At 66.1% G+C, this 43,138-nt stretch carries 43 protein-coding genes; 16 read left to right on the forward strand and 27 right to left on the reverse strand.

Annotation, left to right across the window (positions count from 1 at the left end):
- Positions 1-5: 5 nt before the first annotated feature.
- Together NP3_RS39350 and NP3_RS39355 are read right to left on the reverse strand one after the other, a co-directional pair.
- Positions 6-1,805 (reverse strand): P-loop NTPase family protein, encoded by a 1,800-nt coding sequence (locus NP3_RS39350; protein WP_063046795.1) that lies wholly within the window; start codon positions 1,803-1,805, stop codon positions 6-8.
- Positions 1,806-1,890: 85 nt separating this feature from the next.
- Positions 1,891-4,116 carry a hypothetical protein gene (locus NP3_RS39355; protein WP_063046796.1) on the reverse strand — a complete coding sequence of 742 codons (2,226 nt, stop codon included), beginning with the start codon at positions 4,114-4,116 and terminating at the stop codon, positions 1,891-1,893.
- Between the two features lie 417 nt (positions 4,117-4,533).
- Here NP3_RS39355 and NP3_RS39360 point away from each other — a divergent pair, with 417 nt between their 5' ends.
- From NP3_RS39360 to NP3_RS47360, 3 genes are all read left to right on the forward strand, one after another.
- Positions 4,534-4,911 carry a hypothetical protein gene (locus tag NP3_RS39360; RefSeq protein ID WP_157124852.1) on the forward strand — a complete coding sequence of 126 codons (378 nt, stop codon included), beginning with the start codon at positions 4,534-4,536 and terminating at the stop codon, positions 4,909-4,911.
- 26 nt (positions 4,912-4,937) lie between these two features.
- Positions 4,938-5,633, forward strand: a complete 696-nt coding sequence (locus tag NP3_RS39365) for a response regulator transcription factor (RefSeq protein WP_063046798.1) — start codon at positions 4,938-4,940, stop codon at positions 5,631-5,633.
- A 138-nt stretch (positions 5,634-5,771) separates the two neighbouring features.
- Positions 5,772-7,466, forward strand: coding sequence for a sensor histidine kinase (locus tag NP3_RS47360; RefSeq protein WP_157124853.1), 1,695 nt, complete (start codon positions 5,772-5,774; stop codon positions 7,464-7,466).
- Between the two features lie 2 nt (positions 7,467-7,468).
- On the opposite strand, the gene NP3_RS39375 is transcribed toward NP3_RS47360, so the two are convergent.
- The 3 genes from NP3_RS39375 to NP3_RS39385 form a co-directional block, all read right to left on the reverse strand.
- Complete coding sequence (locus NP3_RS39375) at positions 7,469-8,053, reverse strand: Uma2 family endonuclease (protein WP_063046800.1); 585 nt, start codon at positions 8,051-8,053, stop codon at positions 7,469-7,471.
- A 108-nt stretch (positions 8,054-8,161) separates the two neighbouring features.
- On the reverse strand, positions 8,162-10,048 hold the full coding sequence (gene lepA, locus NP3_RS39380; protein WP_373864817.1) for a translation elongation factor 4: 1,887 nt from the start codon (positions 10,046-10,048) through the stop codon (positions 8,162-8,164).
- A gap of 62 nt (positions 10,049-10,110) precedes the next feature.
- Positions 10,111-10,764, reverse strand: a complete 654-nt coding sequence (locus tag NP3_RS39385) for a DUF6304 family protein (RefSeq protein ID WP_063046801.1) — start codon at positions 10,762-10,764, stop codon at positions 10,111-10,113.
- 65 nt (positions 10,765-10,829) lie between these two features.
- Between NP3_RS39385 and NP3_RS39390 the strand changes: the two genes are divergently transcribed.
- From NP3_RS39390 to NP3_RS39400, 3 genes are all read left to right on the forward strand, one after another.
- Complete coding sequence (locus NP3_RS39390; protein ID WP_063046802.1) at positions 10,830-11,558, forward strand: EthD domain-containing protein; 729 nt, start codon at positions 10,830-10,832, stop codon at positions 11,556-11,558.
- A gap of 72 nt (positions 11,559-11,630) precedes the next feature.
- On the forward strand, positions 11,631-12,209 hold the full coding sequence (locus NP3_RS39395) for a type II toxin-antitoxin system PemK/MazF family toxin (RefSeq protein ID WP_063046803.1): 579 nt from the start codon (positions 11,631-11,633) through the stop codon (positions 12,207-12,209).
- A gap of 19 nt (positions 12,210-12,228) precedes the next feature.
- The gene (locus NP3_RS39400) at positions 12,229-12,636 is read left to right on the forward strand and encodes a DUF5360 family protein (protein WP_218025023.1); all 408 of its coding nucleotides are present in this window, start codon (positions 12,229-12,231) and stop codon (positions 12,634-12,636) included.
- A gap of 27 nt (positions 12,637-12,663) precedes the next feature.
- Here the strand turns inward: NP3_RS39400 and NP3_RS39405 are convergent, their stop codons facing one another.
- From NP3_RS39405 to NP3_RS39420, 4 genes are all read right to left on the reverse strand, one after another.
- A complete protein-coding gene (locus NP3_RS39405; protein ID WP_063046804.1) occupies positions 12,664-13,452 on the reverse strand; it encodes an aquaporin in 789 nt (262 codons plus the stop codon).
- Between the two features lie 165 nt (positions 13,453-13,617).
- Complete coding sequence (locus tag NP3_RS39410) at positions 13,618-14,460, reverse strand: transglutaminase family protein (protein ID WP_084509558.1); 843 nt, start codon at positions 14,458-14,460, stop codon at positions 13,618-13,620.
- Complete coding sequence (locus tag NP3_RS39415; RefSeq protein WP_063046805.1) at positions 14,457-15,431, reverse strand: alpha-E domain-containing protein; 975 nt, start codon at positions 15,429-15,431, stop codon at positions 14,457-14,459. The genes NP3_RS39410 and NP3_RS39415 overlap by 4 nt, the downstream gene beginning before the upstream one ends.
- Positions 15,431-17,017 (reverse strand): circularly permuted type 2 ATP-grasp protein, encoded by a 1,587-nt coding sequence (locus NP3_RS39420; protein ID WP_063046827.1) that lies wholly within the window; start codon positions 17,015-17,017, stop codon positions 15,431-15,433. The genes NP3_RS39415 and NP3_RS39420 overlap by 1 nt, the downstream gene beginning before the upstream one ends.
- 432 nt (positions 17,018-17,449) lie before the next feature.
- Here NP3_RS39420 and rpsT point away from each other — a divergent pair, with 432 nt between their 5' ends.
- Both rpsT and NP3_RS39430 read left to right on the forward strand, forming a co-directional pair.
- Positions 17,450-17,710 carry a 30S ribosomal protein S20 gene (rpsT, locus tag NP3_RS39425; RefSeq protein WP_040687883.1) on the forward strand — a complete coding sequence of 87 codons (261 nt, stop codon included), beginning with the start codon at positions 17,450-17,452 and terminating at the stop codon, positions 17,708-17,710.
- A gap of 362 nt (positions 17,711-18,072) precedes the next feature.
- A complete protein-coding gene (locus NP3_RS39430; protein ID WP_040687907.1) occupies positions 18,073-18,318 on the forward strand; it encodes a hypothetical protein in 246 nt (81 codons plus the stop codon).
- 49 nt (positions 18,319-18,367) lie between these two features.
- On the opposite strand, the gene NP3_RS39435 is transcribed toward NP3_RS39430, so the two are convergent.
- Positions 18,368-19,279, reverse strand: coding sequence for a helix-turn-helix domain-containing protein (locus tag NP3_RS39435; protein ID WP_084509559.1), 912 nt, complete (start codon positions 19,277-19,279; stop codon positions 18,368-18,370).
- A gap of 123 nt (positions 19,280-19,402) precedes the next feature.
- Here NP3_RS39435 and NP3_RS39440 point away from each other — a divergent pair, with 123 nt between their 5' ends.
- Complete coding sequence (locus NP3_RS39440; RefSeq protein WP_063046829.1) at positions 19,403-20,473, forward strand: aldo/keto reductase; 1,071 nt, start codon at positions 19,403-19,405, stop codon at positions 20,471-20,473.
- A gap of 104 nt (positions 20,474-20,577) precedes the next feature.
- Here NP3_RS39440 and holA read toward each other — a convergent pair whose 3' ends face one another.
- The 4 genes from holA to NP3_RS39460 all read right to left on the reverse strand — a co-directional run bounded on the left by holA (position 20,578) and on the right by NP3_RS39460 (position 26,445).
- Positions 20,578-21,549 (reverse strand): DNA polymerase III subunit delta, encoded by a 972-nt coding sequence (holA, locus tag NP3_RS39445; protein WP_063046806.1) that lies wholly within the window; start codon positions 21,547-21,549, stop codon positions 20,578-20,580.
- Between the two features lie 314 nt (positions 21,550-21,863).
- Complete coding sequence (locus NP3_RS39450) at positions 21,864-24,440, reverse strand: ComEC/Rec2 family competence protein (RefSeq protein WP_218025024.1); 2,577 nt, start codon at positions 24,438-24,440, stop codon at positions 21,864-21,866.
- A complete protein-coding gene (locus NP3_RS48585) occupies positions 24,437-25,525 on the reverse strand; it encodes a ComEA family DNA-binding protein (RefSeq protein ID WP_157124854.1) in 1,089 nt (362 codons plus the stop codon). The genes NP3_RS39450 and NP3_RS48585 overlap by 4 nt, the downstream gene beginning before the upstream one ends.
- Before the next feature lie 104 nt (positions 25,526-25,629).
- Complete coding sequence (locus tag NP3_RS39460; protein WP_063046807.1) at positions 25,630-26,445, reverse strand: class I SAM-dependent methyltransferase; 816 nt, start codon at positions 26,443-26,445, stop codon at positions 25,630-25,632.
- Positions 26,446-26,507: 62 nt separating this feature from the next.
- Here NP3_RS39460 and NP3_RS39465 point away from each other — a divergent pair, with 62 nt between their 5' ends.
- Complete coding sequence (locus tag NP3_RS39465; RefSeq protein WP_063046808.1) at positions 26,508-27,095, forward strand: TetR/AcrR family transcriptional regulator; 588 nt, start codon at positions 26,508-26,510, stop codon at positions 27,093-27,095.
- Here NP3_RS39465 and NP3_RS39470 read toward each other — a convergent pair.
- Positions 27,088-27,714: a histidine phosphatase family protein gene (locus NP3_RS39470; protein WP_063046832.1), complete on the reverse strand. Its 627-nt coding sequence runs from the start codon at positions 27,712-27,714 to the stop codon at positions 27,088-27,090. The genes NP3_RS39465 and NP3_RS39470 overlap by 8 nt on opposite strands.
- Positions 27,715-27,829: 115 nt before the next feature.
- On the opposite strand from NP3_RS39470, the gene ligD reads away from it, so the two are divergent.
- From ligD to NP3_RS39485, 3 genes are all read left to right on the forward strand, one after another.
- A complete protein-coding gene (ligD, locus tag NP3_RS39475; protein WP_245721296.1) occupies positions 27,830-28,780 on the forward strand; it encodes a non-homologous end-joining DNA ligase in 951 nt (316 codons plus the stop codon).
- 64 nt (positions 28,781-28,844) lie between these two features.
- Positions 28,845-29,162 (forward strand): ArsR/SmtB family transcription factor, encoded by a 318-nt coding sequence (locus NP3_RS39480; protein ID WP_063046810.1) that lies wholly within the window; start codon positions 28,845-28,847, stop codon positions 29,160-29,162.
- Positions 29,159-29,668, forward strand: coding sequence for an SRPBCC domain-containing protein (locus tag NP3_RS39485; RefSeq protein ID WP_063046811.1), 510 nt, complete (start codon positions 29,159-29,161; stop codon positions 29,666-29,668). The genes NP3_RS39480 and NP3_RS39485 overlap by 4 nt, the downstream gene beginning before the upstream one ends.
- Before the next feature lie 149 nt (positions 29,669-29,817).
- Here NP3_RS39485 and NP3_RS39490 read toward each other — a convergent pair whose 3' ends face one another.
- Together NP3_RS39490 and lexA are read right to left on the reverse strand one after the other, a co-directional pair.
- Complete coding sequence (locus tag NP3_RS39490; RefSeq protein WP_063046812.1) at positions 29,818-30,309, reverse strand: FBP domain-containing protein; 492 nt, start codon at positions 30,307-30,309, stop codon at positions 29,818-29,820.
- 86 nt (positions 30,310-30,395) lie between these two features.
- Positions 30,396-31,055, reverse strand: coding sequence for a transcriptional repressor LexA (lexA, locus tag NP3_RS39495; protein ID WP_063046813.1), 660 nt, complete (start codon positions 31,053-31,055; stop codon positions 30,396-30,398).
- 106 nt (positions 31,056-31,161) lie between these two features.
- On the opposite strand from lexA, the gene NP3_RS39500 reads away from it, so the two are divergent.
- Both NP3_RS39500 and thrS read left to right on the forward strand, forming a co-directional pair.
- Positions 31,162-31,917, forward strand: a complete 756-nt coding sequence (locus NP3_RS39500; protein WP_245721297.1) for an SDR family oxidoreductase — start codon at positions 31,162-31,164, stop codon at positions 31,915-31,917.
- Positions 31,862-33,322 (forward strand): threonine--tRNA ligase, encoded by a 1,461-nt coding sequence (gene thrS / locus NP3_RS39505; protein ID WP_307680402.1) that lies wholly within the window; start codon positions 31,862-31,864, stop codon positions 33,320-33,322. The genes NP3_RS39500 and thrS overlap by 56 nt, the downstream gene beginning before the upstream one ends.
- Positions 33,323-33,325: 3 nt before the next feature.
- Here the strand turns inward: thrS and NP3_RS39510 are convergent, their stop codons facing one another.
- The 8 genes from NP3_RS39510 to NP3_RS47365 all read right to left on the reverse strand — a co-directional run bounded on the left by NP3_RS39510 (position 33,326) and on the right by NP3_RS47365 (position 39,187).
- Positions 33,326-33,826, reverse strand: a complete 501-nt coding sequence (locus tag NP3_RS39510; protein ID WP_218025025.1) for an HIT domain-containing protein — start codon at positions 33,824-33,826, stop codon at positions 33,326-33,328.
- Between the two features lie 256 nt (positions 33,827-34,082).
- Positions 34,083-34,925: a DegV family protein gene (locus NP3_RS39515; RefSeq protein WP_063046816.1), complete on the reverse strand. Its 843-nt coding sequence runs from the start codon at positions 34,923-34,925 to the stop codon at positions 34,083-34,085.
- A 3-nt stretch (positions 34,926-34,928) separates the two neighbouring features.
- A complete protein-coding gene (octT, locus tag NP3_RS39520) occupies positions 34,929-35,624 on the reverse strand; it encodes a diglucosylglycerate octanoyltransferase (RefSeq protein WP_063046834.1) in 696 nt (231 codons plus the stop codon).
- 496 nt (positions 35,625-36,120) lie between these two features.
- A complete protein-coding gene (locus NP3_RS39525; protein ID WP_063046817.1) occupies positions 36,121-36,780 on the reverse strand; it encodes a histidine phosphatase family protein in 660 nt (219 codons plus the stop codon).
- Positions 36,777-37,214 (reverse strand): ribosome silencing factor, encoded by a 438-nt coding sequence (gene rsfS / locus NP3_RS39530; RefSeq protein WP_063046818.1) that lies wholly within the window; start codon positions 37,212-37,214, stop codon positions 36,777-36,779. The genes NP3_RS39525 and rsfS overlap by 4 nt, the downstream gene beginning before the upstream one ends.
- On the reverse strand, positions 37,215-37,856 hold the full coding sequence (gene nadD / locus NP3_RS39535) for a nicotinate-nucleotide adenylyltransferase (protein WP_063046819.1): 642 nt from the start codon (positions 37,854-37,856) through the stop codon (positions 37,215-37,217). It lies immediately after the preceding gene.
- Positions 37,857-37,904: 48 nt separating this feature from the next.
- Positions 37,905-38,585, reverse strand: coding sequence for an RsiV family protein (locus NP3_RS39540; RefSeq protein WP_063046820.1), 681 nt, complete (start codon positions 38,583-38,585; stop codon positions 37,905-37,907).
- Positions 38,586-38,650: 65 nt separating this feature from the next.
- A complete protein-coding gene (locus NP3_RS47365) occupies positions 38,651-39,187 on the reverse strand; it encodes an RsiV family protein (RefSeq protein WP_157124855.1) in 537 nt (178 codons plus the stop codon).
- 43 nt (positions 39,188-39,230) lie between these two features.
- Here NP3_RS47365 and NP3_RS48590 point away from each other — a divergent pair, with 43 nt between their 5' ends.
- On the forward strand, positions 39,231-39,533 hold the full coding sequence (locus NP3_RS48590; RefSeq protein ID WP_063046822.1) for a hypothetical protein: 303 nt from the start codon (positions 39,231-39,233) through the stop codon (positions 39,531-39,533).
- Between the two features lie 179 nt (positions 39,534-39,712).
- Here NP3_RS48590 and NP3_RS39555 read toward each other — a convergent pair whose 3' ends face one another.
- The gene (locus NP3_RS39555; RefSeq protein ID WP_063046823.1) at positions 39,713-41,662 is read right to left on the reverse strand and encodes a hypothetical protein; all 1,950 of its coding nucleotides are present in this window, start codon (positions 41,660-41,662) and stop codon (positions 39,713-39,715) included.
- Between the two features lies 1 nt (position 41,663).
- A partial coding sequence (locus NP3_RS39560) for an HSP90 family protein (RefSeq protein WP_063046835.1) occupies positions 41,664-43,138 on the reverse strand: 1,475 nt, incomplete at its 5' end.

The following is a 43,138-nucleotide window of genomic DNA, read 5'->3' on the forward strand; positions in this document are numbered from 1 at the left end:
CTTGCTTACGCGGCCGCGCTGATCCCATCTGCCTCGGCGCGCAACCCGCGCAACCGGCCGAGTTGCACGTCCAGGTCGGCGATGCGTTCCTCGCGATGATCGCCGTATTTGCCGTAAGCCACCTCCGCGACGCGCAGGCGTTCGTCGGCGGCGCGGAGTACATCGGTGGCGATATCGGTGAAGTGGTCACGCAGTGTGCGCTGCATGGCGCGCAACCGATTTCGCGATTCCTTACCGACCTGGAAGATCACGTCGTCCATCAGTCTGGCCACCGAAACCTTGGCCTCGGCCTGACGGCGCTGCTTGCGCGCCTTGCGGTCGTCCCACAGCGCATTGGCGCCCAGCAGCAGCGCGGCGGCGGCCGAATACCAGTTCACCAGTGGCATTTTCAGCAGGCTGGTGAGCACACCGACCATGAGCAGACCACCGTAGGACCCGCGCATGACGGTCAGGAATTGGCCGAGCACACCGGCCTTCCCGCTGGTCAGCGGATCCAGCGGCGCGACAAGGTCGAGCACTTCACCGGGATTTTCCAGGCGTAGGTCCGGTAGCGGCGGGGTGCGGTGATCGGCGGGGAATTTGGCGGCCACCTGTTCGGACAGTTCCACCGCCCGGTAGTGCGCTACCACGAAATTCTCTTCGACGGCCTCGCAGATGCGCGCATCCAGATCCGCGCCGAAATCCTGCCAGCGGCGGGCTGGATCGGTGTTGAGGATCTCGGCCTCGGCATCGCGTACCAGACTGCGCAGCCGATGCCGCAGGTCGTGTTCGATATCGGCCATCAGCTCGGTACTGCCGTCACCGAGGGTGACCTGCCAATTGGCCGAGCGCTGCCGCAGCTGGTCGGCCTGGTCGCGGGCGGCGACGAGTTGTTCGGTGATCTCCACCCGGCGGCGCGGATCGCGCAGCGCCTCGGCCTCGGTCCGCAGGGTCACAGCCAGGTGGTCGGTGACTAGGCGGATGTCGTTGGCCGCGGCTTCCAGCACCAGGCTGTCGGCCCTCGCCAGCACATAGTCGCGCAGGTGGTCGACCAGTTGGGGCACACCGGATTCGATATCACGCTGGTAATTGCCCGCCTGCAGGTGCAGCAGCGCGGAAACCGGCGCCACCGCGAAACCGAGACCGGCCGCGTCCAATCGCTCGCGATTGCGCTGCTGGGTGTGCTGCCAGTGCGGGTGCAGATCGATCTTGTTCAACGCGCAGATGACCGTCGGACAGAGCTGCTGGATGCGCTCGAGGTAGCCGATCTGTTCCGTGCTGAACTCGGATCCGGCGTCACCGACGTAGAGCACGGCATCCGCGGCGGCGATCATCGACCAGGTGGTGTGATCGTCGCCGTTGCCGCCCGGTGCGTCCATCAGGACGAGGCCCTCGGCGAGCAGCGGGCTCGGCTCGGTGAATTCGGCGCGGATCACCCCGTCGGCGGCCAGCGCGGGCCCCGGGTCGAGCGGATCGACGGGCTGGCGTTCGATCCGGCCCGCACCCAGCGATTTCACCAGCACGGCGGTCGGCTCCGGTCCGAACTCCGCGATCACCGGCACGCTCAGCGCACTCTCGGTGGCGCTCACCCGCGCCCCGATCAGGCCGTTGACCAGGGTGCTCATACCGTTCTTCGCGGCGCCGACGACCACGAGGCGCAGCCGTGTGTCACCGACCCTGGCCCGGACCATACTCAGTCGGCCACCCAGGTCTTGTCGGCCCGCGGAGCGGGTCATCTCCTGCAGTTGATCGAGAATTCCGATCACTGGCGCCATCGCCGCCGGATGTTTCACCGTGGCGGCCTCCAGCCCAGCTGCGGCAGACAACCGCTCCTCCTAACTGTCGTACGAATATCGCGTTCGACGATGACATGCGTCGGCGCGACGGATGCGCGCGACCCCCGTGCGGCTCCTAGAACAGGTTGATATCCAGGCCCGCCACGACGTGGTGGCCGTCGTCCACACCCGGATCGGGCAGCAACGGGGTGGACAGCCCGGCGGCCATGAGGGTCAGTGCCGTGTGATCGGGCTCGTATACCGGGTGCGCGAAATCGGCCGGGTCGCCGAGGTCGGCGGCGATCGGGTGTGCAGGCGGCTTCATCGGGGTGACCGGTGCGGGCATCGTCGGCGCGGGCACGTGCGGCTGCTGAGTCGGGATCGGCGCCGGGGAATTCGCGGTCGGGATATCGATATCAGGGGTTGGCGCGACCGTCGGCGCGGAGTGGGTCATCGTCGGCACTGAGACGGTCGGGACGTCCACGGTCGGGTCGTCGATATCCGGCTGGGTGGTGTGGGTATTCGGGATCGAGTTGCCGCCGTTGACGGTGCTCGGAATGGTGCCGCCGTTGTGACCGGTGCTGGTTCCGCCACTATTGCCGGTGCTCGGGATCGTCACATCGTCGTCGTCCGGAATCGTCGGCGTCGCCGTGTGGGTCGGCGTGTGCGTGGTGGGAGCCTGTGTGGTCGGCGCGTGGGTCGCGGTCGGGATCTTCGTCGTCCCGGTGGCATCCGTGTCCGGAACAGTGGGGTGGCCGGGCTTGGTACTGCCCGTATCGGGAGTCTTGGTCGGATGCCCGGTGGTGTTGTCGGCGGGGATCGGCACCGTCTTGGTGACGGTGGTCGGAATGTTCGTCAGCGGCGTCGTGGTCGAAGGCGAATCGTCGACCACGACCGGATGCTTCGCCGGAACGGGCCTCGGCTCGAACAGCGCGGGCACCGTGGCGGCGGGCGCGGTCAGCGGCGACGGACCCGCCGGAGCGACCAGGACATTGGCGACCGGGGTGCTCGCCACATCCGGCTGAATCGTGGTCTGCAGCGGGGTGGCCGCAACCGGCGCTGCGACCGCAGCGGGCGCGACGACCGCGGGGGCCACCGCTGCGGGCGCGACGGCCGCGACCGGAGCGGGCAGCGGCGCCGCGAACGGCTGCACGGGCTGCACCGCGACGGGCTGCACGGCCGAGTACTGCGGGACGGATCCACCCACGGGCTGAGTGCCGACCGGGTTGACCGTGCCGTTCGTGCCTGCATTATCGAGGCCGGTACGTCCGGTGGTGCCGGGGGTTTGGCCGAGCCAATCGGAGTACCTGTCGATATTGTCGCCGACCCGGCCCGCGCCGACCTCGACCTTCAGCGCGCCCTCGACCTCGATCTTGGACTGCGTGGCGAGGTACACCCCGTTCGGACCGGCACTGAAGTCCACTTGGAGTTCGGTGTGCACGCTGAAACCGGCTTCGGCATTGATGAATACGCCGAACGCATCAGGGCTGCCGACACCGTGGTACATGTCGGCGCCGTGGAATGCGTCGCCACCGTGGAACACGTCGTTGCCATGGAACAGCTCACCACTGCCCCCGGTCGCGCCGCTGTGAAACATGTTGCCGCCGTAGAACGGAACGTTGCTCGCGACCGCATCGCCGTCGTCGGCGCTTTCGGCATCGCTGCTCACCGACTCGCTGATGGCCGTCCCCGACGTCGGAACACGGGGCAGGGTAAAGGGATTCGAACCCGGAGCGAGGAAGCCGTTCGGGCTGGGGAGGTTCGGGCTGGGGAGGTTGAAGCCGTGGCCGCCCTGACCGAGGTCGAGTCCGGGCACGTTACCGAGGCCGGGCACGTGTCCGGTACCGAGATCGAGGCCGGACTGCGGTGAGTCGCTGTGCAGATCGAGGCCGGACCGTTCACTCTCGGTTCCGAGCGCGAGGCCGGGCTGATAGCTGCCGTACCCGGTGTTCTGCCACGGCTGCGGTGAATGCTGCTGCGGCACAGGCCCGATGTACACGCCCGAATTGGGCACATTCGGAATGGTGAACGGCGCGTTGACGCTCACATCGCGCGGGGTCGGCGTCGACGAATGCAGCGGCGCGGGCGGTGTCGAATTCGGGTCCGGATCCGGGAAGGTGACCACGGGGCTCGGCGCGTCCGCATCGGGGTCGCGGGTGTAGGCCGAAGTCCAGCTGTCGAGCCGTTGCCCGCCGGGATGTACGGGTGCGGTACCGCCATTGGCGGCGACCAGCGCGCCGCCGGTCACGTACGCGCCCGCCCTCGCTACCCGCGCGACGCCGGTGGCAACGCGATAGGCGGTGTCGCCCGCACGGTCGTCAGCGTCGGTGGCATCGCTGTCGAAGGGCAGGTCACTCGTCATGCAAGCTCCACTCTCAGGTTTCCAGCATCCTCACCACGCCGGGCAGACCGAGTGAAGATCACCTAACGATATTCCGGAAAACCCAACTGTCACATTCTGCAGGTCCGCAGAGCATACGACTGTGACGAGCAACATAACCTTGCCATTGCAGAAACCAGAACGGAAGCCCTGTTTCTGCGGGCATCCGAATCGGGGGCCGGTGTTGCCATCGGACCTGCTCGAGCGCTCCGAGCCCGCGCCACGCGGCGGCCCCGAAAGCGTGTCGACGAGACTAACTCGTCGGCGGCCATGCGTACAGCCCGAAGTTCGATGCGCCGCAAGAGGTTTCTAATGATTGCCCAAGAGATGGTGAAGTTCGGCTCCCTAGCGTCGGTCTCGCCGGGACGAATCCGGCACCGACACGAAGGAGATCGCACCATGATCGCAACCCTCGGACGCGGCCGAGCCCGCATTGTCACCATCGCCACGGGTACCGCATTCGCCGCCACCGCGGCCGTGCTGGTCGCGGGAGTCGCCTCGGCCCAGCCACCGCTGCCGGGCGATGGGGACGTGACGGTGACGTGCGTGGTGCAGGGCCCCGGCGAACCCCACGTGGTGATCATGGAGCGGCCGGGTCGGATGCCCGGCGCTCCGGCCGCACCGCTACCGCCGGACTTCGCATTGCCGGGCTGCCCGGATATCGATCCGTCCGGACCGGTCATCGTGGCGCCTGGCCGACCCGGCGGACCTGTTGGGCCCGGCGTCTTGCATGTCCAACCCGCACGTCCGGCGCCGACCGGCAGCAGCGGCAGCTGACCGAGGTCCGGCTCTATGGTGGCCCCATGACCGGACAACGCATCTTGGTCGTGGACGACGAGGTTCGAGTTCTCGCGTCGCTGCGGCGCGGGCTCGAACTCTCGGACTTCGAAGTGGTCACCGCGGGAGACGGCGCCGAGGCGCTGTCGATGGTCCACAGCGCCGAACCGGACGCCATGGTGCTCGATGTGAATATGCCGAATCTCGATGGGGCGGGCGTGGTTACGGCATTGCGCGCGATGGGCAACGACATTCCTATCTGCGTGCTGAGCGCCCGAACCGCGGTCAGCGATCGCATCGCGGCCCTGGAGCGCGGCGCCGATGACTACCTGACCAAACCCTTCGACCTCGGCGAACTCGTCGCCCGCCTGCATGCGTTGCTGCGCCGTCGGCCCGCGCTGATCCGGCCGTCCGGCGATGACCAACGTCAGGTCGGACAGGTGCGCATCGATCGGGCCGGACATCGGGTGTTCGCGAGCGGACACCAGGTGGAACTGACCAAACGGGAATTCGAGGTGCTCGCACTGCTCGCCGAGAACATCGGAATCGTGCTCAGTCGCGAGCAGATCCTTTCCGCGGTCTGGGGTTACGACTTCACCACCGACACCAATGTGGTGGATGTGTTCGTCTCCTACCTGCGGCGGAAGTTGGAGGCGCACGGTGCATCTCGGGTGATCCACACCGTGCGCGGGGTGGGATTCGTACTGCGGGAGGAAGCATGAGCGCTACGGAGGAATCGTGAGCGAGCAGAGGAATCGCGAGCGAGCATCGGCATCGGCATCGGCATCGGCATCGGCATCGGCATCGGCATCGGTTCCAGCACAACGACCCGAGCGCCGACGAGTCGGTGGAGCCGGGCAGTGAAGTCTCCGAAAGGCAGAGTGTCCCTGTCGTTGCGCGCTCGTGTGGCGCTGGTGTCGGGCGTGGTCGCGGCGCTGGTCGCGGTCACGCTCGGCATCGCATACACGGCACTGCTCGACGCCACCGGTTCCCGTCAGTTCGACGAGACGGTCTCGACCATGGGCGTCGCCATCGCACCGCCGCTGGATACGCCACCGCACGTAGTGATTCGGACGCTCCCCGATCCACCGCCCTTGCCCGCCCCCCAACTGAATCCCGTCCCCGAACCAAAGCCCCTCCCCACCCGGCAACCCGATCCCACAATCCCTGTCCCAAGACCAGGCCCCGCAATCCCCACCCCGCAATCGGATCCCGCGATCCCCGGCCCGCAACCCGGCCCCGCAGTCACCACCCCACAACCCGCCCCCGCAATCACCACCCCGCAACTGGGCCTCGACATCCCCCTCCCCTACCTAGATCCCTCCCTACCTGGGCGGGTCATCGTGGGCCCCGGGGATGTCCGCACCGCTGTCGCAGGCGCGCCCGGTTTAGTAGTGCGGCTCGAACCCGATCGCGCACTGGTGGATTCGGCCATCCGCCGCAGCCAGCTGATCGGCGTCGGGATCGGCATCGCGGGCGTGCTGCTCGCCGCGGTGCTCGGCTGGTTCCTGGCCGGTTATGCGGCGCGGCCACTGCGCAGACTGGCCACCGCGACGCACGGCATCGACACCCTCGAACAGCTCCCGCCGCTGAGCGGCCGCGGAGCCCGTGAGGCGGAAGAACTCTCCGACGCCATCACCCGCATGCTCACCCGGCTAGAGGCGGCGCACGGCGCCACCAATCGCGCGCTCGCCAGTGCCAGGGACTTCGCCGCGGTCTGCGCCCATGAACTCCGCACACCACTCACCGCGATGCGCACCGACCTGGAAGTCTTGGCCACCAAGGACTTACCCGCCGAGCAGCAGCGCGCGGTCCTCGCCGACGTCCTGCTGGCCGAGCGCCAGATCGAGAACACCCTGACCGATCTGGAGCAACTCGCCGTCGGCGAACTCACCGAATCCGACGCCTTCGAACCCTTCGAACTCTGTGAAACCCTCGACCGCGCAGTACAAGACGCCCGCCGCAGACACCCCGAGGTCAGCATCGCCCTGACCGAATGTCCCGCGACCACGGTGACCGGCCTGCCGGGCGGCCTCATGCTCATCGTCACCAACGCGGTCGCCAACGCCGTACAGCACGGTCACGCACGCACCATCACGATCGCCGCCCATCACCGCGATCCGAGCATCGCCACCGCGAGTTTTGTGGATCCAAGCCTGGCTGGCGCGAACCCCGCCGATCCGGGCAATCCCGCTCCAAGCGTTGTCGGCGGACCCGCCGATCCAGCCACGGCTGGCGTGTACCCCGCCGATCCGAAGGCTGCGACCCCGAACGGCGACGTGCGCCAGGCCGATCCGAATGCCTTCCGACGCAACGCCTGCAACGCGGCGACCGCTGTCGAGATCATCATCGACGACGACGGCACCGGCATCCCCGAATCCATCCGCCCCACCGCTTTCGACCGCTTCATCAAAGGCCCCGGCTCCCCCGGCTCCGGCCTAGGCCTCGCTCTTGTCCGCCAACAAGCCGAACTCCACTCCGGCACAGCCGAACTCATTCCCCGACCAGACGGTGGCACCCGTCTGGTCGTGCGCATCCCCAAACGTACAGGCTGAGCTCAGCTGATCCAGTCCCGCAGCGGTGCTGTGTCCAGCGTGACACCTACCGGGAGCGGTAGCGTCACCTCGAGCCCGATGGCATACCGGTGCACGTCCAGGTATTGGCCGTTTTCCGGCTTGCTGTACACCACAACCTCGGCTGTGTCCCGGTCGATGAGTAGATAGATCGGGATTCCGGTCTCAGCGAAGGCCGTGGGCTTGTCCACGCGGTCACGTTGGTTGGTATCCGAGTCCCACGACGTGACCTCGACGGCCATCAGCGCGGCATGAGCCGACGCCCACTCTCCTTGTCCCAAGAACGCGTCGATTGGTGCGAGTACGGCATCTGGGCGTGCGCGCCCTTTGCGGTAGGTGCCCACCTCCAAGCCCTGCCCTGCAAGATGTAGAAACAGACGAGGACTCAACGGCATAAGCGCGAGAAGCAACCAGTGCAAGATCCGGTTGCGCTCAGCATCGGGCACAGGTTTGACCCCCAGTCGTCCGCCGATCAGTTCGACACGCATACCTTCGGTCTCGCGCTCGACCGCACGGGCGATCGCCTCGAACTCGGACGTGAGGATTGGATCCTCATGCACTGCCGTCACCGCCCACCTCCCCGGTTTCTGCCGACCCGACATGAATCCTGCCTCATAGTCATCCCCTGTGAGGCATTATCTCCCAGTTTTCCGATCGACGCCCCGAGCGGCTGCCCCCTACTTCTGCCCCTTCGGTTTATCGGAGGCAGCATCAGACGACAGGGCGGCTACGAACGCTTCCTGGGGGACGTCCACGCGGCCGATGGTCTTCATGCGCTTCTTGCCCTCCTTCTGCTTCTCGAGCAGTTTGCGCTTACGGCTGATGTCACCGCCGTAGCACTTGGCGAGCACGTCCTTGCGGATGGCGCGAATGTTCTCGCGGGCAATGATTTTCGAGCCGATGGCGGCCTGGATGGGCACCTCGAACTGCTGGCGTGGAATGAGTTCGCGCAGTTTGGTGGTCATCTTGTGGCCGTAGGCCTGGGCGGCGTCGCGGTGCACGATCGCGCTGAACGCGTCCACCGCTTCGCCCTGCAGCAGAATATCCACCTTGACCAGCGCCGATTCCTGCACACCCGACTCCTCGTAGTCGAGGCTGGCGTAACCGCGGGTGCGCGACTTCAGCGAATCGAAGAAGTCGAAGATGATCTCGGCCATCGGCATGGTGTAGCGCAGCTCGACTCGGGTCTCGGACAGATAGTCCATGCCGCCGAGTTCACCGCGCCGCGCCTGGCACAGCTCCATGATCGAGCCGATGAATTCACTGGGCGAGATGATCGTGCACTTGACCACCGGTTCGTACACATGCCGAACCTTGCCCTCGGGCCAGTACGACGGATTGGTGACGACGTGCTCGGCGCCGTCCTCCATCTCCACCTTGTAGACCACGTTCGGCGCGGTCGAGATCAGGTCCAGATCGAATTCGCGCTGCAGGCGCTCGCGGGTGATCTCCATATGCAGCAGGCCGAGGAAGCCGCAGCGGAATCCGAAGCCGAGCGCCACCGAGGTCTCCGGCTCATAGGTCAGCGCGGCGTCGTTGAGCTGGAGCTTGTCGAGCGCGTCGCGCAAATCCGGATAGTCCGAGCCGTCGACCGGGTAGAGACCGGAGTACACCATCGGGCGCGGCTCGCGATAGCCGGTGAGCGGTTCGCTCGCACCGCCGCGCGCGGAGGTCACGGTATCGCCGACCTTGGACTGGCGCACATCCTTCACGCCGGTGATCAGATAGCCGACCTCGCCGACGCCGAGGCCCTGGGTGGGCTTGGGCTCCGGGGAGACGATGCCGACCTCGAGCAACTCGTGTGTCGCGCCGGTGGACATCATCTTGATCTTCTCGCGCGGAATGATCTTGCCGTCCACCACGCGGACGTAGGTGACCACGCCGCGATAGGTGTCGTAGACCGAGTCGAAGATCATGGCGCGCGCGGGCGCGTCCGGATCGCCGACCGGCGCAGGCACCTGCTTGATGACCTCGTTCAGCAGCTCCGTGACCCCGACACCGGTCTTACCGGAGACCCGCAGCACGTCATCGGGTTCGCAGCCGACGATATGCGCGATCTCGGCGGCGTAGCGGTCCGGATCGGCGGCAGGCAGGTCGATCTTGTTCAGCACCGGGATGATCGTCAGATCCTTGTCCAGCGCCAGGTACAGATTCGCCAGCGTCTGCGCTTCGATGCCCTGCGCCGCGTCGACCAGCAGCACCGCGCCCTCACACGCCTCGAGCGCGCGCGACACCTCGTAGGTGAAGTCGACGTGGCCGGGCGTATCGATCAGGTGCAGCACGTAGTCGGTGCCGTCGACCTGCCAGGGCAGCCGCACATTCTGGGCCTTGATGGTGATGCCGCGCTCGCGCTCGATGTCCATCCGGTCCAGGTACTGGGCGCGCATCGCCCGCTCCTCGACCACACCGGTGAGCTGCAGCATGCGGTCGGCCAGCGTCGACTTGCCGTGGTCGATGTGCGCGATGATGCAGAAGTTCCGGATCCGGGCGGGATCGGTGAACGTCGTGTCGGCGAAGCTGGCGGGCACTCCACTCCTCATGGGTATCGGCAAACTGCCATCCATCGTCCCATGCGCGAGGTAGCGGCACTGTCAGCGGTTCACCGTTCCGCGTTCTGTACCACTTTTCAGCCGCGGTAGCCGGTGCCGGGGATGCGGAGCGTGTAGTCGGCGCACAGGTAGGTCTCGGGTACCTGCTCGGTCACCGGCACCTCGAAATAATCGTCCCTGGTCCGTACCGCGAGGTACTGGTCCTTGGCATCGCGATGACACCACATGCCGGTGAGGCCGTGGCCGTACGGCGAGTAGTCGGAGAACAGGCAGGTAATGCAGGAGAGCAGGCGGATGTCGTCCGGGAACTGTTGCCCGAGCCGGAACAGCGCGTCCTCGAAGTATCGGTCGGTGCCCTGGTAGGTCTTCCCGTCGATCTCGATGGCGAGTTCGAGTGACTCCCCCGCCCCGCCGGGCGGCAGTGTCAGCCGGAAGTGCATCACACCGGGTCGGCGCTGGTCGCGCAGTTGCACCGAGCAGGGCAGCTCGCCGGAGAATGCGCAGCCCGAGAGGACATCCCACTGGTCGACGGGCAGCCCGACCCGAAGCGCGGCGCCCTTGTCATAGGGGCCGAGCGCGTCGAAGTCCGGGCCCGCCACCGGAACGCCACGGATAACCGTCCGGATATCGAACCGGTTCGCACCCCAGTGCCGAGATGGCCCGACCCGCCACATGATGGGCTCGGTACCGTGCCCGTCGGTGTAGGTTCCCGGAAAAACCTGCGGCTGCACAGCTCGATCCTTCTTCCACGACGAATTGCCCGACTCTAACGGAGAATTCGCCGTATTTTCGGCGGGTGGAGAAGTTGGTTTTCGTCCTGCGCCGATCCGATGCCGAGGCGACCGAGTCGTGGTGCGAATCGTTGCGCACCACCGTGGCCGCGCGACTGGTCGACCTCGGGGTTGCGGGTGTCACCGTCTATGTCCGTGATGCGGCAGTCCAGGCCGCGCTGATGCGAATGGTGACGCTCGACCCGCCGATCGCCGCGGCGGTCACGGTCTGGGTCGAGCAGAGCTACGGTCCCGCGGCCACGGCCGCGGCGGATATCCTCGCCGAATTCGCGACCGCGGCACACGGCTACCTGGTGACCGAGTCGGTGCCGCTGCGGCTCGACGATTCGGTCCCGACCCGCACCGAGGGGTTCGGCAACCTCGCCTTCCTGCGCAAGCCCGCCGAACTCACGCGGGCGCAATGGCTGAGTGACTGGCAGGGACGGCACACCGCCGTGGCCATCGAGACGCAGTCGACGTTCGGCTACACGCAGAACGTGGTGGTCCGGGCGATCACCCCGGACGCGCCCGCCATCGATGCCATTGTCGAGGAACAGTTTCCGGCCGCAGCGCTCACCGACCCGCTGGTCTGGTACGGCGCGCGCGACGCGGCCGAGTTCCAGGACCGGGTGCGGCGCATGCTGGACTCGGTCGCGCGGATCGGCGCCGATCGCAACCTCGATACCGTCTCCGCCAGCAGATATTCGGTGCTGCAACCGTTTTCGACACGGACAACGCAGCGGACCGGCGCATGATGCGCGAACTCGCCCTACCGGGCGGTAAGCAGTGCTGATGAGAACGCGAGATCGCGCCGTTACCATCCAAGGATGGCCCGAACTTGGAACACGATCGGCAAGCAGCTAGGCCTCATCGCGAAGGAGCAGGGTCCCAAGATCGTCAAGCAGCAGGGACCGAAGCTGGTGGACAAGCTCCAGCGCTCATCACTGCTCGAGCGCGCGGTCGGGTCGCTGGCGACACGTAAGGCACCCGCTGTCGCGATCCGGCCGACCGCCTCGACCCCGGTACCGACCGGCGAGCGGGCCAGGCAGATCGTCTACTGCCCGCAGCTGGACGGCAGGGCCGATCCGGGCGAGATCGTGTGGACCTGGGTGCCCTATGAGGAGGATCCGAATAACGGCAAGGACCGTCCGGTGCTCGTCGTCGGACGCGACCGACGGACCCTGCTCGGGCTGATGCTGTCGTCGAATCCGGAGCGCGCGCACGACCGCGACTGGGTCGGAATCGGCAGTGGCAGTTGGGATCACGAGGGCAGGCCGAGCTGGGTCCGCCTCGATCGAGTACTCGACGTCCCGGAGGACGGCATCCGTCGCGAAGGCGCGATCCTCGCCCGCAAGACCTTCGACCTGATCGCCCACCGACTTTGTGCAGAATACGCTTGGCACTGATAGGGAATCGGGTGCTGTGGTGAATCGGGTTCTCGGGCCGACGAAAATCGCAATGCTGATCACCGACGTCGGCTTCCTGCTCTACTGGACGATCGCGTTCGCGCACGTCATCCCGCCCGAATGGGCCTATAAGGACTACACCGATCCGATACTCAGCGATTGGAACAACTCGTTCGTGCTGCTCGATCTGGCCGCCAGCGGCACCGGGCTGGCCAGCCTGTGTCGCGCACCCGGTTGGCGCACGCTGATGACGGTCTCGCTGACCTTGACCAGCGTGGCCGGACTGCAAGCCATCGCGTTCTGGACGTTGCGTGCGGATTTCAGCGCGCTCTGGTGGGTGCCCAACCTGTTCCTGCTGCTGTTCCCGCTGCCCGCACTGATCGCCCTGACCTGTGCCGCTGGATCCGAAAAGCGCCCGGCGGCATAGGGATTCAGCGCGCCGGGTGGATCGGCATCAAGACACCATTTCGCGGGAACGGCCGAAGAGCAGCCCGTAGACCAGCGCGCCCAGTACGCCACCGATGAGCGGGAACACCACGAAGACCCAGACCTGGGGTCCCGCACCGTTCTGGTAGAAGGCGACAGCGAGGCTGCGGGCCGGATTCACCGAGGTGTTGTCCACCGGGATCGAGATCAGGTGGATGACCGCGAGCGTGACGCCGATCGACAGACCGGCCAGCGGAATATCGGAGATCTGGTCGGTGGAGGCCAGCACCACGAATACCAGCAGCGCGGTCAGCATGACCTCGATGATGATCGTCGCGGACAGGCCGTATCCGTTCTCGATCACCACCTGTCCGAGCGGACCGCGCACCGCGGACGGACTGTGCTTACCCCAGCCGTTCGCCCCGAGCCCGTCGACCGCACGATCGTAGGACGGCAGATTCTTCGCGATCGCGAACAGCACGATTCCGGCCAGGAATCCACCGATCAGCTGCGCGATCACATAGCCGACCGCGGAGATCACCGAAAGCCTGCCGAGCAGCAGCTGCCCGAGGGTCACGGCCGGATTCACATGGCAGCCGGAGATCGGGCCGATCGCGTAGACCAGGAACAGCAGAGACAGGCCGAAGGCCAGTGCCACACCCAGCGGCCCGACGCGCTGACCGGCCAGCACCGCGGTGCCGACACCGCTCATGACCAGAACGAATGTGCCGAGTGCCTCGGCGGCCCACTTCTTGGCCTCCGGCGTCGGCTCCAGTTCGGTGACTTCCTCGACGACTTCCTGAGCAGTGGGAGACATACGCGCCACCTTCCGAGAGGATCTTCCCCGTATGCACGGAGTTTTGCCTTGGACCTGCTACGAAAATCACGGCTGATGTGAAACTGGACGTTACGCGAGACGGGTGAGCACTACAACGCTGACCCTTTCGAGCGGACCGCAAGCGATCGCTACGGCCGGGCTCGGCTAGGCGAGCCTGGTTATCTCCACCACAACCTCCAAATCGGTCGAACCGCCGCCGGAGAAAATGCCCTTCAGCGGCGGCACATCCGCATAGTCACGGCCGACGCCGACGGATATGTGCTGTTCGTTGATGGCGATATTGTTGGTCGGGTCGTAGCCCCACCACGCACCGGTCCAGGCCTCGATCCAGGCGTGCGACTGTCCCGCCACCGTCGTATTGATCTCGGCGGCGGGATTGGGATGCAGATATCCGGAGACGTAGCGGCTCGGAATCCCCATGCTGCGCAATAGCACCAGGGTCAGATGCGCGTAATCCTGGCATACGCCTTGACGTTCGGCGAAGGCCTGCACGGCCGAGGTGTGCACCGAGGTGGTACCCGCGATGTAATTCATTTCGCCGTGCACCCATTCGGCCGCGCGCACAACGGCTTTCGCGGGCGGGACGCCGCGCGCGAGCTGTTTCGCGATCGCCGCCAGCTTCTTGTCCTGTGGAACATAGGCGGTCGGCGAGAGCATTTCGTCGAAACGGTCACCGATGTGTTCGTAGTGCAACTCCTCCCAGGACAGCTCTTCGGCCGGACCGGCGAACGGTTCGGTCTCCACCACCGATGATCCGGTGACCTCCAATTCGGTATGCGGCGCGTGCAGATCGAAGGAGGTGACCGCGGTACCCCAGTAGTCGGTGTAGCGATAGGACCGGGTGGATGGCACCGTCTCGACCCGATTCAGGATGACGTTCTGCCTGCTGTCCGCGCGCGGAGTGAGCCGAGCCTCGTTGAACGACCGGGTGACCGGGGAGTCGTAAACATACCCGGTGGTGTGCACCACCCTGATCCGCCAGCTCACAGCTCTCCCTCCACCTGCGCATGGTTATCGTGACTGCTGCGCAGATCGGTCCAGGCCACCCACGGCGCGGCGTGGAAGTACTGCAGCGCGATCGCCTCGCTGACCTCGCGACAGGTCTTCTGCAGCGAGAGCAGACGATTCTGCAGATCCTCCAGCAGCGCACCGGGCGGCAGGAATTCGAGTTCGCTGCGGGCCCTGCCGAGCAGCCGCTGCGCCTCGTGGCGCGCGCCGACCCGGCTGCTCGGGCGCTGATCGAGTTCGGCGAGGCAGGCCTCGGCCACCCGCACCGAATGAAACACCGAACGCGGGAAAAGCCGGTCCAGCAGGATGAATTCGGCGACCAGATTGGCGTCGAGCGCGCCGCGATGGGTGCGCAGATAGGTGTCGTGCGCGCCCGCCGAGCGCAAAACGGTCACCCAAGCCGGTGACGAGGTGCGGTCGCCTGCGCGCGAAAGCAGCAGGCGCACAGTCATATCCACCCGTTCGATGGAGCGACCGAGCAGCAGGAAGCGATAGCCGTCGTCGCGGCTGAGGGTGGAATCGGAGAGACCGGCGAACATCGCCGCCCGATCCTTGATGTAGTGGAAGAACTCGTGCGGGCCGAGACCGCGGGCGGCCTTCTCGGTGGCCGTGAGCCCGATATAGGTGGCGTTCAGGCACTCCCACATCTCGCTGGACGTGACTTCGCGTGCACCCCTGGCATTTTCGCGGGCATTGGCGATCGAGTCGACGATGGAGTTGCCGTGGTCGTGACTGAATGCGACGAGGTCGGTGACCGACCAGACATCGAGTTCGACGTCTGGCGGTTCGATACCGAGCACTCGCAACAGCACTCGCGAGGTTCGGTCCGGGTCCACCGTGGCGTCCTCGAGCAACTGATGCACCGCGACGTCGAGGATGCGGGCAGTGTCGTCTGCGCGTTCGACGTATCGTCCGATCCAGTACAGGGATTCAGCGTTGCGGGCCAGCATCAGCGCGTCACCCCGCTCTGCTGCTGACCCCGACCTAGTCGCTGAATCTGTCGCATCGATCCCAGCCGCTGCTCCTGTTGTTGCTGCTGCTGTTGCTGATTCGACTGCGCCGCGGTCAATTCCCGGCCCAGCTCACGCTGATCGGATTGCGGCGGGTCGCTCACCAGTTCCTCGCCCGCGAGCTCGCGGTCGGCGGGTGAGGCGCGCCCGGCCAGCACCCAGGTGTCCTTACTGCCGCCGCCCTGACTCGAATTGACGACCAGCGACCCCTCCGGCAATGCCACCCGCGTCAAACCACCCGGCAGCACCCAGATGTCTTCGCCGTCATTGACCGCGAAGGGCCGCAGGTCGACATGACGCGGCACCAGCTCGTTGCCGATCTTGGTCGGCACAGTGGACAGCTGCACGACCGGCTGGGCGATCCAACCCCGCGGATCCGACTTGATCTTGCGCCGGATCGTCTCCAGTTCCCGTGGCGTGGCCACCGGACCGATGACGATGCCGTAACCGCCGGACCCCTCGACCGGTTTTATCACCAGTTCGGCGATGCGGTCGAGCACCTCCTCGCGCTCGTCGTCGAGCCAGCAGCGATAGGTATCGACATTGGGCAGCACCGGTTTTTCGGCGAGGTAATACTCGATGATCGTCGGCACATACGCGTAGGTCAGCTTGTCGTCGCCGACGCCGTTGCCGATCGCGCTGGAGATGACCACATTGCCCGCCCGCGCGGCATTCACCAGTCCGGCGACGCCGAGCACGGAATCGGGCCGGAAGTGCATGGGGTCGAGGAAGGTGTCATCGATGCGGCGATAGATCACGTCGACCTGGCGCTCCCCCGCCGTGGTCCGCATGTAGACGACATTGTCTCGGCAGAACAGGTCGCGCCCTTCGACCAGTTCCACCCCCATCTGCCTGGCCAGCAGCGAATGTTCGAAATAGGCCGAGTTGTAGACGCCGGGCGTGAGCACGACGACCGTCGGATCGGCCTCGTTCGGCGCGGCCGACGCGCGCAGCGCGGCCAGCAGATGCGTCGGATAGTCGCCGACCGCACGCACCCGGTGCGAGGAGAACAGATCCGGGAAGACCCGCGCCATGGTGCGCCGGTTCTCCATCACATAGGAAACCCCGGACGGTGAGCGCAGATTGTCCTCGAGCACCCGGAAGTCGCCGCGCTCGTCGCGGATGAGATCGATTCCCGCCACGTGGATGCGCACCCCGTTGGGCGGCACCAGTCCGGCGGCCTCGCGGTGGAAGTGCTGACATGAGGTGACCAGCCGCTTAGGGATGACCTCGTCGCGCAGGATGTTCTGCTCGCCGTAGACATCGGCGAGGAACAGCTCCAGCGCCGTCACCCGCTGCTTGATCCCGCGCTCCAGCTTGGCCCATTCAGCGGCCGCGATCACCCGGGGCACCAGATCGAGTGGGAAGGGCCGCTCCTGTCCGGAGAGCGAGAAGGTGATGCCCTGATCGATGAAGGCGCGGTCGAGTGCGTCCGAGCGGGCCGCGAGATCGGCCACGTCGATCGGCGCGAGCGCCGAGAAGATTCCCCTATATGGCTGACGCACCCGGCCCTGTCCGTCGAACATCTCGTCGAAGGCGTCCGCGTACCGGCCGGGACGGTAGCCCTCGAATAGTCCTGATGTGGTTGCTCTGCCGTTGCCGTTCGCATGCCCGTTCGACCGGACACGGGTCGGCGCAGGTGATCGCGCCGAACGTGGCGGCGAGGCGGGAGTCATGCAAAAATCGTGCTACACGCAGCGTCGATGCCGTGTGAGACACAGGTAAATTTCTTGCATCACTCCAGGTTTACGCCCCCTTACAGCGGTCGGTAGCGTTGCTGGTCGAGCCGTTCGCGCGGTGGCGATTTCGCGTGCCGCAGTGGCAGTGATTTCGTGTGCGACGCGGCGGCTGGTACCCTCGACCTTCGGCGTCGCGTTACCTGATTACTCCGGTTGTCAACGCGCGCTCGCGAACTTTTCAGCACAGTCCACCAGCGACAGGAACACGAGGAAACAGGCGTGGCCAACATCAAGTCCCAGATGAAGCGGATCCGTACCAACGAGGCGGCGCGCCAGCGCAACCAGTCGGTCAAGTCCGAGCTGCGCACCGAGATCCGCAAGGTCCGCGAGGCCTTCGCGGCCGGCGACAAGGCGAAGGCCACCGATCTGGTCGTCAGTGCCAGCCGCAAGCTGGACAAGGCCGCCTCGAAGGGCGTCATCCACGCCAACCAGGCGGCCAACAAGAAGTCGGCCCTCGCGCTGGCGCTGAACAAGCTCTGATCGCACCGGTACCGCCCGCGGTACCACCCATACGTTGACGCAGCCGCCGTGGCCTCGATGACCACGGCGGCTTTTGTCGTCGCTGATCGACTATTGCGAGGATCACTTTTTCGGTCCGGCAGCCTGAATTCAGGTATTTCTTCAGCAATGATTCAGCAATCTCTCGATTCGGCACTGATGCGGCCCCCTGGGCGTTGAGCGGAACCGTCCCGGGAGGTGCCATCTCATCGAGACTGCCCTGGGCAAATCGGCAGGAAAGTGGCGTGCCCGCCAACATCCCCAGGTCATCCGCCGCATCCCATTCCTCGAGCCGAATTCTGATCGGGCACCACATGTCGGAGGTTCCCGCTACGATTCGGCGCATGGTTACCGTGTACGCCAATCAGACGCCGGTTCGCTCCGAAGATCTGCCGGACATCATCCGCGCAGCCGAGGTCCTAGGCATCGGACTGAAGATCGAGAACGTCATGGTCCCCGATGAGGAAGGCGGCTACTCGCTGGAGTGGATCGTCACCCGGGACGAGGAAATTCCGGTCTACGAGGAGTGGGAGGGCCGGTACGAGGAGTCCGAAGAGGACATCGAACTGGTTCTCAGCTCGGTCGAATAGATCCCTGCGAATCCGCACCCGCACCGAGCGGGTGCGGATCTCTGAGTGCTCAATCCGGGTCGGCGTTCAAACGATCCAGCGCGGCCTGGGAGTCCGCATCAGCCGCGCGATAGATGATGATGCGCTGGTCTGGGTCCTGTAGCGGCATGAGCACTTCGAAATTGACCACCAGGGGCCCGACCTCCGGGTGGCGCAGCGGCTTCCTGCCGCGCCCCTGCACCCGAACGTCGTGCCTGGCCCACCCCTGCGCGAACTCCTCGCTTCGTGCGGTGAACTCGGCGACCAGGTCGGCCAGTTCCTGATCGTCCGGATGGGCCGCCCACGCTGCGCGCAGATCTGCGATGCCCGCGCGAATGATCCGGTCCCGATCGCAGTAGAAGTCGCGCATGGCGGGATCCAATAGGCACAGCCACATGGAGTTGCGCTGCCGCGGTGGTAGCGCGCCGAAGTCGACGACCAACCGCGCCATTTCCGGATTCCACGCCAGGATGTCGTAGCGGTGGTTGATCAGCATCGCGGGCAATGGCGATAGATCGTGCACCAGCAGCTCCAGCGCGGGCGCGGGGACAGTGCTCGGTTTCCCGGCATTCGGCTGGCGCTGCTGGGCCAGATCGAAGAGGTAGGCGCGCTCGTCGGTATCGAGTCGCAGCGCGCGTGCGAGCGCCTCCAGGACGTCCGCGGATGGGCGCAGGCCGCGCCCCTGCTCCAGCCGCACGATGTAGTCGGTGCTCACACCCGCCAGCTCGGCGACTTCCTCACGGCGCAGACCAGGGGTGCGCCGAGCCTGTTTGCGTGGGGGCAGCCCTAAGTCGCCGGGATTCAATCGCTCGCGCCGAGCGCGCAGAAAGGCCGCGAGTGCTTGTGCCCAATTCGCGGAGCTGCCCGGCCCTCCGTGGTCACGAAAGCTACCGTCTCCGGGCCTGAGCTCGCTCCGCTGTGTCGCATTCACCGTGCTCGTCATCGCCCTCGATCTTACGGCTGGCTAGGACTGGCTTTCCCAGGAAAAACCTTCCCTTACCCACGCTCTCGCGCCGTTCCAGACTCGATGACACCGGAAACGAAGTACGAACGACAGGAGCACGACATGTCCGGAGCCCGCACCCTCGATACCTACCGGTTGCTCGGCCGCTCGGGTCTTCGGGTGTCTCCGCTGTCCCTCGGGACCATGACGTTCGGCGCCGATTGGGGTTGGGGCGCCGATAAGGACGAGGCCCGCAAGATCTTCGACACCTACGTCGAGCGCGGCGGCAACTTCGTCGATACCGCGAGCCAGTACACCAACGGCACCTCCGAGCAGCTGCTCGGCGAGTTCAGCGCCGCCAATCGCGAAAGTCTGGTGCTGGCAACGAAATACACGATGCTGCGACGGCCGACCGATCCCAACTCCGGCGGCAATCACCGCAAGAGCATGGTCGGTTCGGTGGAAGCCAGCCTGCGTCGGCTGAACACCGATTACATCGACCTGCTGTACTTGCACGCCTGGGACTTCCTGACCCCGGTCGAGGAGATCCTGCGCGCCATGGACGATCTGGTCCGCGCCGGGAAGGTGCTCTATGTCGGCATCTCCGACGCACCGGCCTGGCAGGTCGCACGCATGCAGACCATCGCCGACCTGCGCGGCTGGTCCCCGCTGATCGCGCTGCAGATCGAGTACAGCCTGATCGAGCGGACCGTCGAACGCGATCTCATTCCGATGGCGCAAGAACTCGGCCTCGGTGTGGTGCCGTGGTCGCCGCTGGCCAGCGGGGTGCTCACCGGCAAGTACAGCCGCGCCGATTTGGCGCACGATTCGGACAGCTCACCCGAGGGCACCCGCAAGAACGTAGCGGCCGCCAACGGGTCGCTCACCGAACGCGGCCTGGTGATCGCCGACGTGGTGAAAGATGTTGCGGCACAACTGGGTAAGACGCCCTCACAGGTAGCGCTCGCCTGGACGCTGCAGAATCCGGGCGTCACGGCACCGATCATCGGTGCACGCACGGCCGCGCAGTTGGAGGACAACCTCGGAGCGCTCGAGGTCGAATTCGACACCGCGCAGCTGGACCGGCTGCAGCAGGCCAGCGCGATCGAGTTGGGTTTCCCCCACGACATGCTCGCCCGCCCGATGACCCGCGGCGTGACCTTCGGCGACCTGAAAATCGAAGGCCGCGACTGAGTTTCACCTGATGGGGTGGTGCGAGCCGGGCTCGCACCACCCCATCAGCGCGTCAGGTACCGATCAGCCGGAATCCGCCGCGGTATTGCATGCGCGGCACCCACTCAGCTTGCGGAGTGCAGGTCCAGGATCTGCGTGAGTGCGTGTTCCAAGGCGTAGTTGGCGTCGGCGGCGCCGCCTTTTACGTCGGCATTCAGCGTGGCGACGACTTGCAGGGCCGTACCGATGCTGGCCTGATTCCAGCCTCGCGCTTGGGCCTGGGCCTTCTTCACCTTCCAGGGCGGCATGCCCAATTGCTGGGCCAGCTTGAACGGGTCGCCGCGGCCCGCGGAACCGACGCGGGCAATGGTGTGGACGGAGTCGGCGAGTGCGTCGGCGAGCAGTACATGCGGTACGCCGCGGTCATTGGCCCAGCGCAACGCCTCCATAGCACCGGGTCGATCCCCGGCCACCGCGAGTTCCGCGACATCGAAACCGGAGATCTCGGCCTTGCCGGAGTAGTAGCGGCGTACCGCGGCGATATCGATCTTGCCGCCGGTATCGGCGGCCAATTGCGAACAGGCGGCGGACAATTCCCGCAGATCCGAGCCGACCGCCTCCAGCATCACCTGCACGACCTCGCTCGAAACCCGCACCCCGGCATTGCGGAATTCGCCGCGCACGAACTCCACCCGCTCGGCCGCCTTCGTCAACTTGGCGCAATCGTGCACCTGCGCACCCGACTTCTGCAGCGCAGGGGCCAGCGCCTTGGCCCGGCCGCCCCCGGAGTGCAGCACCACGAGCACCACACCTTCGGGCGGATCCGCGGCGGCGTCGGTGATCACCGCGACCGCCTCCTTACCCGCCTCCGCCGCCGACTCGAGCACGATCACCCGATCCTCGGCGAACAGCGAAGGGCTCAACAACTCCGCCAGCTCCGCGGTGCTGGCATCCCCGGCCCGCAGTCGATCAACGGGTACCGCGTCGGGGTCCGGCGCATCGGCCCGCACCTGCGCCGTAATCCCCGTGATGGCCCGTTCGACCAGCAGCTCTTCATCACCGAGCACCAGGTGCACTGCCGCAGTCCGTTCGGTCATGACTGCACCTCGCTGGCCGTGGGCTCCGTCGTGCCCGACGGTGCTGTGTCTTTGGTTCGCTCGCTGCGCTCGCTCACGCGAGCATCCTACGGTCCGTCACCGACACGTCCGCACACCTCACAGGCACCTCCGATTTGTCACCGTACGTGTTCGAACTCGGACCTCCCGGTCGTCTGGATTTCCTTCCTTCATCAACAACCACGCGCTGTAGTCGGCAGACAGCTGTCCCGACTTCGGCCGGACGCGGGCCAACCAAGACCTGCGCTCGGAAGCTGCTCCGAGGTCGATCAGCTTTGTCCAGATCGGCGCGCGAACTATCGGGACGGCGATCTGGCTCGTCGAGCCGTCAGGGTTCGCAGCTGACGACCCTCGCCTAGAACCACGACGTCGCCTTGTTGATCGGTCCGGGCAACAGTGACGCCCAGCCCGGCCAGATCCGCGAGCACACCGGGGTGCGGATGGCCGAAGGTGTTGTCGGCGCCGACGCTGACCAAGGCGAGTCGAGGGTGGACGGTGGCGATGAATTCCTTTGTGGTCGTTCGGGAGCCGTGGTGCGGCAGCTTCAGCACGTCGGCCTGAACGGGAGCACCCGAGTGGAGCAGTCGTTGTTGCGCCGGTGCCTCGATATCGCCGGTGAACAGAATTCGGCCCGCGGGAGTGGTGGCGGCGATGACAATCGAGCGGTCGTTGGCGTCATCGGCGCTCGGCGGGCCGGGCGGGCGGTGCGCGAGTGGGGCCGGGGCCAGTACGTTCAGTTCGATAGTGCCGAAACGCAATACCTGTCCCGAGGACAGCTCGAGCACTGGGATGTGAGCCTGTGCCGCGAGACCGGCGACTTGCTCCGGACCGCTGACCGATGCACGCCGATCTCGTGGGGAACGCGGTGCGTTGGACGTGCCCGTCGACTCACCTGAATCCGCCTCGGATCTGGTCGAATTCGATATTCCCACCTCGTCGGCGCTTGCGGATTCGACGTCGACCGTTGTTCCGGATAGCTCGCCAGGCCCGACACCCAGGGCATCGACCGTCCGGCCTTGTAAGGCACCGGCCAGACCGGCGATGTGGTCGGCGTGCGGATGGGTCAGCACGAGCAGCGAGATTCGGTTGATGCGCATGCGATTCAGACAGGTGCGCATGATGCGCGGGTCCGGACCGACATCGATGACCACGGCCGTGTGATTACCGACAGACAATGCGAGTCCGTCACCCTGTCCGACATCACAGACGGCCAATACCCAGCCATCGGGTGGCCAGCCCGGATGCCAGACCCGCACCGGAATCAGCACGACCGCGACGCCGAGTAGAACGGCAGCGGCAAGACGACGCATTACCGCCGACCGCAATGCCAGCACAACGAGAACTACTGCCGCACAGGCGATCGCCCCGCCGGTGAGCCCACCGCGCACGGAGATCTCCGCGCCGGGCACATTCGCCGCGTGTTCGGCGACGAACAGCAGCCACCACAGTGGCGGTTGCGCGCAACGCAGTATCAGTTCGGCAAGCGTAGGCCAGGCCGCGGCGAGCGCGGCGCCGATAGCCCCGAGCACCGTGATCGGTGCGATTACCGGTTCGACCAGGATATTCGCGAGGATCGCAACCAAACTGAGCCGTCCGGTCACCGCGATCACCAGCGGTGTCGTCACCACGAACGCGGCGGCCGATACCGCGACGATCTCGGCTGGCACCCGCCACCAGCCGCGGGCGCGCAACCAGTCCGCCCAACTCGGCGCCAATAGGATCAGTCCGGCGGTTGCCAGCACCGACAGTCCGAATCCGGCACGCACCGCCAGTTCCGGCCACAGCGCGAGCAGACCGATGACCGCCGTGCAGAGCGCGGGCAATGCCTGCTTGCGGCGTCCGGTTACCAAGGCGAGCAAGGTAATCGCACCCATTGCCCCCGCCCGCAGCACACTCGGGTCCGGACGTGCCACCACAATGAACATCAGCAGTGCCGCCGCCGCGACCGCTGCACCGACGCGCGGGCCCAGGGTGAGCAGCCGCACCGCACCGAGTACAACCGCCAACAAGATCGTGAAATTGGCCCCGCTGACCACGCAGATATGTTCCAGCCCAGCGATTTCGAACTCCTCACGGACTTCGTCGGACAGCGCTGACGTGTCGCCCACCACCAGCGCGGGCAGCAGCCCGGCCTGCTGTTCGGGTAGTACACGTGCGGCCGACGCGAGGTCGGTGCGCACTGCCGCGGCGACCCGTTGCCACCAGGGCAACGCGCCGACCACCACCGGCGGTCCCTGTGCCCGCAACGTGGCGACGGTGAGGTCTCGGTGCCATGGCAGCTCAGGTTTGGCCCGAAACTCCACCGCCCGTCCGGGCAGCAGCCCGTCCCAGTCCGCACCGGACCCGAGAACCACCACGGTGCCGCCCGCCCGCACCGTCGAACCGCCTTGGCGGTAATCGCGCAAATGCGCCCGCACCGTCCACCGCTGCTCACCCCCGAATGCGCTGGACCGCACCGGTTTCGGATCATCGATGGGTGTGACGACCACACGCACCGAAGCCGCTGTGTTACGCAATGGATGCGTCACCACCCGGTGCTCGCGCCACGCCCCGGCCACCGCGAACCCGGCACCCAACAGCAGCGCTGCAAGTGCGGCAACGGCGACCACCCGCCATCGCTCACTGGGATGGGCCACCGCGCGCAACAGCACCATCCAGAGCCCGATCGCCAGCAGCACCAGTACCGACGCCAGCACCAGACCGGCCACCCATCCCACCGTCAGCGCGACAACCGTTGCACCCCAACAACTCAGCGCCGCAGGCAGCAACCGTGCGTCGAGCACCGGTACCGCCTCCATCGACGGCTCGCCGTCCTCGGCAGCCCGGCGGTCGATATCGCCCTGTCCGTCCGACACACCTTCGATTGCGGTCATACCGTCACCAGATCGCGCAGACGGGCGAGGCGGGCCGGGCCGATGCCGTCGACCTCACCGAGTTGGGCGACATCGGCGAATCGTCCATTCGTGGTGCGCCATGTGACGATTGCGCGGGCGGTGACCGGGCCGATGCCGGGCAGAGCGTCGAGTTCGGCTTCGGTTGCGGTATTGAGGTCGACTTTGCTCGCCGGGCGTTGTGCCGCAGCGGAATTCGGAGCCGAGCCGCCTGGCGGTCGTCCGCCTGCACTGATCGTGGTGCTGCCGAGTTGCGACCCCGGGTTCGGGCCACTTGAACCAACGAGAACCTGGTCGCCGTCCTGGAGACGCTGTGCGAGGTTGAGTCCGCTCAGATCCGCGCCGTCCTTGGCACCGCCAGCGGCGGCGAGTGCGTCGGCGACCCGTGCCCCGGCGGGCAATCGCACCAGGCCGCCGCGATGTACGAGGCCGACCACACTGATCACCAATTCCGTTGTGGGACTGGTGGTTACCGGCACGGCTGATGGTCCCGATCCGGATGCCGCCATGCTGACACTGGACAGCTCAGCCGGTACCGTGCCCGTGCTGATGCGCACCGCCGACGGCAGCGGCACCGCCTGCGCGACCGGTCGCTCACGCAACACCACGACGGCCGCGACGACCACCGCGGCCAGCCCGACCGCGACGAGCGTCACCAGCCCACGCCACCCCGGATCCAGTCGAGTCCCCCGAAATCGTTCCGGCACAAGATGATCCCGCCAGGCCGAACGGCGCTTCGGCTCATCCAGCCAACTCGGTGCCCGCACCTCGCCGACCCCGTCGTCATCATCCTCGAGATCGGCCCCGGCCGCCTCGGTAGACGAAACCTCGGGATCGGACTCCACCGCCTCGGACAACTCCTCGTCATCCCACCGCCCACCGCGAACCGGCGGCTTGCTTCGCCGCCGCGATCGCTGTCCGGACCTCGACGAACTCGGCGAACTTCGGCACAGCTCGCCGTCGGTACGCGCCGGACTTCCGGCACCGATCGTTCGGCTGGCACCGACTCGCTCGGTCAATACGCTCAGTCGTCGGCGAATCCGCTCACGCTCGTCATGTCGGGACATGGCGGCGACGCTAGTCCCGCGACAAGGTCGGGAATCCGTGTCGACCAGGCGAGATAAAAAGTCTGTTGATAACTCCGAGCCTGTGGATAACTTCGCCCGCTAGATCAGGTTCGCAAGGCGATGAGTACCGTCGTGCTGAACCGAACCACGAAGGAACCTCCCGCCGCATCAATGGCAGCCCCGACACCTTCCAGCACCTCTTCCTGTGTGGCAGAGGAGAATTGGGCGTGGCCGCCGGTTGTCGGCAACTGATCCAGCCACTCGTCTCGGGTGTACGTCCGCTCCCAGTCGAACGTCCACTGCTCGGGTTCACCGAAGCCACCCGCCGCCCGAATCCCCTCGATCGCCTTGTCGGACGGCGTCGCATACGTGGTCTTCGCCCCCGCCGCCCAACGGGCAGCGAGCGAGTCGGGGACGACCCGTTGATAGACCGCGGCAAAGGCTTCGGCCAAGTCCGTCGGCGGTTGGCCCGCATTCCAGAACACGGCCAGCCGTCCACCGGGTCGCAGCACTTCAGCGGCCTTCGCGGCGCCCGCGACCGGGTCCACCCAGTGCCAGGTCTGGCCGGAGATGACGGCGTCGAAGATTCGCCCCGCGGGGTCCCAGGCTTCGAAGGCAGACACTTCGACCTCGAAACCGTACTTCCGCGCCCAGTCACCCATCCGCGCATCGACCTCCACGCCCAGTACATGACAACCCGCCGCCCGGAACTGCCGGGCCGCGATGCCGGTACCGATGCCGACATCGACGATCTCAGGTCCGGGGCTGGCGGCGACGATCGCATCCACCATCGCCGCCGGATAGCTGGGCCGGGCCCGGTCATAACGTTCCGGGTCCGAGCCGAACGATTCGGCCAGCTCACGGGCTCGATGGGATTCGCGATGGTCGGAGGACGTGGGCTCCGAAGGTAGAGTGGGCATGCGCCCACCATAGTGGGCGCATGCCCACTTGCCAACGGGTGCGCCCGGGAAAAGGAGATACCGTGCCGACAGGCGTGGCCATGCGCGATCCGCGCGAGCAGCTATTCGAAGCCGCCGAGCGAATCCTGTTGCGAGACGGTCCGAATGCGCTGACCAGCCGCGCTGTCACCACCGAGGCAGGCTGCGCCAAGGGCGTCCTGCACCGGCACTTCGCCGATTTCGACGCCTTCCTCGCAGAACTCGTACTCGACCGCATCAGCCGAATCGATCGACAGTCCGCCGCCCTGCACGAATCAGCAGGCACCAGCACAGTTACCGACAATCTCACCGACGCCTTGACCACCGTCTTCGAATCGGTCGCGGTGGCCATAGTCAGCCTCGTCACCTTCCGCGACGAACTCCGCACCCGCCTGCGCCAGGTCCGCCCCTCCGGCGTGCCCGTACTCACCGAAGCGACAACCATGCTCGCGTCCTACCTCACCGCTGAACAGGCCCTCGGCCGCATCACCCCCGAGGCCGACACCGACACCGTCGCCCTGACCCTCATCGGCAGCGCCCACCTCCTCTTCGCCGACCGCAGCAACCCCACACCAACCCCCGAAGCCACCCGCAAAGTCGTAACCACCGTCATCGCAAGCACTCTCAGGTGAGATGGCGGGTGTCACCGAGGCTGACGACCTGGCGGTTGTGGAAGTAGTCATCCTCGCGCAGCTCCGTGATACTTCCCGGAGCAGCATGGAACCGGGCGTAACCGAGTGATTCGATCGGCAACATCGTCCACGCCGCAACAACGAAAGTGATTGCGCCGCCGTGGGTCACGACGATCTGACGATCGCAGTGACGTTGCCGGATCGCATCCATCGCCGCGTAGACGCGCTGCGCGAATGCGGCGATGGTCTCCGATCCCGGTATGCCTTCATCATGGCCCATTCGCTCTCCGACAAGCGGCGGCCGCACGAATCGCTGATCCAACCATTGCCGGGGCTTGCCCTCGGCCTCGCCGTAGGACTTCTCGCGCAATCGCGGATCGAGAATCGGCGGCACCCGCAGCACATTGCCGAGCACGGCCGCGGCCTGCGCCGCACGCCGTAGATCCGATGTGAACAACTCCACGCCGACCTGCGCCGGAATCCTCGAGCGAAGCGCATCGGCGATCGCATCCGCTGCGCGCAAACCGGCAGGCGTGAGTTGCGAGTTGTACCACCCTCCCACCAGGCCCTCAACGTGATGTGTCGACTCCGGATGAGCGATGACATAGATGATTCGCACGAGCCGATCCTCGATGAAAACACGGTTAGCGACCAATCAGCTATCCAGACCAATCGGTACCATTCAACTGATTGTCATCTCCGGCGAAAGGCCAGGCGATGGTGTCGAGGCGAATGTGACAAAGCTGCCGCGGTATGCGGCGATGCTGGCGCTCGCGGGCCACCTCCCCAGCGATGACCAACGCTGGGCATACGAGGTGAAATTCGACGGTATTCGCGCCATCGCGCAGGTCGACCGCGACCTGCGTCTGATCTCACGCAACGGCAACGACATCACTCCCGCGTGGCCCGAACTCGCCGATCTCGCCCCGGCGACCCCGCCCTTCGTCATCGATGGCGAAATCGTCACTTTCACCGCCGACGGCCGCAGCTCCTTCGAGGCGCTGCAACCACGCATGCACCAGCGCAATCCCGCGGCGATTCGAAGCCTCGCCAAGTCCGTGAAAGCGACTTACCTCATCTTCGATCTACTCCATATCGGCACACGCTCTCTGATCGATCTGCCTTACGAGCAGCGTCGGCAACTGCTGGAACAACTCGACCTGCGGGGTCCGCACTGGCGGGTTCCGCCGCGTCTGCACGGCTCCGGCGCCGACATCCTCGCCGAATCGCGACGGCTCGGCCTCGAAGGGATCGTGTGCAAGCGACTCGACAGCCCCTACCTGCCCGGGCGACGCAGCCCGCTGTGGACCAAGGTCAAGAACGTCAACGACCAGGAAGTCGTCATCATCGGCTGGCGGCCGGGTACCGGCCGCCGGGCCGGGCGCATCGGCTCATTGCTCATGGGAATCTACGACAACGCCGGAAAGCTGACCTATATCGGCAATGTCGGCACCGGATTCACCCAGGCGATGCTCGACGAGCTGAATGCGAGACTCCAACCGCTGCAACGCAAGACACCCACTGTCGACACCAGTGTTCCCGACGCCATTTGGGTCGAGCCCCAGCTTGTCGGTGAGGTGTCGTTCACCGAATGGACCGGTGACGACCGGCTTCGCCACCCGTCCTGGCGCGGCCTCCGTCTCGACAAGGAACCACGACAAGTGAAACGCGAACCTCAGCCCTGACGCCAGCGAACCTGACCATTGTATGCCTTGACGGTTATATAACCGATGAGGAATAGTCGGTTGCGTGACGACGCCGAAAGCACTTCAGGCGCTGGCCGAGCCGAATCGACTGGCCATCCTCGAGGTGCTGCGCGAGGGAGAGCAACCGGTGGGAGTGTTGGCGGAGCGGTTGAGCCTGAGCCAGCCCGCGGTGTCGAAACATCTGCGCATGCTCAGGGATGTCGGGCTGGTCGAGGTGCGCTCGGATGCCCAACGTCGCCTCTACCGCATCAGGCTCGAGCCGCTGGTCGAACTCGACAACTGGCTCGAGCCCTACCGCCGGTTGTGGAGCGCGCGCTTGGACCGACTGGAAGAACATCTCAACCGACGGAGGCAATCGTGACCGACGCTCAGCTGATTACCGATGGCGCACGACCGGCCGTACGACTGGAGCGCCAGCTACCCGACCCGCCGAAAGTGGTGTGGCAGGCCATCACCCAGCGAGAACAGCTCAAATCCTGGTTCCCCTGCGACGTCATCGTGGACGGCGGGGTCTGGCAGGTTGGCGCCGCGATAACCTTCCGCTTCCCGAGCGATGTCATCGACATGACGCTCAGCGGCGAAGTGCTGGCCGTGGACGAGCCGAATCTTTTGTCCTTCACCTGGGGCGAGGAGACCCTGCGCTTCGAGCTGACCGAGCACGAAGGCGGTACCCGCCTGGTGCTGGTCGACGAACTCCCACCAGGCGCGGCGGCACGCAATGCCGCGGGTTGGGACGAGTGCCTGGACCGCCTTGTCGGGGTCACGCCTGCGCCGGATGCCTGGAAATCCCGCTTCGCGGTCTACTCGGCGGCATTCGAGTCGGCTCTCGGTCCCCAGGAAGGCCCACCCGCCGATTACAAGGGCTGACCCGAAGGAATGATTCCTCTCCGGATGAGTGGGTCCGGACCGGATCCAGGCCTGCTCAACCGGAGAGGAATCCTGGGCATCCCGAGTTCTGTTGAGTGTCGGCACATGGCATCTACCTCCATTTCATAGCTGGGGCCGAATAAACGAATCTAGGTGAACAGCCTGGTGACGAAGGCGTTCATGTTGTCCCGGACCCGCTCGATCTTGGTCTCCTCGGTGATGAGATCTTCGCGGTACCGATTGCCGAGCGCGGGCGTTCGCTTACCGCGCGCGTAGAGCGAACACGCCAGATCGGTGCACATATAGGTACCGACCGAGTTGCCCCGGCGTCCGGATTCGCCCGCCTTGTGCGCGGTCATCAGCGAGACGCCCCCACCGGTATGCGCGGTCAGGCAGATCGCGCACATCTGGGTCCGGCCGGATCCGCCCGTTTCGTAGCGCAGCGCGACGCCGATGAGGCGATCGTCCTGCGGCACAACGAGATAGCCGCGGCCGGGCAGCGACGGATCGCTCCAGCCGAGGAAATCCAGGTCATCCCAGGGCTGTGCGTCCAGGTCCCGGGGCACCGGCAGCTTCTTGGCGGTCGTCTTGGAACAGTTGACGAACGACGACCTGATGTCGCGTTCGGTGACGGCTTTCATGACGGCATCGACTCCTTCGATAGATCGGTTGACAAACCGAAGGAACGCTACAGCTGGTCATTAGCCCAGGCAACGGAATTTCCAGCTCACACGCGGCGCATCACCGACACGACCTTCCCGAGCACCACGGCCTCGTCACCGTCGATCACGTCGTAGGCCGGATTGCGCGGCTCCAGATAGACGTGTCCGTTGCGACGCCGATAGACCTTCACCGTCGCCTCGCCATCGATCATCGCGGCGACGATTTCACCGGAATGCGCCTCGTGCTGTTTGCGGATCACCACCAGGTCGCCGTCGCAGATCGCCGCATCGATCATCGAATCGCCGCGCACGCGCAGCCCGAAAACCGTTCCGCGACCGACGAGTTCACGCGGCAGTGTCATCATGTCGTCGGCGTGTTCCTCGGCGAGAATGGGCGTACCCGCCGCGATATCGCCGACGACCGGAACCGCGACCGAATCCTCGGCCTGCTCCGGAGCCACTGACGCCTGCAGGAACATGCGCACATCGATCGGCCGCGACATGGTCTCGCTGCGACGCAGAAATCCCCTGTCCTCCAAGGACTTCAGATGCTTCGAGACCGAGGACGAGGACCGCAGCCCGACGGCATCGCCGATCTCCCTGGTATTCGGCGCGTACCCGTACCGCAGCACCCAGTCCCGGATCGTGGCGAGAATCCGCTGCTGACGCGGCGGCAGGGTCGAGGTGTCGAGGTGCTCGAAGGCATCGTGGTCGGATCCGGTCACCCGGGAATCCTAGAGGTGCGCGCGGACAATTCCCCGCTTTGTCACACCCGGCCCCCCTGCGTCGTCATACCGGTGAAGAGCAGCACATGGGAACTTTGGAGGAATCATGACGACCATCCTGCTGACCGGCGGCACCGGCACACTCGGCCGCCACGTCACACCACTGCTGGTCGAAGCCGGTTTCAAGATTCGAATGCTCAGCCGCAATGCCCACGAATCGACCGACGGCATCGAGTTCGTGACCGGAGATCTGCTGGCGGGCACCGGCGTCGAGGCCGCGGTCGACGGCGCGGCGATCATCCTGCACCTCGCGGGTGGCCCCAAGGGTGACGACATCGCGACCCGGCATCTGGTCGACGCCGCCGCCAAGGCGGGCGTGCAGCACATCGTCTACATCGGCGTGGTCGGCGCCGGGAAGCTGCCGATCGGCTACTTCCGGGCCAAGTTCGCCGCCGAACAGGCCATCATCGAATCGGGTGTGCCGTACACCATCCTGCGCGCGGCCCAGTTCCACGATCTCGCCCTGAAGACCGCACAAGCCATGGCGAAGAGCCCGATCGTTCCCGCACCGGGCGCGATCCTGTGGCAGCCGGTCGATTCGCGAGAAGTGGCCGCGCGCCTCGTGGACCTGACCCGCGGCGCACCGGCCGGACTGGTAGCCGATCTGGTCGGGCCGACTGTGTACACGATGGCCGAACTGATCCGCGGATACCTGAAGGCCGAGGGCAAGCGTCGGCTGTTCCTGCCGGTTCCGGTGCCCGGCAAGATCGGGCGCGCGTATCGCGCGAAGAAGAATCTGACCCTCGATGGTGCGACGGTCGGCAAACTCACCTGGGAGAACTTCCTGGCCGAGCAGGTGTGAATCTCCTCCCGCAACCGCAGTAATAAATGATGTGCCGACACCACGTCTGCTCTGCTACCGTGGCCGACATGAAGCGCGCTGCTGTGACGACGACGCCGGAGACCGTCCCGGCGCGCTGATTGCTGTCCAGATCGAAAGCCCCGGGCGAGTGCCCGGGGCTTCGTCTTGTGCGCACTCGCCCGCTGTCCGCGAGGAGACCCCCGTGCACGACCACCGCAAACTCGGCCGCGAACTAGGCCTGTTCGATACCGACCCGCTGATCGGATCCGGCCTGCCGTACTGTCTGCCGGACGGCGCCACCGTGCGCCACGCACTCGAGGAGTTCATTCGCACCGCGGAACGACGCGCCGGGTACCGGCACGTGTACTCACCGGTGCTCGGGAAGCGCGAGCTCTACGAAATATCCGGGCACTGGTCGCACTACCGCGACGACATGTTCCCGCCTATGCAGTTGGGCGGCGAGCAGGTGGTGCTGCGCCCGAGCCTGTGCCCGCATCACGCGGTGATGTTCCGCTCCCGCTCGCACAGCTACCGCGAATTGCCTTTGCGGATGGCCGAATTGGGCGGGATGTATCGATCGGAACTCTCCGGTGTACTCGGCGGACTCACCCGTGTGCGCGCGATCCAGCTCAATGACGCACACATCTTCTGCACCGTCGATCAGGTAGCCGACGAGGTCGCGGGCGCATTGGAACTCATTCGATCGGCGCACGCGGCCATGGGGATCCGGCCCACCCGATACCGCCTCTCGCTACCCGGACCGGGCGGGAAATACATTGCCGGCCCGGAACTCTGGCAGCAGTCGATCGCCATGCTCACCGATGTGCTCGACCGCTCCGGCCTGCCCTACGAAGCAGCCGAGGGCGAGGCGGCCTTCTACGGCCCCAAGATCGATATTCAGTTCACCGACAGCGCGGGTCGCGAATTCACCCTGTCCACCGTGCAGGTCGACTTCCACCAACCGGAGCAATTCGATCTGCACTACATCGGCGCGGACGGGGTCGGGCATCGGCCGGTCATGGTGCACCGCAGCATTATCGGCAGCGTCGAGCGGGCCGTCGCGCACCTGATCGAGGTGCACGGCGGTGCGTTCCCGGCCTGGCTTGCTCCGACCCAGCTGGTCGTCCTACCGATTTCGGCGGCCGAGGCGGCACCCGCCGAAGAACTCGTCGAACGCTGTCTCCAGCTCGGACTGCGCGCCGAAATCGCCGATCAGGGCAGTCTCGGCGCGCGCATTCGCGAAGCCCGCCTGGTCCCCTACCAAGTCGTGATAGGTCCGAAGGAGGTCGCGAATAACCTTGTTGCGGTGCGGCTTCGGGACGGACGACGCCTCGAACCGCTAACTGCCGACGAATTGCTTTCCCGTATAATCGAACTCATCGCCGCGCACAGCATCCTGCTCTGACCGTCAATGCTCGGTGACGAAGTGGATCGCCAAGCGGTCGCACAGTTCACCGAGTGCGCACGCATCTATGTGTGGCGCGTCCGGCCACGCGTCGGCGTTCGTCCACGGTACCGAGGCTGGGGTGCCGTGCGGACGAGCGAATACGTGCTGATGGAAATGCGCGACGCTGCGCCCGGTGATGGCGGAGAACACGAATTCCGGTGCCAGCTCGACGTGTAACGCGTGTGCGGCGCGTCGAGCGGCCCAGCCCACCGCGTGGGCCTCGGCATCGGTCAAGGTGGACAATGTCGGTGCGTGTCGCCGGGTCTCCACGAAGAGGTAGCCCGGCACCGGCGCGCCCTCGGTGAGCGGCCGATGCGTGACCAATACCAGGTCATCCGCGTAGATCACCGGGCCGACCAGCGCACCGATCCCCCGATGCTTATCGCAGATCGGGCATTCGGTCCCCACGTCGTCACCATAGCTGCCGTACACCGCCTCGATATCGAAGCTTCGCCATCCCACTCGATATCGCCGAGCGCCGTTGCGGCACTTGGTGATATCCCGCTGACGAGGTCGGGTCGGGCGGTGCCGCCTGGCGGCACCGCCGCACATTGTGGATCGTGGCATCGTCGATCAGTTCAGTGCCTCAGCGGTCATGCCGCGACGTTAGTCACCGCCGGTGCCGACCGAAGGGGTTGCGATCACGCAGAAATTATTACGCTTACCACGCCATTCGACCGGAGATGCGGCACACCCGCGAGTGCTGGACCGTAGCCGATCAGGCGCAGCCGCCGGGGACGACCAACACACCGACCGCACCGACGCCGAGGTGGACTGCCAGCGTCGGCCCGAATTCCGCGACGATCAATTCGCGGATGCCGGGCAGCAACTCGCGCAGTTGGGTGGCGACGGTATTCGCGGCATCCTCGGCACCCAGGTGTTGTACGGCGACGGCGGCGCCATCATCACCCGCCGCATCCACCGCTGCCGCAACGAGTTTGGCGTAGGCCTTGGAGCGGGTACGAACCTTTTCGCGCAGTTCCAGGCGGCCCTCGACGATCTGCAGCAGCGGTTTGCTCACCAGTTCGCTGCCGAAAAAGGCCGCGGCGCTGCTCAATCTGCCGCCACGGCGCAATTGCTCGGTGCGGTTCACCAGGATGAAGGTGCGTGATCGACTGGCCGCGGCGACAGCGGTGTCATAGACGACATCCAATGTCGCGCCAGTGTGCGCGCGGCGCGCGGCGGCGAGCACCGGCAAGCCGGTAGCCAGACCTGCGCCGAGTGAATCGACCAACCGGACCTGATCGGCGGCATCCATATCGCGAACCGCCTGCCGTCCCGCCTCCCAGGTACCGGAGAGTTGGCGCGAAAGATGTACCGCGACAACGCCGTCCCCATTGCTGCGCGCAAGCGCCTGCTCGTAGACGGCACGCAGCTCACCGGGTGAGGCCGCCGAGGTCGTCACGGTATCCGAGCCGTAGTCGATATCGATGGCGTCGACGCCTTCGCGGATGGTGCGGTCGCCGACCAGCACATGCAGTGGTACAACGGCGATGTCCAACTCGGCGACGAGTTCGGCAGGGAGGCTGGCGGACGAATCGGTGACGACCACAACGGCCACGGACTACCGAACCTCCTGCAAGGTCTTCACCATCGAATTCGCCACCGCGGTATGCCCGGCCCAGCCCCAGTGGATGCCGTCCGGATTCGCGTCGCCGGAGAAGATGTCCTCGCGCACCGCTTCACCGAGATCTACCAGCGGGACGGAAGTCTTGTCCGACCATGCGCGCAGTGCCTCGACCGCAGGCTCCCGGCCGCTGTGCACGTGCCCGTAAGCGGCGCAGTTGTGCACGGACGGCAGTACCGCGACGACCGGCAGATCCGGACGCAGCTGGGCCAGCGCTTCGCGTGACTGCTCCAGGTAGTCCACGCTCACCTTCGGCGGCAATGCCACGGGCCGACCGAGTTTCGACAGCTTGGGCTGCAGCCAATTGTAGGTGGCGCGGACCCCCCGACGCAGTACGGGCGGACGCACATAGCGGATCAACTCGCGCAGCGCGGTCGGCAGCGGCGAGGGCAAGGTATCCATGCCGCCGACCGCGAAGACGACCGCACCCGCGCGCGGCACCGCGGCCCACACCCGAGGGTCGCCGATCAGCGCCCAGTACGCGTCCCGGCAGGTCCAGCCGATCCGCCCGATCAGCTCGACATCCCAATCGAGTTCGGCACCGACCAGATTCGGCCAGATCTTCGGATGATCCGCGGGCAGCCCGCCCTTCGGACCGAAGTAGGACAGCGAGTCCGCGATCACCAGCAGCACCGGACGATCCGATTCATCGGTCGAGGCCGGGTCGGCCGTAACCTCGTCGCCGGTAACCGATTCGAGCGAGGGATCGTCGACGACCGAATCCACTGTGGATTCGTCACCGCTCGCCGAAACCGCGACCGTGACTTCAGGCTCGGATTCCGCTGCGGAACTAATAGATTCGTCTTCGGATTCAGCGCCGATCGTCGACGCCGCGATATCCGTATCGGAAGCTGCCGCAACATCTTCTGGTGGTTCACTTGCTGGTTCGGCTGGCTCCGCGCCGGTTCCGAACTCGGTCGCGTACGCGGCGGGCTCCTCGTTACCGTCACCGGAGTCGGCGGCGGCAACCGATTCGTCGCTGTCGGACTCGGCCGACTGCGCCTCGGCCGGTTCCTCCGGCTCGACCGTCTTCACCGGGGGAGGTCCGAACAGAGCGTCCGGGATCGCCCGTTCGGGCTTCGCCGAAACCCGACGGAACAATTCATCCGGTACCTGCCGAACCGGTTCTTCAGAGGACATCCGGGGCCACCTTCGCCGCTGCATTCCACACATCCAGGCGCCAACCGGGCTGATCGATGCTCGGACCGTGACTGCTCAGCTGCACCCAGCTGGTATTGGCCAATCCCCCTAGGGCAGGCCAGTTCCGCGGCGGCAGGTCGAGCAGCGCGGCCGTTAGGGCGGCGATCAGCCCGCCGTGCGCCACCAGGATGATAGTCCGGCCTGGCCAATCCTGCCGCTCGGCGAACAATTCTCGAACAACCGGTAGGGACCGTGCGCCGACCTCGAGTTTGCTCTCACCGCCGGGCGGGGTATAGGCCGCATCCAAGCGCCACGCGACCCGCGCGCCCGGATAGTCGGCGTCGACCTCCAGATGGGTCAACCCCTCCCAGTCCCCGAGGTTGGTTTCGCGCAGCCGCCGATCCGGGACCACCGGAACATCGGTGTGGTCGGCCAGTGCCGAGGCGGTATCGAAGGCGCGCCGCAGATCGGAGGACACGATGGCGATCGCATTGCGCGAAACCAGTTCGCGCGCGGCCTCTTTCGCCTGACGACGACCGAGCTCGGTGAGATCGGTGTCGATCTGCCCCTGCATCCGGTCGGATGCGTTCCACTCGGTCTGCCCGTGCCGCAGCAGGATCAGCGTGCGGACGCCGGCATACTTGCTCACTCGCGTTCTTCCCCCGCTTCACCATGCGCCACGACACCCTCGGACTCGGTGTGCTTGAAAACCTCGGTCCCGGCCGCGATCCCGTCCACCGGAACCGCCGGACAATCCTTCCAGAGCCGTTCCAGCGCATAGAAATTGCGTTCGTCATTGTGCTGGATGTGCACGACGATGTCGACGTAGTCCAGCAGTGCCCACCGGCCCTCGCGGGTCCCCTCGCGCCGGACCGGCTTGTGCCCGGCTTCGCGGAGCTTCTCCTCGACATTGTCGACGATGGCATTGACCTGACGCTCGTTCGGCGCGGAGGCGATCACGAAGCAGTCGGTGATCACCAACTGTTCGGAGACGTCGAGCACCACGACGTCGGTGGCCAGCTTCTCGTCCGCCGCACGCGCGGCGACCTGCGCCATCTCCACCGATTCGACAGATGCGCTCAATTATCTACCTTCCACTCCTACGGGCACATATAAATGCCGCTTCGATATGTACTGCACGACGCCGTCGGGCACGAGGTACCACACCGGCCGGTTCTCGGCGGCGCGGCGACGGCATTCACTCGACGAGATCGCCAACGCCGGGATCTCGATCATGGTCACCGCATCGACCGGCAGGTCACGCAGATGCTCCTCGAGATGATCGGTGTTCAGCTCATACCCCGGTCGGCTCACCCCGACGAATTTCGCCAGTTCGAACAACTCCGCCCAATCCTGCCACGTCAAGATGTTGGCGAGCGCGTCAGCTCCGGTGATGAAGTACAGCTCGGCGTCGGGATGCTTGGTACGCATCTCACGCAAGGTGTCGACGGTGTAGGTGACCTTGCCCCGGTCGATATCGGCCCGGCTGACCGAGAATCGGGGGTTGGACGCGGTCGCGATCACGGTCATGAGGTAGCGATCCTCGGCGGGGCTGACCTGCTTATCGGCCTTCTGCCACGGCTGTCCGGTCGGGACGAAGATCACTTCGTCCAGTTCGAACCGGTTCGCGACCTCGCTGGCGGCGACGAGGTGGCCGTGGTGGATGGGGTCGAAAGTGCCACCCATCACCCCCAGCTTGCGTCGACGCCGACCGTTCTCCTGCATGAGAGCCGAGCTTAACCGGTCGGTTCGGTCCGAGCCGGGGCCGGACGGTCAACTGCTGACGACCGCCCGCAGACCCGGCTTCAGCACACCGTCGAGTTCGGACCACGGGATCGTGATGTCGATATAGCCCAGCGCATGCGAAGCGATCTCCCCGAGGTAGACGCGCAGACCGTCGGGCATGGCCAGCCAGTCCTTGAAGTTCTCCACGGCCGGTGCGATGCGCTGCTTGTCGTAGGGGTTCGTGCCGACGCGGGTCTTGGGGATCTGCACCTCTGCCTGCGCCGACAGTCGATCGAGGGCCTTCGGCAGATCGGTGAACAGATCCGGCAGGGTGAGCGCCTTGCCGGTATCGATATCCGTCACGTGGGTGCGTTTGAAGGTCGTCGGATGCGTGTAGCCGTCGTCGACCTCGATGCCGAGCACACCGCTGAGCACATGGCGGCCGATGTGCGCGACCTCACTTTTGTACCCCTTCACCTTCTGGTTCTCCGCCGCGGCCCGCAGGTACGGATCCAGCTCGGCGCGCAAGCCGTCGTTGAAGTCGGTGCGCGCATCCTCGGTTCCGCCCTCGACCTGCGGCAGGTCGAAGGAGTACCAGGGGCCCTCGAGCCGAATCGAGGTTGCGGTGAAGGGCGGTGCCGCGGGCGAATCGGCCCGGTCGGCGGCCCCGCACGCCGTCAGTACGGCGAACAGGACGCCGACCAGGACAGCGGCAGCGGTCTTCCTCATTTCGCCTCCCCGAATAGCTCGCCTTCGTGCCCGAGAACGTACCACCGCGAACTGTCGAGGGTTCGTCAGCTGCTGACGACCGCGCGCATCCCCGGCTTCAGCACGCCGTCCAGCGCGGACCACGGCACGGTGACATCGATATTGCCCGCGGCATGCGAGGCGATCTCACCGAGATAGATCCGCATGCCCTCCGGCGTGGCGACCCAGGTCTGGAAGTGCTCGGCGACCGGGGTGAGCAGGCTCTTGCTGTAGCCGGTCGCTCGCGGATTCTGCTGCACCTGGGCCTCGGCCTGAGTCGAAAGCGTGTTCAGGCCCTGCTGCAGGTCGGTGAACAGGTCGGGCAGGGTGATGGCCTTGCCGGTATCGATGCTGGTGACATGCGCGGCGTCGAAGCTGTTCGGATGCGCGGCGCCCTCGCCGTACATGATGACGACCAGGTGCCCGCTGAGCACCTGCGAACCGATGCGGGCGACCTGGCTGTCACCGCCGGTGACCGAATCGCCCGGACGGCTGATGCGGTCGATCCACTCCTGCGCCCCGGCCCGCATCGCCGCGTTGAATTCGGTTCTGGCATCGGCCTTTCCGCCGCTCACCTGGGGCACGTCGATCTTGTACCCGGCACCCTCGAGATGAACTGTTGTCGCGGTGAAGGTTTCGGCTCGAGGCGATCCGGCGACGGTCGTCGACGCGGCCGGTGTCGCCGTCACCGACGCGGCCGGTGTCGCCGTCACCGACGCGGCCGGTGTCGCCGTCACCGACGCGGCCGGTGTCGCGGTCGTCGACGATCCGCCCCCGGTCGTCGGCGATTCGTCCGGCCCACAGGCCGTGAGTACTGCGGCGCTGGCCAGCGCGCCGATAACAGCAGCGGTCTTCTTCATCCGGAGCTCCGAATCGACAACGCACCGAGCCGATCTCGGTGTCCTCCCCAACAATGCCGATGCCCCCTAACAGTTTTCTTATCGTCCGCAAATGCACGCTGATAGCCGGGGCGGGCGACCTGCTGATCATCAATGTCCCCCTGGTGCGTGACGGGTTGATCGTCTCGACCCGGATTACTCCAATCCGCTTGCCGGTGCCATCGCTTTCGACCAGATCGAGACGCTACTGGGCGGACTGGTTCTGGGTGATCAGTGGTCGTCGCGCTGCATGTCGGCGAGTTGGGTGCGGGTGTTGAGGAGTTCGGTGGTTACCTCGGGCGAGGGGGATGTTTCGGCGATGTTCTCCAGTTCGGCGAGTAGGTCGCGCATGGTGGTGAGCCAGGGGCGGTCGGATTCCATACCGGCGCCGTAGAGCTGTAGCCAGGCGGCGGAGCGCAGGCATTTGGCTCGGGGGCCGATGCGGTCGAGGGTGCCCCAGAGGTGGGCGGCGCGGAGGAAGGCGACGACAGCTTGTTCGTCTTCGCCGCAGTAGTCCAGCACCGAGGCGGCGGACCAGGCGAGCTCGGCTTCGAGTTCGACGCGGTCGGGGTCGTTGTGGACCAGACGGGCCGCCTCGACGAATTGCTGTGCCGCATCACGGAATCGGTTGAGCTTGCGCAGGGATTCGCCGTATTGGCGGCGCACGATCGCCATTTCGGCGCGCGGATACGGCTGCTCGCCGGTCGCGAAGCACTGCTCGAAGAGGGCCGCCGCCTCCCCGTGCCGTCCGGCCCGGTGGCAGGCTCGCGCGGCGACGAAGGTGAGGTGTATCGCATCCGCCGCCGAAATCGGCTCCCACCGTGCGGCCGCGGTGAGCGCCGCATCGGCCAGTTCGTATTCCCGGCCCTGCTGTCCGGAGAGCACCATGACGAGCTGAGAACTCAGCCGGGCGAGATGTTCGGCGGGCAGCGCGGTCGCGCCGATCGAAAGCGCTTGGCGCAGATATTGTTCGGCATCTTTCGGATTGTCGACGAGACGTACTGCGGCAAGTTCGGCCAGCTGCCGCGCGTCCTCGGCTTGTTCCTCAACGGTCGCGGTCTCCACAGGCGCGACAGCGGCAACCTTGCGCGGCAGCGTATTTCGCGCACCGAGCGGCAGGTGGTCGACCATCGGTTGTCGCGCGAGCCGGGCCGCGACCCGCTCGCTGACCACCGTATTGCCATTGCGCGCGTCATAACGTGCGGTGAGCTCGCCGATTTCGACGCTCAGCTTGTCACGTACCGAATCCACCGTGCCCACACCGACTTCGAGTGCATCGAGATCCAGCTCGGTCAGCCGCCGCAACAGCACGCACACTCCCGATATGAAGGCCAGCCGAATGGCGGCGTCCGCACCGGGATCGGTCAGCCAGGCCGCATGTTCGGCCAGTATCTCCAGACCACGCGCCTCATTTCCGGTCAGTGCGCAGAACTCGATGTGCTCACCAATCGAGCGCCGCAGATCCGGAAGGTGGCGCACCAGTGGATAACCTGTCAAATGCGCACTGCGCGCCTCGGCGGTGCGCCCGGTGCGCAGCATCGGCAGCAAGGCCTGCCCGAGCACCCGATGCGGCTCTTCGGCACAGCTGCGAGCACCGTCGATGACCGGACGCCAGCTCTCCAACGCGGACTCGTCGTCTCCGGCCTGCGCGTAGTTCGCACCCCACTGGTTGCGTTCACAGGCATCACAATCGGACATTCCGTCGCGCGGTGCCGCGCGCGCGGCGTCCAGCAGTTCGGCGGCCAAGCCGTCCTGCCCCAGTTCCCGCGCCAGGTCGGAGCGCAAGGCGAGCACCGGGCGCGCGCTGTATCCCCGCTGCCGGTAACGACTTTCGAGCTCGTCGAGCCAACGGTAGGTGGTCTGCAGCGGCACCGCGGGATTCTCGATCAGACCCCAGGTCAGCCATTTCAGATACCAGTGCACCGAATGCGTCATCGGACCGAGTTCGGCCGGGAATTCGTCGTAGATCCGCAACAGCCTGCCATAGGCGACCGGTGCCAGATCGCGTTCGCCCGCATAGGCATACGCCTGAGCGAGCTCCAACAGGACACTCCCCTCCAGTGCCCGGTCCGCACCCGACTTCGCCTCGACGGCAAGCATTTCCAGTCGTTCCGTGCGACCGCGTCCATGTGGCAGCGAACGGCTCTGCGCCAGCGCGGATTGGATCTCGGAGGTATCCATCTCAGGCCTCCTCCGCGGTGTCGCCCGCCGCACGCCGGGTCGCCCAGCTGAGGAATTCGCCGAAAGCGCGATTGAGCAGCGCGGTATCGGCCGGTCGCAGCGGCCGGTGCGTCATCAATAACGCTTGGCCGTAGAGCGATTCGACCGCGGTCCGCAGGAAGGCCGGGTCGTCGATCCGGCTCAAGCGCCGGACCACCGGGCTGTTGTGGTTCAACACCAGTTGGGCACGGGGTGCGCTCGCCTCCAGCGCCCCGAGGATTTCGGTCCAGAGCTCATCCGCGCCGACGGTGGTCTCGACCCGTGCTCGCTCATTGCGCGCACCCCGGCTGTCCAGATGCAGTGCAGGCACCGAAACCGGATGGAACGCACGCAGAATCACATCGCAGGACAGCGGATCCAGTGCCGTGCGCGCCGCCGCGAGCACCGGAGCCAACAAGAGTTCCTCGGCGGGATCCACCGGGTCGAGAGCGGCCGTAACGGCGGCGGCGTCCAGCTCGGTCACCGTGACACCAGGCAGGATCGTCGGCAGCAGCGCGACGAGTTCCGCATCGTAGGTATAGCCGCCGTTGACGACGCCGATGCCTTGCGCGGCCGCGGTGGCAGCGACCTGGCGGAATTCCTCCACCGTCGCCGTCACCCGCACGGTCGGATGGTTGCGCGCGAATTCGGTCAGCGGAACCCGGCCGTCGGTCGTCTCGAACAGCAAGTGCGGCACCATGATCCGCAGCATGTCCGGCGAATGCCGCGCCATCGCCTTGACACCGAGTGCGTGCACGGACAGGAATGCGGCGAGCCGCTCGGGCTGTTCGGCGGCGATTTCGGTGAGCCAGTCGCGGATTCGGTCGCCGAGGCTGTCGCGGACGATGGCGAGGCGTTCGTCTTCGTAGAGGCCCTCACGTGAGGCGGTCGGGCGCAGGCTGTCGGTATAGATGACACAGCGCACGAAGAAGGCCCAGTCCGGCAGCAGTCCGCGCACCGCGTCACCGAGCAGCATGCCCTTGAGATACACCCGGTGCGCACTGCTTTCAGCCGGATTGCCCGGCTGTGACAGCACGAAGGCGACCCCGCTGACCCCCGCCAATTCGGCATCGAGATCGATCACATCCAGCGGTGTGAACCCCAGGACACGCTCGCCGTACTCGAATAGCGCCGCACGCCGTTGGGCCGGGGATGCATAGGCGCGCCGCCACACCGGCGGACCATCGGTCGCGCGGAGTCCGGCACCATTCGCCTCGACCGTCACCTCGTAGGGCAGCAGCGAACCATAATCGCGGACCAGATCCAGCACCCGCCCCGGTGTGAACCACGCCTGCGCACCGGCTCGCGGCGTGAGATGCACCGTGGTGCCCGGCTCTTGCTGCTCTGCTGGATCGAGCAGACGCAGCGAATAGGTGCCGTCGGCGGCGGCCAGCCATTCCACGGACCGTGCGTCGGGATCGAGGGCCGAGCGGGTGACCACGCGGATCGTCTCGGCCA

The sequence above is a fragment of the Nocardia pseudovaccinii NBRC 100343 genome, from assembly GCF_001613225.1.
In the GTDB taxonomy this organism is placed as follows: domain Bacteria; phylum Actinomycetota; class Actinomycetes; order Mycobacteriales; family Mycobacteriaceae; genus Nocardia; species Nocardia pseudovaccinii.

Coding starts and splice junctions, on each gene's coding strand:
- NP3_RS39395 (WP_063046803.1), top strand. CDS start 11,631: ATGGCCCGAACTTGGAACACGATCGGCAAGCAGCTAGGCCTCATCGCG.
- NP3_RS39355 (WP_063046796.1), bottom strand. CDS start 4,116: ATGACGAGTGACCTGCCCTTCGACAGCGATGCCACCGACGCTGACGAC.
- NP3_RS39440 (WP_063046829.1), top strand. CDS start 19,403: ATGTCCGGAGCCCGCACCCTCGATACCTACCGGTTGCTCGGCCGCTCG.
- holA (WP_063046806.1), bottom strand. CDS start 21,549: ATGACCGAACGGACTGCGGCAGTGCACCTGGTGCTCGGTGATGAAGAG.
- NP3_RS39365 (WP_063046798.1), top strand. CDS start 4,938: ATGACCGGACAACGCATCTTGGTCGTGGACGACGAGGTTCGAGTTCTC.
- nadD (WP_063046819.1), bottom strand. CDS start 37,856: ATGCAGGAGAACGGTCGGCGTCGACGCAAGCTGGGGGTGATGGGTGGC.
- NP3_RS39460 (WP_063046807.1), bottom strand. CDS start 26,445: ATGCCCACTCTACCTTCGGAGCCCACGTCCTCCGACCATCGCGAATCC.
- NP3_RS48585 (WP_157124854.1), bottom strand. CDS start 25,525: ATGTCCCGACATGACGAGCGTGAGCGGATTCGCCGACGACTGAGCGTA.
- NP3_RS39540 (WP_063046820.1), bottom strand. CDS start 38,585: ATGAGGAAGACCGCTGCCGCTGTCCTGGTCGGCGTCCTGTTCGCCGTA.
- thrS (WP_307680402.1), top strand. CDS start 31,862: ATGGTGCGACGGTCGGCAAACTCACCTGGGAGAACTTCCTGGCCGAGC.
- NP3_RS39500 (WP_245721297.1), top strand. CDS start 31,162: ATGACGACCATCCTGCTGACCGGCGGCACCGGCACACTCGGCCGCCAC.
- NP3_RS39420 (WP_063046827.1), bottom strand. CDS start 17,017: ATGTTCGACGGACAGGGCCGGGTGCGTCAGCCATATAGGGGAATCTTC.
- NP3_RS39490 (WP_063046812.1), bottom strand. CDS start 30,309: ATGAAAGCCGTCACCGAACGCGACATCAGGTCGTCGTTCGTCAACTGT.
- NP3_RS39415 (WP_063046805.1), bottom strand. CDS start 15,431: ATGCTGGCCCGCAACGCTGAATCCCTGTACTGGATCGGACGATACGTC.
- lepA (WP_373864817.1), bottom strand. CDS start 10,048: ATGGATGGCAGTTTGCCGATACCCATGAGGAGTGGAGTGCCCGCCAGC.
- NP3_RS39405 (WP_063046804.1), bottom strand. CDS start 13,452: ATGTCTCCCACTGCTCAGGAAGTCGTCGAGGAAGTCACCGAACTGGAG.
- NP3_RS39450 (WP_218025024.1), bottom strand. CDS start 24,440: ATGACCGCAATCGAAGGTGTGTCGGACGGACAGGGCGATATCGACCGC.
- NP3_RS39360 (WP_157124852.1), top strand. CDS start 4,534: ATGATCGCAACCCTCGGACGCGGCCGAGCCCGCATTGTCACCATCGCC.
- NP3_RS39430 (WP_040687907.1), top strand. CDS start 18,073: ATGGTTACCGTGTACGCCAATCAGACGCCGGTTCGCTCCGAAGATCTG.
- NP3_RS39555 (WP_063046823.1), bottom strand. CDS start 41,662: ATGGATACCTCCGAGATCCAATCCGCGCTGGCGCAGAGCCGTTCGCTG.
- NP3_RS39435 (WP_084509559.1), bottom strand. CDS start 19,279: ATGACGAGCACGGTGAATGCGACACAGCGGAGCGAGCTCAGGCCCGGA.